The 57671-nt window shown below is 67.1% G+C and carries 44 protein-coding genes (1 of these 44 running past the window's edge); 27 read left to right on the top strand and 17 right to left on the bottom strand.

Features of this window, described 5'->3' with window-relative positions:
• The 10 genes from SOM26_RS07765 to SOM26_RS07720 form a co-directional block, all read left to right on the top strand.
• Positions 1-582 carry the 3' end of a TonB-dependent receptor gene (locus SOM26_RS07765; protein ID WP_320452147.1) on the top strand. The gene continues 2202 nt to the left of window position 1, outside the view, so the window shows 582 of its 2784 coding nt (coding positions 2203-2784); its start codon lies beyond the left edge, outside the window; the stop codon is at positions 580-582.
• A 300-nt stretch (positions 583-882) separates the two neighbouring features.
• Positions 883-1767 (top strand): UDP-2,3-diacylglucosamine diphosphatase, encoded by an 885-nt coding sequence (locus SOM26_RS07760; RefSeq protein ID WP_320452146.1) that lies wholly within the window; start codon positions 883-885, stop codon positions 1765-1767.
• Between the two features lie 20 nt (positions 1768-1787).
• Complete coding sequence (locus SOM26_RS07755) at positions 1788-2816, top strand: glycosyltransferase family 4 protein (protein WP_320452145.1); 1029 nt, start codon at positions 1788-1790, stop codon at positions 2814-2816.
• A gap of 555 nt (positions 2817-3371) precedes the next feature.
• Positions 3372-5003, top strand: coding sequence for a Na+/H+ antiporter (locus SOM26_RS07750; RefSeq protein ID WP_320452144.1), 1632 nt, complete (start codon positions 3372-3374; stop codon positions 5001-5003).
• 84 nt (positions 5004-5087) lie between these two features.
• Positions 5088-6080 carry a DUF3667 domain-containing protein gene (locus SOM26_RS07745; RefSeq protein ID WP_320452143.1) on the top strand — a complete coding sequence of 331 codons (993 nt, stop codon included), beginning with the start codon at positions 5088-5090 and terminating at the stop codon, positions 6078-6080.
• Between the two features lie 291 nt (positions 6081-6371).
• A complete protein-coding gene (locus SOM26_RS07740; protein WP_320452142.1) occupies positions 6372-8957 on the top strand; it encodes a beta-mannosidase in 2586 nt (861 codons plus the stop codon).
• Positions 8954-11470, top strand: a complete 2517-nt coding sequence (locus tag SOM26_RS07735) for a glycoside hydrolase family 3 C-terminal domain-containing protein (RefSeq protein ID WP_320452141.1) — start codon at positions 8954-8956, stop codon at positions 11468-11470. Before SOM26_RS07740 ends, SOM26_RS07735 begins: the two co-directional genes overlap by 4 nt.
• Positions 11467-12891 carry a glycoside hydrolase family 125 protein gene (locus SOM26_RS07730; protein ID WP_320452140.1) on the top strand — a complete coding sequence of 475 codons (1425 nt, stop codon included), beginning with the start codon at positions 11467-11469 and terminating at the stop codon, positions 12889-12891. The genes SOM26_RS07735 and SOM26_RS07730 overlap by 4 nt, the downstream gene beginning before the upstream one ends.
• The gene (locus SOM26_RS07725) at positions 12888-15200 is read left to right on the top strand and encodes a GH92 family glycosyl hydrolase (RefSeq protein ID WP_320452139.1); all 2313 of its coding nucleotides are present in this window, start codon (positions 12888-12890) and stop codon (positions 15198-15200) included. Before SOM26_RS07730 ends, SOM26_RS07725 begins: the two co-directional genes overlap by 4 nt.
• 23 nt (positions 15201-15223) lie before the next feature.
• Positions 15224-17134, top strand: coding sequence for an alpha-L-fucosidase (locus SOM26_RS07720; RefSeq protein WP_320452138.1), 1911 nt, complete (start codon positions 15224-15226; stop codon positions 17132-17134).
• Between the two features lie 12 nt (positions 17135-17146).
• Here the strand turns inward: SOM26_RS07720 and SOM26_RS07715 are convergent, their stop codons facing one another.
• Together SOM26_RS07715 and SOM26_RS07710 are read right to left on the bottom strand one after the other, a co-directional pair.
• On the bottom strand, positions 17147-18004 hold the full coding sequence (locus tag SOM26_RS07715) for a hypothetical protein (RefSeq protein ID WP_320452137.1): 858 nt from the start codon (positions 18002-18004) through the stop codon (positions 17147-17149).
• 11 nt (positions 18005-18015) lie between these two features.
• On the bottom strand, positions 18016-19332 hold the full coding sequence (locus SOM26_RS07710) for a PQQ-dependent sugar dehydrogenase (RefSeq protein ID WP_320452136.1): 1317 nt from the start codon (positions 19330-19332) through the stop codon (positions 18016-18018).
• Between the two features lie 149 nt (positions 19333-19481).
• On the opposite strand from SOM26_RS07710, the gene SOM26_RS07705 reads away from it, so the two are divergent.
• The 8 genes from SOM26_RS07705 to SOM26_RS07670 all read left to right on the top strand — a co-directional run bounded on the left by SOM26_RS07705 (position 19482) and on the right by SOM26_RS07670 (position 28469).
• Positions 19482-20525 carry a patatin-like phospholipase family protein gene (locus SOM26_RS07705; RefSeq protein WP_320452135.1) on the top strand — a complete coding sequence of 348 codons (1044 nt, stop codon included), beginning with the start codon at positions 19482-19484 and terminating at the stop codon, positions 20523-20525.
• A 123-nt stretch (positions 20526-20648) separates the two neighbouring features.
• Positions 20649-21413 (top strand): meso-2,3-butanediol dehydrogenase, encoded by a 765-nt coding sequence (gene budC, locus SOM26_RS07700; RefSeq protein ID WP_320452134.1) that lies wholly within the window; start codon positions 20649-20651, stop codon positions 21411-21413.
• Between the two features lie 167 nt (positions 21414-21580).
• The gene (locus SOM26_RS07695; protein WP_320452366.1) at positions 21581-23548 is read left to right on the top strand and encodes an HAD-IIB family hydrolase; all 1968 of its coding nucleotides are present in this window, start codon (positions 21581-21583) and stop codon (positions 23546-23548) included.
• Positions 23545-24690, top strand: a complete 1146-nt coding sequence (locus SOM26_RS07690) for a glycosyltransferase (protein WP_320452133.1) — start codon at positions 23545-23547, stop codon at positions 24688-24690. The genes SOM26_RS07695 and SOM26_RS07690 overlap by 4 nt, the downstream gene beginning before the upstream one ends.
• Positions 24687-25601, top strand: coding sequence for a galactosyltransferase-related protein (locus SOM26_RS07685; protein WP_320452132.1), 915 nt, complete (start codon positions 24687-24689; stop codon positions 25599-25601). The genes SOM26_RS07690 and SOM26_RS07685 overlap by 4 nt, the downstream gene beginning before the upstream one ends.
• The gene (locus SOM26_RS07680) at positions 25598-26674 is read left to right on the top strand and encodes a glycosyltransferase (RefSeq protein WP_320452131.1); all 1077 of its coding nucleotides are present in this window, start codon (positions 25598-25600) and stop codon (positions 26672-26674) included. The genes SOM26_RS07685 and SOM26_RS07680 overlap by 4 nt, the downstream gene beginning before the upstream one ends.
• Entirely contained in the window at positions 26671-27582 is a 912-nt protein-coding gene (locus SOM26_RS07675; protein ID WP_320452130.1) for a polysaccharide pyruvyl transferase family protein, read from the top strand. The genes SOM26_RS07680 and SOM26_RS07675 overlap by 4 nt, the downstream gene beginning before the upstream one ends.
• Positions 27579-28469 carry a glycosyltransferase family 2 protein gene (locus SOM26_RS07670; RefSeq protein WP_320452129.1) on the top strand — a complete coding sequence of 297 codons (891 nt, stop codon included), beginning with the start codon at positions 27579-27581 and terminating at the stop codon, positions 28467-28469. The genes SOM26_RS07675 and SOM26_RS07670 overlap by 4 nt, the downstream gene beginning before the upstream one ends.
• Here the strand turns inward: SOM26_RS07670 and SOM26_RS07665 are convergent.
• From SOM26_RS07665 to SOM26_RS07645, 5 genes are read right to left on the bottom strand one after another with little or no spacing between them, the layout of a single operon-like run.
• A complete protein-coding gene (locus tag SOM26_RS07665; RefSeq protein ID WP_320452128.1) occupies positions 28453-30804 on the bottom strand; it encodes a TonB-dependent receptor in 2352 nt (783 codons plus the stop codon). The two genes, SOM26_RS07670 and SOM26_RS07665, sit on opposite strands and share 17 nt — an antisense overlap.
• A gap of 10 nt (positions 30805-30814) precedes the next feature.
• Positions 30815-31768 (bottom strand): FecR family protein, encoded by a 954-nt coding sequence (locus SOM26_RS07660; protein WP_320452127.1) that lies wholly within the window; start codon positions 31766-31768, stop codon positions 30815-30817.
• Positions 31765-32316, bottom strand: coding sequence for an RNA polymerase sigma factor (locus tag SOM26_RS07655; protein ID WP_320452126.1), 552 nt, complete (start codon positions 32314-32316; stop codon positions 31765-31767). The genes SOM26_RS07660 and SOM26_RS07655 overlap by 4 nt, the downstream gene beginning before the upstream one ends.
• Positions 32317-32331: 15 nt before the next feature.
• The gene (locus SOM26_RS07650) at positions 32332-33132 is read right to left on the bottom strand and encodes a ChbG/HpnK family deacetylase (protein ID WP_320452125.1); all 801 of its coding nucleotides are present in this window, start codon (positions 33130-33132) and stop codon (positions 32332-32334) included.
• Positions 33107-34006 carry a glycosyltransferase family 2 protein gene (locus SOM26_RS07645; protein ID WP_320452124.1) on the bottom strand — a complete coding sequence of 300 codons (900 nt, stop codon included), beginning with the start codon at positions 34004-34006 and terminating at the stop codon, positions 33107-33109. Before SOM26_RS07645 ends, SOM26_RS07650 begins: the two co-directional genes overlap by 26 nt.
• Before the next feature lie 205 nt (positions 34007-34211).
• Between SOM26_RS07645 and SOM26_RS07640 the strand changes: the two genes are divergently transcribed.
• From SOM26_RS07640 to SOM26_RS07630, 3 genes are all read left to right on the top strand, one after another.
• Entirely contained in the window at positions 34212-35717 is a 1506-nt protein-coding gene (locus SOM26_RS07640) for an ArnT family glycosyltransferase (protein ID WP_320452123.1), read from the top strand.
• A gap of 85 nt (positions 35718-35802) precedes the next feature.
• The gene (gene yghU, locus SOM26_RS07635; RefSeq protein WP_320452122.1) at positions 35803-36666 is read left to right on the top strand and encodes a glutathione-dependent disulfide-bond oxidoreductase; all 864 of its coding nucleotides are present in this window, start codon (positions 35803-35805) and stop codon (positions 36664-36666) included.
• Between the two features lie 110 nt (positions 36667-36776).
• Positions 36777-39170: a hypothetical protein gene (locus SOM26_RS07630; RefSeq protein ID WP_320452121.1), complete on the top strand. Its 2394-nt coding sequence runs from the start codon at positions 36777-36779 to the stop codon at positions 39168-39170.
• 63 nt (positions 39171-39233) lie between these two features.
• Here SOM26_RS07630 and SOM26_RS07625 read toward each other — a convergent pair whose 3' ends face one another.
• Together SOM26_RS07625 and SOM26_RS07620 are read right to left on the bottom strand one after the other, a co-directional pair.
• A complete protein-coding gene (locus SOM26_RS07625; RefSeq protein ID WP_320452120.1) occupies positions 39234-40013 on the bottom strand; it encodes a glutathione S-transferase family protein in 780 nt (259 codons plus the stop codon).
• Positions 40010-40462: a MarR family winged helix-turn-helix transcriptional regulator gene (locus tag SOM26_RS07620; protein WP_320452119.1), complete on the bottom strand. Its 453-nt coding sequence runs from the start codon at positions 40460-40462 to the stop codon at positions 40010-40012. The genes SOM26_RS07625 and SOM26_RS07620 overlap by 4 nt, the downstream gene beginning before the upstream one ends.
• A 109-nt stretch (positions 40463-40571) precedes the next feature.
• Here SOM26_RS07620 and SOM26_RS07615 point away from each other — a divergent pair, with 109 nt between their 5' ends.
• On the top strand, positions 40572-40997 hold the full coding sequence (locus tag SOM26_RS07615; protein WP_320452118.1) for an organic hydroperoxide resistance protein: 426 nt from the start codon (positions 40572-40574) through the stop codon (positions 40995-40997).
• A 72-nt stretch (positions 40998-41069) separates the two neighbouring features.
• On the opposite strand, the gene SOM26_RS07610 is transcribed toward SOM26_RS07615, so the two are convergent.
• Both SOM26_RS07610 and SOM26_RS07605 read right to left on the bottom strand, forming a co-directional pair.
• The gene (locus tag SOM26_RS07610; protein WP_320452117.1) at positions 41070-42092 is read right to left on the bottom strand and encodes a LacI family DNA-binding transcriptional regulator; all 1023 of its coding nucleotides are present in this window, start codon (positions 42090-42092) and stop codon (positions 41070-41072) included.
• A 65-nt stretch (positions 42093-42157) separates the two neighbouring features.
• Positions 42158-44722, bottom strand: coding sequence for a TonB-dependent receptor domain-containing protein (locus SOM26_RS07605; protein ID WP_320452116.1), 2565 nt, complete (start codon positions 44720-44722; stop codon positions 42158-42160).
• A 196-nt stretch (positions 44723-44918) separates the two neighbouring features.
• Here SOM26_RS07605 and SOM26_RS07600 point away from each other — a divergent pair, with 196 nt between their 5' ends.
• Entirely contained in the window at positions 44919-46433 is a 1515-nt protein-coding gene (locus SOM26_RS07600; RefSeq protein ID WP_320452115.1) for a tryptophan halogenase family protein, read from the top strand.
• A gap of 27 nt (positions 46434-46460) precedes the next feature.
• Here the strand turns inward: SOM26_RS07600 and SOM26_RS07595 are convergent, their stop codons facing one another.
• Entirely contained in the window at positions 46461-47834 is a 1374-nt protein-coding gene (locus SOM26_RS07595) for an FAD/NAD(P)-binding protein (protein ID WP_320452114.1), read from the bottom strand.
• Positions 47835-47999: 165 nt separating this feature from the next.
• On the opposite strand from SOM26_RS07595, the gene SOM26_RS07590 reads away from it, so the two are divergent.
• A complete protein-coding gene (locus SOM26_RS07590; protein WP_320452113.1) occupies positions 48000-50276 on the top strand; it encodes a S9 family peptidase in 2277 nt (758 codons plus the stop codon).
• Between the two features lie 15 nt (positions 50277-50291).
• Here SOM26_RS07590 and SOM26_RS07585 read toward each other — a convergent pair whose 3' ends face one another.
• A complete protein-coding gene (locus SOM26_RS07585) occupies positions 50292-51212 on the bottom strand; it encodes an acyl-CoA desaturase (protein WP_320452112.1) in 921 nt (306 codons plus the stop codon).
• An 84-nt stretch (positions 51213-51296) separates the two neighbouring features.
• Between SOM26_RS07585 and SOM26_RS07580 the strand changes: the two genes are divergently transcribed.
• From SOM26_RS07580 to SOM26_RS07570, 3 genes are all read left to right on the top strand, one after another.
• Positions 51297-51614: a metalloregulator ArsR/SmtB family transcription factor gene (locus SOM26_RS07580; protein ID WP_320452111.1), complete on the top strand. Its 318-nt coding sequence runs from the start codon at positions 51297-51299 to the stop codon at positions 51612-51614.
• A 144-nt stretch (positions 51615-51758) separates the two neighbouring features.
• Complete coding sequence (locus SOM26_RS07575) at positions 51759-53126, top strand: MFS transporter (RefSeq protein ID WP_320452110.1); 1368 nt, start codon at positions 51759-51761, stop codon at positions 53124-53126.
• Between the two features lie 30 nt (positions 53127-53156).
• Complete coding sequence (locus tag SOM26_RS07570) at positions 53157-54296, top strand: glycoside hydrolase family 68 protein (RefSeq protein WP_320452109.1); 1140 nt, start codon at positions 53157-53159, stop codon at positions 54294-54296.
• A 143-nt stretch (positions 54297-54439) separates the two neighbouring features.
• On the opposite strand, the gene SOM26_RS07565 is transcribed toward SOM26_RS07570, so the two are convergent.
• The 4 genes from SOM26_RS07565 to SOM26_RS07550 all read right to left on the bottom strand — a co-directional run.
• The gene (locus SOM26_RS07565) at positions 54440-55489 is read right to left on the bottom strand and encodes a LacI family DNA-binding transcriptional regulator (RefSeq protein ID WP_320452108.1); all 1050 of its coding nucleotides are present in this window, start codon (positions 55487-55489) and stop codon (positions 54440-54442) included.
• Between the two features lie 73 nt (positions 55490-55562).
• Entirely contained in the window at positions 55563-56018 is a 456-nt protein-coding gene (locus SOM26_RS07560) for a hypothetical protein (protein WP_320452107.1), read from the bottom strand.
• A gap of 108 nt (positions 56019-56126) precedes the next feature.
• Positions 56127-57056 carry an electron transfer flavoprotein subunit alpha/FixB family protein gene (locus tag SOM26_RS07555; RefSeq protein WP_320452106.1) on the bottom strand — a complete coding sequence of 310 codons (930 nt, stop codon included), beginning with the start codon at positions 57054-57056 and terminating at the stop codon, positions 56127-56129.
• On the bottom strand, positions 57053-57671 hold a 619-nt coding region (locus tag SOM26_RS07550), incomplete at its 5' end, for an electron transfer flavoprotein subunit beta/FixA family protein (RefSeq protein WP_320452105.1). The genes SOM26_RS07555 and SOM26_RS07550, both read right to left, overlap by 4 nt.

The raw sequence follows: 57671 nt of genomic DNA, 5'->3' as shown, positions 1-57671 counted from the left end.
TCGTTGGTGGCGGTCGAGCTGTTCCGTCGCGACATCTCGAACTACATCATCAACACGCGCACCAACGCGGTGTACTTCAATACGCTGGCGGGCGCTCTGACGACCTATAACGTCAACCAGCCGATCAACGGCGGCAAGGCGAAGGTCAACGGCGCGCTGATTTCGGGTCAGACCGAAATCTGGGGCGGCTTCGGCATCCAGGCGAACTATTCGTACCAGGACAGCTCGACCTCGTCGGTCGACACGACCGGTGCGGCGCTGAACCTGCCATATCTGTCGCGTCACACCGTCAACGTGATCCCGTATTTCGAGAGCGGCATCTTCCAGGCGCGTCTGAGCTACAACTACCGTTCGAGCTATTTCCGCACGATCGGCCGCCTGGGCTCGCGCGAAATGGTCGCGCCGTACAGCCAGCTCGACTTCTCGGCGGGTGTGAACCTGACCAAGGAAATCACGCTGTCGGTCAACGCCCAGAACCTGCTGGACGAGACCTATTACCAGTATAACGCGACGCCCGACCGTCCGACCGCCTTCTACAAGAACGGCCGGACCTATGCAGCCTCGGTCGCGGTGCGTTTCTAAGACTGCCTTCTGCATCCCCTCCCGCAAGCGGGAGGGGAACGAGGGGAGGGAATGAAGTCTCACCGAGACCAAAGCCTGCGGCCTTTCCCTCCCCCATCCCCTCCCGCCTGCGGGAGGGGCGTGAGGCACACGACGTTCAGCCCATCGTAAAAAGCCCGCCGGTCCCCAGGATCGGCGGGCTTTTCTTCACCCCTGACTTGCGCCCGTCATCAAAGTGCTTTGCCTCTGTCATCGATCTGCGACGCGGGCGTCACAGATGACGGGCATGACACGCGCAACGCCAAGCGTGGGGTTATGCCGATGCCGATCACCAGCATTCCGATCGATGGTTCGTTGCACGAAAACGCCGCCATCCTCGACTTCATCCCCCGCGCGCCGGTGACGCCAGAGCCTGAGGGGCAGGAGCGCCGCCGTTACCGCACCATCTGGATTTCGGACGTCCATCTCGGCACGCGCGGTTGCAATGCCGAGATGCTGATCGACTTTCTGGATCACGTCGACAGCGACACCATGTACCTGGTCGGCGACATGATCGACGGCTGGCGGTTGAAGAAGAAATTCTACTGGCCCGCCGCGCATAACGACGTGGTCTGGCGGCTGCTGAAGCGCGCCAAGCGCGGCACCCGCGTCATCTATATCCCCGGCAATCACGACGAGATCTTCCGCCAGTTCACCGGCATGGATTTCGGCGGCATCGCCATCTGTCGCAAGGCGATCCACGAGACGGCGGACGGCCGCCGCCTGCTGGTCCTGCACGGCGACGAGTTCGACGCGATCACACTGGCGCATCGCTGGCTCGCCCATGTCGGCGACTTCGCCTACACTGCGCTCATGGAGGTGAACCGCTGGGTGAATATCGTCCGCCGATGGATGAAGCGCCCCTATTGGTCGCTGTCCAAGCACGCCAAGGCCAAGGTGAAGAACGCCGTCGCCTTCATCTCGCATTTCGAGGAAGTCGTCGCCCATGCCGCGGGCGCGCGCGGGGTCGACGGCGTGGTGTGCGGTCATATCCATACCGCCGAGATCCGTGACATCAACGGCGTCACCTATTATAACGACGGCGACTGGGTGGAGGGCTGCACCGCGCTGGTCGAACATTTCGACGGTTCGATGGAAATCCTGCACTGGGGCGAGGAGATGGAGGCCCGGCGCCAGCGTCCGGTCGCCGCGGCCATCGCCGCCTGACATACGAGAGGTTCGGGCACATGCGTATCGCGATCGTCACCGACGCCTGGAGCCCGCAGGTCAACGGCGTGGTCCGCACATTGCAATCGGTCGCGGGTGAGCTTCGTGCGATGGGGCAGGAGTTGACGATTCTCTCGCCCGATCTCTACGCCTCGGTGCCCTGCCCGACCTATCCCGAAATCCGGCTGGCCCTGCCGCGCCCCGGCGCGATCGGCCACACGCTGGAGCGGTTCGCGCCCGATGCCGTGCACATCGCGACCGAAGGGCCACTCGGCCTGCTCGCCCGCCGCTGGTGCCTGTCGAACGGGCTGCCCTTCACCACCGCCTATCACACCCAGTTTCCCGATTATGTCGCGGCGCGGGTAAAGGCGGTCAGCCCCGAATTTGTCTGGCGCTATGTCCGCTGGTTCCATGCCCCCTCGGCGGCGATCCTGGCCTCGACGCCCAGTGTCGCGGCGACGCTGAACGCGCATGGCCTGCCGCAGACGCGGCACTGGGGGCGGGGCGTCGATACCGCCCTGTTCCGCCCCGAAGGTCCGCGCGATGCGGCCGTGGCGGCGCTTCCCGGACCGGTGCAGCTTTATGCCGGTCGCGTCGCGGTCGAGAAGAACATCGCGGCCTTCCTCGATACCACGATGCCGGGCACCAAGGTCGTGGTCGGCGACGGCCCCGCCCGCGCCAGCCTGGCCGCGCAATATCCCGAGGTCCGTTTCCTGGGGGCGAAGTTCGGCGAGGAACTGGCCGCCGTCTATCGTACGGCGGACGTCTTCGTCTTTCCCAGCCGGACCGATACGTTCGGGCTGGTGATGATCGAGGCTCTCGCCTGCGGCACGCCCGTCGCCGCGCTGCCAGTCCAGGGGCCGATCGACGTGCTGAACCCCGAAGTGGGGGTGATGAACGAGGTGCTGGAGCAGGCGATCGCGGGTGCCCTGACGCTCGATCGTCGGACCTGTGCGGCCTATGGTCAGGGTTTCACCTGGCGGGCCAGCGCGGAGCAGTTCCTAGCGGCGCTGGCGCCCATCGACCGGACGATGCGCGCGGCGGCGTAAGTTCTGTCGGGCACGGCGTAGTTTCTATTTCTTACTTGTCCCTTGAGCAAAGGAGAGGGCGGACGGTGTCCACCAGCTCTACTTGTTGGAACAGCTTGGGCGACGGTATGGCGCACGCAAAGCCCATGGTCGATCGACATTCACTTAATTCCTGTCCTGGATAGATTCCTCTGGGAAAGTCGGCGCGACGCTCAAAATATGGACCGCCCCGGCGAAGGCCGGGGCCCAGTTGGGAAGCGATCAGAGCTACTGGCCACCGTCCGCCAACTGGACCCCGGCCTCCGCCGGGGTGGGAAGGAATGAGCTTCGTGAAAGCGGCCCAGATAGGGGGCGACCGAAATGTCGATCGGCACTCAGCCTGCGCAACCCTCTTGCCCCCATGAAGGGCCACCGACCACGTACATCATCCCGTAAAACTCGTTTAACGGGTTGAACCACCCATCCGCCCCATGTCATTCATGGGGCCTCGCGCGATTCGATTATCGTCTCGCAGATCTTCGGTCATGCCGCCCGCCGCCATGGCCAATCCAACCGCCGAACCCGAAAGGTCCCCGATTGGACGTCATTACGCTCAGCCTGTTCCTCCTGTTCGCCGTCGTGCTGAGCGGGGTCGTCTCCCGCCTGTTGCCCGCCGCCCTGCCCCGCCCGCTCGTCCAGATCGCGCTGGGCGCGGTGATCGGAGGCATCGCGCAAATCCGTGTCGAACTGGACCCGGAAATCTTCTTCCTGCTGTTCGTGCCGCCGCTGCTGTTCCTGGATGGCTGGCGCATCCCGAAGGACGAACTGTTCCGCGACGCGGGCGCGGTTCTCGGGTTGGCGCTGGGCCTGGTCTTCCTGACGGTGCTGGGCATGGGGTTGTTCATCCACTGGATGATCCCGGCCATCCCCTATGCCGTCGCCTTCGCGCTGGCCGCCGTGGTTTCGCCGACCGACCCGATCGCGGTGTCCGCCATCGCGCAGAAGGCACCGATCCCGAAGCGGATGATGCACATATTGGAAGGGGAATCGCTGCTCAACGATGCCTCGGGCCTGGTGTGCCTGCGCTTTGCGGTTGCCGCCGCCTTGACCGGCACCTTTTCGCTGGGCCAGGCGGGGGTGACCTTCGTCTGGATGGCGGTGTCGGGCGTGGGCCTGGGCGTCGCCATCGCCTGGGGCACGGTGACCGCCAAGAACCGCTTCGCACGGCGTTTCGGCGACGATAGCGGGTCGAACATCCTGGTCAGCCTGCTGATCCCCTTCGCCGCCTATCTAGTGGCCGAACATATCGAGAGTTCGGGCGTGCTGGCGGCGGCGGCGGCGGGCATCACCATGTCGTTCACCAATGTCTCGTCGGGCGTGAAGGCCGCCATTCGCATCCGGCGCCAGGCGGTGTGGGACATGCTGCAATTCACGTTGAACGGCATCATCTTCGTGCTGCTGGGCGAGCAGTTGCCGCAGGTATTTGCAGGCGCGCGCGACACGGTGATGCTGACCGGCCATGCGTCCTTGTGGTGGCTGGGGCTCTATGTGGTGGCGATCGTCGCCGGGCTGGCCGCGCTTCGCTTCGCCTGGACCTGGGTCGCCTTGCGCCTGACCCTGTTCCGCCAGCGCAACCTGCCCAACCGCACCAGCCCGCCGCGCCGGGTCATCACCGCCATGTCGGTGGCGGGTGCGCGGGGGGCGATCACGCTGGCGGGTGCCCTGACGCTGCCATTGACGCTGACCGACGGCACGCCGTTTCCGGCGCGTGACCTGGTGATCTTCCTGGCGTGCGGGGTGATCCTGTCCTCGCTGGTGATCGCCAGCCTGACGCTGCCGCTGCTGCTGCGCGGTCTGGCCCTGCCGGTCGAGGAAGGCATGAGCGAGGTCGACCACACCCGCGTCGCCGCCGCAAAGGCCGCCATCGCCGAGTTGGAGCGGCTTCAACACGAAATGGCCGAGGGGCGCGACGATGCCGACCAATATGTCGAGATCGCTTCGCGCCTGATGGACGGATATCGCAGCCGCATCGACACGCTGGAAGGCGATGCCGATCCCGATGCGCGCCGGTTCGAGGATATCGAGCGGCGCATGAGACTGGCCGCGATCCGGGCCGAGCGTCGGACGGTGTTCGAACTGCTCAACGCCCGCGCGATCGGCTCGGAGACGGCGCAGCGGCTGGGTCGCGAGCTTGATCTGGTCGACACCCGCCTGTCCGCGCAAAGCTGAGGCCCGTAACCCCAGCGACGTTTGTCCTTGCGCGCCCCCGAAAATTATCGTGTCCTGCCAATGGGGATAGTTGTCGGGGGTGGGATGCACGCACAGGTCGGGGAAAGCTGCCGCAACTGCGGCACCGCATTGGTCGGCGAATATTGCCATGATTGCGGACAGTCGTCGCATATCCATCGCACGCTGGGCGCATGGTGGCATGATTTCAGTCACGGCGTCCTGCATATCGAGGGGCAGGTGTGGCGGACGATGGCGATGCTGGTCACCCGCCCCGGCGAGCTGACCCGCCGCTATATCGCGGGGGAGCGGCGGCGTTTCCTGTCCCCGCTGGCGCTGTACCTGTTCAGCGTCTTCCTGCTCTACATCGCCTATTCCATATTCGGCGGCATCGGGACATTGAAGGCCCCCGATGCGCGTCAGGCCGCAACCGAAATCCACGCCGAGGCCCTCAAGACGCAAGGGCAGATCGCCGCACTCGATCGACAGCGTGCGACCATCGTTGCGACCAGGGGCAATGTCGCGGTGGTCGATGCGGAGCGTGCACGACTGGCCGAACGCTATCGTCAGCTCGAACTGACCAGCAATGCGCTAGGCGGCGGCGCGTCCGAAGCGTCCGGTCATGGCGAAGCTGGAAATCCCGTCATCACCGGCTCCAGATCGCTCGATGCGAAACTGGCCCATGCCGTGCGCGATCCCGAGCTCCTCCTCTTCAAGATGGAGGCCAATGGCTATAAATTTTCCTGGGCGCTGATCCTGTTGTCGATGCCCTTCATGGGCCTGGTCTTCGTCTGGAAGCGCGGGGTCGCGATGTTCGACCATGCGGTCTTCGTCACCTATTCGCTCAGCTTCGTCAGCCTGCTGACGGTGGTCATGATCCTGTGGGTGAAGCTGGCGCACTTGCCGGGCGTGGCGTGGCTGATGCTGGCCTTTCCGGTCCACCTCTTGCGCCAGACGCGGGGAGCCTATGGCCTGGGCTGGGCATCGGGGCTGATCATGACGCTGGTCCTGTGCCTGATGGCGATGACCGTTTTGCTGATCTGGATCACCGGCCTTCTGGCGCTCGGCCTGGCGCACTGAGCAGCCAATCGGTTGCAGGGTGCGCACGGGCCCGCACGGACGCAGAAAATGGGTGGACGCCCCCCGCCTGCCTTGTCATGATACCAAAGCATATCATGAGAATACCGGCATACGACAAGCCGGTGGGTAACGGGGATGAAGGATGGCGCGCAACAGCCTGACGAAATGGGGGATTTTGCCCGTCGTCGCCGCGCGCCCCGCATTTTGCCCCGATCGTGACCACATTCCTTCCACCCGCTTTGCCATGCCCTGCCCGGCGTGGGCGAACATGCAGCTTTCGGGGACATCGTCTTGAAACATCGCCTCGGCCTGATCCTGGCCGCGCTCGCCCTCCCCTTCCCAGCGCTCGCCGCGCCCAAGACGGTGGCGACGCTCGACCGCTGGCAGGTGCGGATCGACCCGAAGGACGCCGCCGCCGCCAGCGCCCATCCGCAGGCGGCAGGCTGGCTGAGCGCGACCGTGCCGGGGAGCGTGCAGCAGGACCTGATCGCCGCGAAGATCGTCCCCGATCCCTATAAGGGCGCGAACGAGGCCCCGATCCAATGGGCGGGCCTGACCGGCTGGCAGTATCGGACATCGCTGGACGTGACGCCCGAGATGCTGCACCGCGATCACCTGGACCTGGTGTTCGACGGGCTCGACACCTTCGCGACCGTCAGTGTGAACGGCCAAACGCTGCTCGCCGCCGACAATGCGCATCGCCGCTGGCGCGCCGATGCCAAGCCGCTGCTGAAGGCGGGCGCGAACGAGATCGTCGTCACCTTCGCCTCGCCGATCAAGACGCTCCAGCCGATGGTGCTGGCCGAGAAGCATCCGCTGCCCGGCGAATATGACTCGCCCTATGGCGACGAGCCCAAGGGCGTCCAGACCTCGCCCTATATCCGCAAGCCGAAATACCAATATGGCTGGGACTGGGCGCCGCGCATCGTCGATATCGGCATCTGGCGCGCGGTCCGGCTGGAGGCATGGGACGCCGCGCGGATCGACAATCTGCGGATCGAGCAGGAGGCACTGACCGATGCGGAAGCGCGCATCCTGGCCCGCGCCTCGGTCGTCGCCGACCGTGCGCAGACGGGGCGCATGGACGTGACCGTCACCGGCCCCGACGGCAAGCGAATCCGGGTGCGCCGCGACGTGGCGCTCCAGCCGGGCGAGAATGACGTGGTCGTGCCCGTCGCGATCACCAGGCCGCAGCGCTGGCAGCCGGTCGGCTTCGGGGCGCATCCGCTCTACACGGTCAACGCGGCGCTGGCGGGCGCGGATGCGGTCGAGAAGCGCACCGGCCTGCGCACCGTGGAACTGATGCGCAAGGACGGCAGCTTCGGGTTGAAGATCAACGGCAACGTGATCTTCGCCAAGGGCAGCAACGTCATCCCCTTCGACGCCTTCCCCGCGCGCGTCGCGGCCGCGACCGAGCGGCAGATGCTGGAAAAGGCCGTCGCCGCGAACATGAATATCGTCCGCATCTGGGGCGGCGGCTATTATCCCGAGCACAGCTTCTACGATGCGGCGGACGAGCTGGGCCTGATGGTCTGGCAGGACTTCATGTTTGGCGGCGCGGTCACGCCCCCCGACGCCAAGTTCCGCGAGAATGTCCGCATCGAGGCGGAGGAGCAGGTCGCGCGCCTGCAATCGCACCCCTCGCTGGTCATCTGGGCGGGCAATAACGAGGTGCTGTCGGGCTGGGAAAACTGGTCGGATCGCAAGGCGTTCAAGAAGGCCGTCGGCCCGGACGAGCAGGAGCGGATCGGCACCGGCATGGCCGTGCTGTTCGACCGGGTGCTGCGCGATGCGGTCATCAAGAACTCGCCCGGCATCCCCTATTGGCCGGGCTCGCCCTCGACCAATTATGAGGGGCCGACCGACACCGACAAGGATGGCGACCGCCATTTCTGGGATGTCTGGTCGGGCTCCAAGCCGGTCGAGCGCTACACCGACAGCTGCCCGCGCTTCATGTCCGAATATGGCTTCCAGGCTTTCCCGGACCTGTCGACCATCGCGACCTTTGCCGATCCGGCGGACTTCCGCATCGACAGCCCGGTGATGAAGGCGCACCAGAAATTCCTGGCGGGCGAAGGCAATGACCGCATCACCTTCTATCTGAAGCAGAATCTGCGCGACCCGCGCGACTTCGCCGATCTGGTCTACCTCTCCCAGGCGATGCAGGCCCGCGCCATCGGCCTCGCCGCACGCCATCACCGCGCCTGCCGCCCGGTGACCTTGGGATCGCTCTATTGGCAGCTCAACGACAGCTGGCCCGCGATCAGCTGGTCGAGCATCGACTGGACCGGGCATGACAAGATGCTCCAGCACGAAGCCCGCCGCTTCTTCGCGGCCCAGACCATCGTCGCCGAGACCAGGCCCGGCGCGACGCGGATCGTCCTGATCTCCGACGCGACCACACCCACGCCGTTGGGCTGGCGCGTGACCGGCTATGCGATGGACGGCGCCAAGCTGGGCTCGCAAAGCGGCAGCGTGACCATGGCCGCCGCCTCGGCCAGCGATGTCGCAACCATCCCCGACGCCACACTGTTCAACGCCGCCGCGCCCCAGAGCAGCTATGCCGTCGCCGAACTGTTCGACGGCGAGAAGGTGATCGCCCGCCAGATCGTCGAGCGGAAGGTGCCGCGCGACATGCTCTACCCCGCGCCGGGCATCACCGCGCGCTGGGCGGGCAAGCAGCTGACCCTCACCGCCCGCAACCTCGCGCGGCAGGTACAGGTGAATTTCGGCACCACTCCGGCCGAACCGTCCGACGATGGCTTCGACCTGTTGCCCGGCGAGAGCATCACGCTCACCATCCAGAGCGACGCGGACGCCGCCACCCTGGCGCGTGAGCTCAAAATCTACACCCTCGGTCCGAAGGACGCCCAGTGATCCCCTTCCTTCTCCTCGCCGCCGCCGGTCAGGCCGCCGCTCCCGCCCTGCCCGCCGAAGCCAAGACGCTGACCGTCGCGCAAAAGGCGGCACAGCTGGTCAACGAGGCCCCCGCCGAGCCCGCGCTGAACCTGCCCGCCTATGACTGGTGGAGCGAAGGGCTGCACGGCATCGCGCGCAACGGGCCATCGACCGTGTTCCCGCAGGCGATGGGCATGGCCGCGACCTGGGACACCGCGCTGATCCAGAAGGTCGGCGATGTCGTCGCCACCGAGGCACGCGCGAAGTTCAACACGCAGCCCATCAACGCCGATCGCGGCCTGTACCAGGGGCTGACCATCTGGTCCCCCAACATCAACATCTTCCGCGATCCGCGCTGGGGCCGGGGCCAGGAAACCTATGGCGAGGACCCCTTCCTCACCAGCCGCATCGGCATCGCCTTCGTGCGCGGGCTGCAGGGTCCCGACCTGAAGCATCCGAAGGTTATCGCGACCGTCAAGCATCTGGCGGTCCATTCCGGCCCCGAGGGCGGGCGCGACAGCTTCGACGTGATGGTGTCCCCCCGCGATCTGGAGGCGACCTACCTCCCCGCCTTCCGCGCCACCGTGACCGAGGGCAAGGCGCTGTCGCTGATGTGCGCGTACAATGCCATCCACGGCACGCCGGTCTGCGCCAACCCGATGCTGCTGACCCAGCGGCTGCGCACCGACTGGGGCTTTAACGGCCTCGTCGTGTCGGACTGCGACGCGGTCGGCAATATCTGGATGTTCCACCATGCCCAGCCGGATGCCCCCGCCGCCGCGGCCGCCGCGCTGCGCGCGGGCACCGACCTGAACTGCGGCAAGGCCTATCTGGCGCTGCCCGAGGCCGTGACGCGCGGCCTGATCACCGAGGGCGAGATCGACACCGCGCTGGCCCGTGCGCTGGCGGTGCGGCGGATGCTGACCGTGGATTCGCCATGGAACCGGATCAAGCCCGACCAGCTCGGCACGCCCGCCAATCGCGCGCTGGCGCTGGAGACGGCGCGCAAGGGTATCATCCTGCTCGACAATCCGAACGACCTCCTGCCGCTCAAGGGCAAGAAACTGGCGGTGTTCGGCGCCAATGCCGACGATCTGGGCGTGCTGGAGGGCAATTACCACGGCACCGCGATCAACCCGGTGACGCCGCTGGAGGGTATCCGCGCGAAGTTCGGTCGCGACATTCGTTATGCGCAAGGCTCGGTGCTGGCCGAGGGCGCGTTCGTGGGCGTCCCCGAAACCGCGCTGTCGGCGAACGGCAAGACCGGCCTCGCGGTCGAGACGATGGGCGCGAACGGCCAGTGGTCGGCGGCCGGGCAGGATCGCCGCATCGACTTCAACTATACCAAGACCGCGCCCTTCCAGCGTCGCTGGACCGGCACGCTGACCCCACCGGGGCCGGGCCAGTATCGCCTGCGCCTCGACGGCCCGGCCTGCTGGCATGCCTGCCCCGCGCATGACGCGGTAAAGCTGTATATCGACGATCAGCTGGTGATCGACGACGTGATCGGCGGCAAGAAGCTGGAGACGACCATCGACGGCAGCGCACCGCGCCGCATCCGCGTCGAGATCGACCACAAGGGCGGCGACGAGGGTTTCCGCCTGCAATGGCTGCCGCCCGCCGAAGCGCTGACCGCAGAGGCGCTGAAGGTCGCAGGGAGCGCCGATGTGCTGGTCGCGGTGGTCGGCCTGTCGCCCGATCTGGAGGGCGAGGCGCTGGGCGTCTCGGTGCCCGGTTTCGCGGGCGGCGACCGCACCGACATCGTGCTGCCCGAGATGCAGCGCAAGCTGCTCGCCGCGCTCCAGGCGACCGGCAAGCCTGTGGTCGCGGTCGTCGTATCGGGCTCTGCGGTGTCGCTGGGCGATATCAAGCCCGCCGCGACGCTGGCCGCCTTCTATCCGGGTGCCGAGGGCGGCACCGCGCTGGCCGAGATCCTGGCCGGTGACGTGAACCCGTCGGGCCGCCTGCCCGTCACCATCTATCACTCGACGGCCGACCTGCCCGCCTTTGCCGATTACGGCATGAAGGAGCGCACCTATCGCTATTTCACCGGCAAGCCCGCCTGGGGCTTCGGCCATGGCCTCAGCTACACCAAATTCGATTATGGCCAGCCCACCGTAACCGCCAGCGTCGCGGCGGGACAGCCCGTCCAGGTCGCGGTGCAGCTTCGCAATATCGGCCAGCGCGCCGGTGAAGAGGTGACGCAGGCCTATCTGGTGCCGCCCGCGACCGACGAGAAGCCGATCCTGACCGATCCCGTGCTACAGCGGCAACTGGTCGGCTTCACCCGTGTCGCGCTCAAGCCCGGCCAGGCGGGCACCGCGCGCTTCACCATCGATCCGCGACTGATGAGCCAGGTGTGGCGTGACGGCACGCGGCGCATCCTGCCGGGCACCTACAAGCTCTATATCGGCGGTGGCCAGCCGGGTGACGGGGCGGGCCAGTGGACTCAGTTCACCGTGACCGGCCAGGCACAGGACCTGCCCAAGTGACGCCCACCCGTCGTGAACTGATCGCCGGGGGTGCGGCGCTCGCCGCCGCCCCGGCCTTCGCCGCCGCACCCGGCTTCGTGAGCAAGCGCCCGGCCGTCGCCGACCGCCGTTTCGTATCGAAAGCGGTCGAGGCGGAGATTACCCGCATCTCGAAGATGATCGCCGATCCCGAACTCCGCTGGATGTTCGGGAACTGCTATCCCAACACGCTCGACACCACGGTGCTGTCGCTCGGCGAGGTGGCCGGCAAGCCCGACGCCTTCGTCATCACCGGCGACATCCCCTGCCTGTGGCTGCGGGATTCGGCGGCGCAGTTGCGGCCCTATCTGCACCTCGTGAAGCGCGATCCGGCGCTGGGGCGGCTGTTCCGGGGGCTGATCGGGCGACAGGCGCGATCGATCCTGATCGACCCCTATGCCAACGCCTTCATGCAGGACCCGACCGCCCGGACGAACCTGAGCTGGGCGCTGAAGGACGATACCGACATGAAGCCCGGCGTCGCCGAGCGGAAGTGGGAGATCGACTCGCTCTGCTACGCGATCCGGCTGGCATATGGCTATTGGCGCGAAACGGGTGACACCACGCCCTTCGATGCCGAGTGGAAAACCTCTGCACGGCTGATCGTAAAGACCTTCCGCGAGCAGCAGCGCAAGGACGGCCCTGGCCCCTATCGCTTCCGCCGCTCCGCGCCCGAGCCGACCGAGACGCTGTATCGCGGCACCGGTCTGCCCACACGGCCGAACGGCATGATCCATTCGGGTTTCCGCCCCTCGGACGATGCCTGTCTCTATGGCCAGTTCATCCCCGCCAACCTGTTCGCGATGACCACGCTGCGCGAGCTGGCCGCCCTGTCGAACGCGGTGGGTGAGGCCGCGCTGGCGCAGGACGCCACCGCCCTCGCCGCCGAGGTCGAGGCCGCGCTCAGGCAGTTCGGTACGATGACGTTGCCCGGCGGCGAGCGGGTCTGGGCCTATGAGGTAGACGGGTTCGGCAACACCGTCTTCATGGACGACGCCAATGTGCCGTCGCTGTCGGGCCTTGCCTATCTGGGCTGCGTCGACGCCGCCGATCCGCTGTGGCAGCGCACCGTCGCGGCCTGCTGGAGCCGGAACAACCCCTGGTATTTCGAGGGGCGCGCGATCAGCGGCATCGGTGGTCCGCATACCGGGCCGGGCCAGGTCTGGCCGATGTCGGTCATCACCCGTGCGCTGACCTCGACCGACCCTGCGCTGCTACGCGCCAGCCTGGCGATGATCCGTGGATCGCATGGCGGTACGGGCTTCATTCACGAAGGGGTCGATATCGACGATCCCACCAAGTTCACGCGCGACTGGTTCGCCTGGGCCAATGGCCTGTTCGGCGAGCTGGTCGTCCATGTCGCGGCCACCAGGCCGGAAGTTCTGCGGGAGACGTTTGCATGATCCTGAGCCGCCGCTCGCTCCTCGCCGGAACCGCGCTCGCCACCCTGCCGCTCGATGGGCTTGCCGCTCGCGTGGTCACCCCGCCGGTTCTGCCGAACCTGTTCATCGGAACGGGTGGCGACGGTCACACCTATCCGGGCGCGGTCATGCCCTTCGGCATGGTGCAGTTGAGCCCCGATACCGATGTCGAACGCTGGGACACCTGCTCGGGTTATCATCATGGCGATGGCTCGATCATGGGGTTCAGCCATACGCACCTGTCGGGCACCGGCATCGGCGACATGCTCGACGTGCTGGTCGTGCCGACGCGCGGGGCGTTGAAGCTGACGCCGGGGCCGCTCGCCAACCCCGATGAAGGCTATCGCCAGCGTTATTCCGAAGAACAGGCGCAGCCCGGCTATTACCGCGTCAAGCTGGAGTCCGGCGTCCTTGCCGAGCTGACCGTGACCGAGCGGACCGGCTGGCACCGCTATACCTATCCCAAGGGTCCGGGGCATGTGCTGGTCGACCTGTCGCACCTCGTCCTCGACAAGAGCGACGCCAAGCCGCTGATCACCGATGCCGAACTGACCATCGAGCCGGACGGCACGATCACCGGCACCCGCCGCGTGTTCCGCTGGGCCAAGGGGCGGCGTATCTTCTTTGCGATGCAACTGTCGAAGAAACCCAGCCGCATCCAGCTTTACGGCGACGGCGATGCGCCCGCGAACGGCACCGCCGTGAAGGGCAACCGCCTGAAGGCCGCCCTGTTCTTCGACGAACTCGGCGATGCGCCGCTAATGGTCCGCTGCGGTATCTCGGCGGTCGATGTCGCGGGGGCGAAGGCCAACCTCGCCGCCGAAGCCAAGCATTGGGACTTCGACCGCACCCGTCGCGCCGCGATGGATCGCTGGGCGGCGGTCAGCGGGGGGATCCGCGTCGAGGGCGGCACCACCGACCAGCGGGTCATCATGGCGTCGGCCAATTATCACACGCTGATCGCGCCGACGCTCTTCTCCGACGTGGACGGCCGCTATGTCGGGCTGGACGGACAGGTGCACACCGCCCCCGCCGGACAGTTCGCCTACAGCACCTATTCCACCTGGGACACGTACCGCGCGCTTCACCCCTGGCTGATCCTGACCCAGCCCGCCCAGGCCAGGAAGCTGATCGAGGACGTGATCCGCCAGACGCAGCAGAGCGTTTACGGCCCGCCGGTCTGGACGCTGCAGGGCAAGGAAACCGGCATCATGATCGGCTGGCACGGCACGCCGATCATGGCCGAGGCGATGGTGAAAGGCATTCCCGCCGATTACGCCGCCGCCTGGCCCGGCATCGCCAAGCGCAGCTTCGACTTCTCCGCGCCCGACCTGGACAACAGCAAGGGCCGCGACCTGTACGACGCCAATGGCTATGTCCCCGCCGACAAATGGTTCGAGAGCGTCAGCCGGACCCAGGAATATGCCTATGACGACTGGGCCGCGTCGCATATCGCGCGTCGTGTCGGCCAGACGGCGGAGGCCGACCGCCTGCTCAAGCGTTCGGGCAACTGGCGCAACGTCATCGACCCCACGATCAATTTCGCCCGCCCGCGCTTCGACGACGGCAGCTGGTGGAAGGATTACGATCCCATCCAGCTCGGCCACATGCCCAAGCCCTGGTGGCGCGACTATACCGAGGCGAATGGCTGGCAGGCGACCTTCCTCAACCAGCATGACGTGTACGGCCTGATCCGCCACATGGGCGGCAACGCGAAGTTCGAGGCCAAGCTCGACGGCCTGTTCAACGCGCCCTCGACCCTGCCCAAGAACGCGCCGCCCGACATTTCCGGTCTGGTCGGCCAGTACGCGCATGGCAACGAGCCCGACCAGCATGTCGCCTATCTCTACGCCTATGTCGGCGCGCCGTGGAAGACGCAGGCCATGGTCCGCCGCCTGCTGACCGAGATGTACAAGAACGCGCCCGACGGCATCATCGGCAATGATGACTGCGGCCAGATGAGCGCCTGGTTCCTGTTCTCGTCGCTCGGCTTCTATCCGGTTGATCCGGTCAGCGGCGCGTACGTCTTCGGCAGCCCGCTGTTCGAGCGTGCGCAGGTGACGGTCGGCGGCAACAGGACGCTGGTCGTGGAGGCGAAGGGCAATCGCCCCGACACGCCCTATGTCCAGTCGGTGACATGGAACGGTCGCCCCTGGACGAAGAGCTGGATCGACCATGCCACCCTGTCCAAGGGCGGCACCCTGTCCTTCACCATGGGCGCGAAGCCCAATCCCGCCTTCGGCCGCGATCCCAAGGATCGACCGCCGTCCTTCGACCACCAACTCGCCTGATCCCTCCCGGAGCCGCATTGCAGATGACCGATTTCTCCCGCCGCGCCGTCCTCGCCTCCGGGCTGGTCGCCTCCGCCACGCCCGCCTTCGCGCAAAAGGGGGCGGGTGCCCCCGCACCTTATGGCGCAGTCCCCTCGGCGCGGCAGTGGCGCTGGCACCAGCGCGAGCAATATGCCTTCATCCACTTCGCGATGAACACCTTCACCGACAAGGAATGGGGTTATGGCGACGAAGACCCCAGGACCTTCAACCCCAGCGACTTCAGCGCCGACCAGATCGTCGGCGCGGCCAAGGCGGGGAACCTGAAGGGCATCATCCTGACGGCGAAGCATCATGACGGCTTCTGCCTGTGGCCGACCAAGCTGACCGAACACTGCATCCGCAACTCGCCGTACAAGGACGGCAAGGGCGATATCGTCCGCGAGATGTCGGACGCCTGCAAGCGCGCCGGGCTCGCCTTCGGCATCTATCTCTCGCCCTGGGACCGCAACCGCGCGGATTATGCCCGTCCGTCCTATGTCGAATATTTCCGCAAGCAGGTGGTCGAGCTTTGCACCGGTTATGGCGAGCTGTTCGAATTCTGGTTCGACGGGGCCAATGGCGGCGACGGCTATTATGGCGGCGCGCGCGAGACGCGGCAGATCGATGCGCCGAAATACTACAACTGGCCCTCGATCATCGCGCTGGTGCACCAGCATCAGCCCATGGCCTGCACCTTCGATCCGCTGGGCGCGGACATTCGCTGGGTCGGCAATGAGGACGGTGTGGCGGGCGATCCCTGCTGGCCGACCATGCCCAACCACCCCTATGTCCAGTCGGAGGGCAATTCGGGCGTGCGCGGCGGCGCTTTGTGGTGGCCCGCCGAGACCAACACCTCGATCCGGCCCGGCTGGTTCTATCACGCGGACGAGGACTCCAAGGTCCGCTCGCCGGAGAATCTGGTCGGCTATTTCGACACCTCGGTCGCGCGCGGCACCAATATGAACCTGAACCTGCCGCCCGACCGGCGCGGGCGGATTCCCGATCAGGACGTGAAGATCCTGAAGAGCTTCGGCGACGCGATCCGCGCCAGCTTCGCAACCGACCTGGCCAAGGGCGCGGTGGCCCATGCCAGCCATGTGCGCGGCAAAGGCTATGAGGCCGCCAAGGTGCTGGACGGCAATCGCGACACCTATTGGTCCGCGCCGGACGGCGTGACCACGCCCAGCCTGACGCTCGACCTGCCGCCGGGGCGCAGTTTCGACCTGATCCGCATCCGCGAATACCTCCCGCTCGGCGTCCGCGTCACGCGCTTCGCGGTCGATGCCGAAGTGAACGGCGCCTGGCAGCAACTTGCCGAGCATGAGTGCATCAGCGCGCAGCGGATCATCCGGCTGCCCAGGCCCGTCACCGCGCGTCGCGTCCGCCTGCGCATCGTCGACGCACCGGTTTGCCCGGCGATCAGCGAGGTGTCGCTGTTCAAGAGCGTCGCGCCGGTCCCCGTCCCCGCCATCGTGTCGAGTGACCCGACCGTCTTGGCGACGACCGACTGGACCATCGTCTCGGCGACCGCACCGGGGGCCGAAAAGCTGCTCGACAACGACGCCAAGACCATCTGGACCCAGGCGGCGCCGACTCCCGGCAAGCCTGCCAGCGTCACGGTCGACATGGGCCAGGTCCGCGACGTCGCGGGCTTCAGCCTGACGCCCTCGCGCCAGGTGATGGTCGATGCCGCCCCGCCGCGCGGCTATGTCGCGGAGACCAGCGTTGACGGCAAGAGCTGGACCCCGGCGGGCACGGGCGAATTCTCGAACATCGCCTATGCGCTGTCGACCCAGCGCCTGCCCTTCACCAGCGTCCGACCGGTCCGCTATCTGCGGCTGACCTTCGCCGAAATGTCGAAGCCCGCCGCCAAGCTGGCGATCGCCGGGATCGGCGGCTTCACCAGGCGGTAACGGCGCGGCCGCTCACCATCCCATCCGCAAGGATAGGGTGGCGAGCGGCACTACCCGGTCGGTCGTCGCGGCCGGGGCCTCGGCGGCGGCCAGGGCACCGTCGCGGATCAAGGCCAGCATCTCGGCACGCAGCGTCGCCTTCGCGCCGCCCAGCCGGAGCGGCTGCGACAGCGCCATGCCGACGCTGCCATAGGCGCGGTCGCCCGATCCTGGTCCGTAAAAGCCGTCCCATCCCATGCCCAGCGCCAGCGGCAGCGACAGCTTCGCCGCCCCTTCGCCCTTCCCCAGCGCCTGTGACGGCGACAGGCTGGCCAAGGTAAAGACGCCGCCATCGCCCTGCGTCCGCCGGGTGATCGCGACATTGGGGCCCAGCTCGCCCAGCACGTCCTTGCCGGCCCAGGCGACCGAAACGCTGGCTTCCTGCGTCGTCGGATCGATGCCGTTGGGACTGGTCTTGACCGTATAGGCCAGCGCCGCCGTCAGCCCCTCCACCGGCCGCCAGGCAAGCGCCGCGATATTGTTGCTCTCGTAAAAGGCGCGCGGCACGGCGCGTTCCTCGACCGAGGGGCCGTGGAAGCCGTTGGAGCTTTGCGCCGTCAGGAACCACCGCCCGCGCCCGCCCGCATCGCGGTCGAGCACCACCGCCAGCCCGATCGCGACATGGACCGGCACACGGTTCAGTCCCGGACCGTCCGCGTCATAGACCGCCCGCGCATAATCGCCGTTGCGCACGTCGAGCGTCAATATGGGGTGCACCGTGCCCTTGCCGACCGATACCGAGGACAGCGTCGCATCCTCGGTATCGACCAGTGGCACGCTCTGGCTCCAGGCGGGCGTGGCCGCGCATAATGCGGCGGCAGCCGCCGCCATTCGGATGGTCATCAGGCGCGGCGAACGAGCCAGACGGTATCACCCGCGTCATCGACCACGAACATCGCGCCGTCGGTGCGGGTCTGGATGCTGACCGGCCGACCGAACACCTCGCGCTTCTTGGCATCGGCGACGAAGCCGGTCAGGAAAGGCTGCGGCGCGGCGGTGGGGCGGCCCTGCGCAAAGGGCACGACCAGCACGTCATAGCCGTTCAGGCTCGACCGGTTCCACGACCCGTGCCGCGCGACATAGGCATATTGGCTGTCGGCGGGCGTCCCCTTGGCAAAGGCCAGCCCCAGTGCGGCGGTATGGGCACCGACCGCGACATCAGGCAGCAGTGTCGTCGCCAGCAGGTCGCGCCGGTTGTTGGCGTGGCGCGGATCCTGCCTGCCATAATAGCTATAGGGCCAGCCATAAAAGCCGCCTTCACGCACCCCGACCAGATAGTCGGGCGAGATGTCGTCGCCCAAATGGTCGCGCTCGTTGACCGCCGTCCACAGCGTGCCCGACCCCGGCGCCCAGTCCATGCCCACCGGGTTGCGCAGGCCCGAGGCGTAAAGCCGCTCGCGTCCGCTCGCCAGATCGACCGCCAGGATCGCCGCGCGCCGCTTTTCCTCGTCCATCCCGTTTTCGGCGACGTTGGATGCCGAGCCGACCGAGACATACAACGTCCGGCCATCGGGCGAGAGTAGCAGGTTGCGGGTCCAGTGGTTATTGTAACCGCCAGCGGGCAAGGACACGACCGTGCGTGGCGTCCCCGCGATCTGCGTTTCGCCGGGGCGATAGGGGAAGCTCAGGACCGCATCGGTGTTGGCGACGTACAGCCGCCCATTGGCATATTGCATCCCGAACGGTTGGTTCAGCCCCTCGCGCAGGATATGGCGCTGTTCGGCGATCCCGTCGCCGTCCGCGTCGCGCAACAGGGTCAGGCGATTGGCGGAAAAGCCATAGCCGCGCGCCATATGCCGGGCGCGGGCCTGTTCGGGCTCGACATCGGGCTTCAACTGCGTCCGTGCCTCGGCCACGATCACATCGCCATTGGGCAGGACCAGCGCCTGACGCGGATGGTCGAGGCCACCGGCGAACTTCGTCACCTGCCACCCGCGCGGCGCGACCGGGGTACGCCCCTCGGGCCAGCCGATCGTCTTGGGGTAGACCATCGCCGACTCGGTCGCGAAGGGGGCATCCGTCTCGGTCAGGCCCAGGATCGGCCGGTCTGCGCCAGGCGCTTTTTCCAGCGGTCGTCCGTTCTGCGCCTGCGCCGCCACCGCGACCGTCGCCAATGCCACCGCGCACGCTATTCGGCGCACCTTCTGCCGATCCGTCATGACATCTCCATCATCCGTCGATGCCAGCCAAAAGCACGACGCGGCTCAAGGGCTCCGTCATGATGAAAATAAATTCATGTTTGTCGCCTATGCGAATTATGCTGCATTGCGTCATTTCCGCATGACCTTCATTTCGGGGAGTCGTTGCCATGATCGATGCCGTCGCGCATTCCCGTCCGCGTGTCGCCCTCGCGCTCCAGGGCGGCGGCGCGCATGGTGCCTATGGCTGGGGCGTGATCGAGCGCCTACTGGACGAGGATATCGCGCTGGTCGGCGTCAGCGGCGCAAGCGCCGGGGCGATGAACGGTGCGGCGCTCGTCTCGGGCTATGCCGCAAACGGCGTGGCGGGCGCGCGGGCGACCCTGGAGCGACTTTGGGATCGTGTCGCGGATGCCTCTCCACTGGCGCCGCTCGATGTCGGGGCGCTGGGTGGTCCCTTTTACGAATCGCTGCTGCGTCGCTCGCTGGAACTCGCCAAGCTGTCCAGCCGCTATGTCGCGCCGTTCCTGCCGGGCGTCCGCGACATGAGCGCGCTGCGCCGCGCGGTGGAGGACAGCATCGACCTCGACCTTCTGGCGCGCCAGACGACCTTGCCGCTGTTCGTGGCGGCGACGCATATCGCCTCCGGCTCAGCGCGACTGTTCACCGGCGGCGATGTGACGCTGGATGCGTTGATGGCCTCCGCCTGCCTGCCCGAACTGTTCGCGGCGGTGGAGATCGGGGGCGAGCAATATTGGGACGGCGGCTTTACCGCTAACCCCGCGCTCGAGCCGCTCTTGTCCGACGCGATCGGCGCGACCGACATGCTGATCGTGCAGATCACCCCCTTTACCGTCGAGGAGATCGGCGGGTCGGTCGGCGATGTGATGCGGCGGGTGAGCGACATCAGCTTCAACGCCTGCCTGCGTCGCGACCTGCGCGCGCTGAGCGAGGTGCAGGACGTGGCGCGCGCCGAAAGCTCGGGCGATCCCCGGATGCGGGCGGTCGCGCGGGTGAACCTCCACCTCCTGTCGCCACCGCCCGAACTGGCCGGTCGGTCGGGGACAAGCAAGGTCGACACCCGCTGGTCGGTGCTTCAGGACCTGCGCGCGATGGGCCGTGCCCAGGCCGAACAATGGCTGGCGACGAACCGCGACGCGCTGGGCCAAAGGTCCAGCTTTGCCGGTCTGCCCGAGGAGGAGTGGCGCGAGTGACGTAGCCTTCCGGGCATTTCGACGTTTTGGCCGGACGGGGCGGAACGCTGTCGCAGGTCGCCTGTTGAACGCGCGAGCCGGGGCGGGCGAACCACGAATTCTTGGACAGGAGCACGACCCCGCATGGCCGCATTCGATGGCAAGATCGTAATCGTTACCGGCGCCGCCTCCGGCATCGGTGAGGGTGTTGCCCGCCGCTTCGCCGCCGATGGCGCGACTTTGGTGCTGGGTGACACCGACCACGACGCATTGCAGAAACTGGCCGACGATCTGGCCCCCGCCACCGTCGCCGTGCAGGAAAGCGACGTGTCGCGAATGGCCGACTGCGAGGCGCTGGTCGCACTGGCGATCGAGCGGTTTGGCCGGATCGACGTGCTGGTCAGCAATGCCGGGGTCGACCATCTCGGCAAGCTGGACGAAGGTGACTTCTCGGCCTTTGCCAAGGTCATCGAAACCGATCTGTACGGCGTCGTCCAGATGGCACGCGCCGCCATCGGGCATCTGCGCACGTCGAAGGGCTGCATCATCAACATGTCGTCGGTGTCCGGCCTGGGTGGCGACTGGAACCACAGCTTCTATTGCGCGGCCAAGGGCGCGGTGACCAATTTCACCCGCGCGCTGGCGATAGACGAGGCGGCGAACGGCGTACGCGTCAACGCGGTCAACCCCTCGCTGACCTATACCGCGCTGACCGCTGGCATGAAGGAACAGCCCGAGCTGATCGCCAAGTTCGAGGAACGCATTCCCATGGGGCGCGGTGCCCAGCCCGAGGATGTCGCGGGCGTGGTCGCCTTTCTCGCCGGCGAGGATGCGCGTTTCGTCACCGGCGTGAACCTGCCCGTGGATGGCGGCCTCAGCGCATCGAACGGCCAGCCTCCGCTTAGCTGATCAGAATTGATGAAGATCAAGATTGGAGCCGGATATGGGCTGGCTCCAATCTTTCCACCGCACCCTTGGACCCAATCAATATTAATAACGTTGTCGTTCCCATAACGAAAGGGGCGACTTTGTTCATTCTGCATCTGGCACTTGGCGGCTGCCTGAAATCCCCACCCGTGCACTACGGGATTACCGCCGACACGGGCGGACATATCGCCTATATTCTTGATGCAGCACAAGCGCAGGCCGCTAATATTGACGTGGATCAAGTGTCCATCGTCACGCGACTGTTCGAGGGAGCGGGGCTTTCGCTGGATCACGCCCGCCCCAGCGAGCGGCTGTCCGACACGCTGACTATCGACCGTATCGCCACCGACGATCGCCGCTATCTGGAAAAGGAAGCGCTGGCGGACGACCTGTCCGCTTTTACCGAGGCGTTCTGCGCGCATCTGGCCCGTCTGAGCCGCCTGCCCGACGTCATCCACGCCCATTTCTCCGATGCCGCAGCGGTCGCCGTCGAGGCACGTCGACGCTTTGCCATTCCCTTCGTCTATACGCCGCACGCGCTGGGCATCGACAAGCGCCAGCATCATGGTGCCTCGCCCGCGCTGGAAGGGCGGATCGCCGCCGAGCGCGAGGCGATCGAAAAAGCCGATGCCCTGATCGTATCGACGCAGGACGAGGCCGAGCGTCAGGTCCATGGCTATGAAGTGTCGGTGGCGGGCCGCATCCACCGGATCGCACCCGGCGTACCCAGCCGCGATGCAAGCCCCGCGCGACGCGCCACGCTCGCCGATCGGCTTGGCGAATGCGTGACCGACGATACCAAGCCGCTGCTGCTCGCCATCGCCCGGCCGGTGCCGAAGAAGAATCTAGGGGCGCTGGCGCGTGCCTATGCCGCCTCGCCTGCGCTTCAGGACGCGGCCAATCTGGTCATCCTGGCTGGCCAGCATGACGGGCCCGGATCGCCCGAGGAACATGAGGTGCTGGCCGAACTCCAGGCACTGGCGCAAAGCCCGGGCTTGCGTGGCCGCTTCGTCCTGCCGCCCGATCATGACGGCCATGACGTCGCCGCGCTGTATGACCGGGCGGCAAAGGGCGGCGTGTTCGTCAACGCCGCGCTTCACGAGCCTTTCGGCCTGACGCTGATCGAGGCCGCCGCCGCCGGGGTGCCGGTGGTCGCGACCCGCCACGGTGGGCCGAGCGAGATCGTCGGCGCGCTCGACCATGGCCTGCTGGTCGAGCCACGGGACGAAGATGCCATCGCGAAGGCGTGTCTGGCCATCCTGTCCGACCCGGCGCGCCATGCGCGCATGAGCATGGCCGGGCGCGAAGGATCGGCACGGTACGACTGGCATCGCTATGCAGCGGAATCGGTGGCGCTCTATGCCCGGCTGCCGCGCGCGCCGGGGCTGCTGGCCAGCGATATCGACCACACGCTGACCGGCTGTCGCGCCGGTGCCTATGCCTTCGCGCAGTGGCGCCAGTCCAGCGACCTGCCCTTCGTCGTCGCGACCGGGCGCTGTTTCTCGATGGCCCGCGCCATCCTGTCGCAATGGGGGCTGCCCGAACCCGATGCCTTCATCACCGATGTCGGCACCCGCATCATGTTGAAAAGCCAGCGCGGGTGGCAGGAATGCCCGGATTTCTCTGCCCGGTTGAACCAGGACTGGAACCGCAAGGCCGTGGTCGCCGCGCTCAAGCCGCTCCGCCTGCGCCCGCAGCCGCGCGATACGGCGGGCCCGCACAAGGTCAGCTATTTCGGCACCGCCGAGGATGCCGCGCGCGTCCGTGAGACGCTGGCCGAACTGGGATTGTCCGCCAAGACCGTCTTCTCGCACGGACGGCTGATCGACGTGCTCGCGCCGCTGGGTGGCAAGGCGGCGGCGGTGGCCGCCTATGCGCGGCGGTTGAACCTGCCGATGGGGGCCTGCATCGCCGCCGGGGACAGCGGCAACGATGTCGATATGCTGGAAGGCTGCGGCCATGCCATCGTGGTGGGCAACGCCAGCGACGAACTCGACGGCCTGCCGGTCCGCGACGGCCTGATGCGGGTGGCGGGCAATCACGCCAATGGCGTATTGGAAGGTCTCGACCGGCTGGGCCTGACCCATCCCGCACCCGTTCATGCGAGCGCGGCATGAGCCGTCCCTTCGGCTATTTCGTCCATCATCAGGGGCGTGGCCATGCCGAGCGCTGCGCCGCGATTCTAAACGCCCTGCCGTCCGAGCGCCCGGTCACCATCTTCTGCGCGCGCGACGACATTTTTCCCACCCTGCCGCCCCATGTCGAACTGATCGTCATCCCCTCCCTGTTCGAGCCGACGGGGCTGGAGGCGGGTGCCATGGACGCGGTGCCGACACCCGACACGCTGCACTGCGCGCCGCTTGGCTGGCCCGGCATCCGCCATGCGATGGCGACGATCGCGGGCTGGTTCGACAGCGCGAACCCCGCGCTGATGATCTGCGACGTATCGGCCGAGATCGCGCAACTGGCACGTATTTGCTCGGTGCCGCACGTGAAGATCCTGCAGCATGGCGACCGCACCGATCCCGGCCACCGCGCCGCCTTTGACGGTGCCGCCGGGCTGCTCGCCGCGTTCGACGAAGGCCTGGCCCAGCCCGAATGGGACGCCACCATGCGCGCGAAAACCTGTTTCGCGGGTGGCCTGGGCGTCGACACCCGCGTGCCCGAGCGCGAACTGGCGCGGCAGCGGATTGGCGTCGGCGCGGACGAGGAGATGATCCTGGTCCTGTCGGGCGGCGGCGGCGGCGGCTTTGCCCAAGCGCCGCTCGGCGTCGGCGCGCGCAGTCGCCCCGCCGCCCGCTGGATCACGATCGGCCCGGTCGTGCGCGACTGGCATGCGACCGAGCCCGGCAATATCGAGCATCGCGGTTGGGTCGATAACGCCGCCGACCATGTCGCGGCTGCCGACCTGGTCATCGCATCGACTGGCAACACCACCTGCCAGCAGGTCCTGGCCGCCGCCCGGCCCTGGCTCGCCATCCCCGAATGGCGCTATTTCGACGAGCAGCACCGCAAGGCCGAGGCGCTGGCCGCCGCCGGGGTTGCCTGTATCCGCCCGCATCTGCCGTCCTCAGCCCAGGCCTGGACCGCCGCGCTGGCCGAGACCCGCAGCCAGCATCGTCCCGCCGTCCAGCGTGCGATGATCGCCGACGCACCCGCGCAACACGCCGCCGACTGGCTGGAGGCGCTGGCGACACGCCTCTGGCCGGTCGAGAAACCCCTTCCCTCCCTGTCCCATTCCACCGGAGCCTCTTCATGATCTCGGTCGTCACGCTCGCCGGGGGCCGCCCCGATCATCTGCGCAACATCGTCCTCGGCCTGTCGCGCCAGACCATGATGCCTGCCGAGCTGATCGTCGCGGTCATCCAGGACACCCCCTATGACTTGCCGGAGGCGCCCTTCCCCATCCGTCAGATGATGGTGTCGGGCCCGCGCCTGCCCCTGGCCACCGCGCGCAATGCCGCGGCCAAGGCGGCGGTGGGCGACAAGCTGGTCTTTCTCGACATGGACTGCATCCCGACGCCCGAGCTGCTGGCCGACTATGACCGCTGCCTCGCGCAAGAGGACGGGCTGTTGATGGGGGAGGTGCTGTACCTGCCCGGCGGCGCGACGAAGGGTGACTGGACGTACGAGGACTTCGCGGCCGTCGCGGTCCGCCATTCGGACCGGCGCGGGCCGCCGCCTGAGGGCATCGAGCGGTGCGAGGATTATCGCTGCTTCTGGTCGCTGAACTTCGCGATGCGCCGCGACACCTTCCTGGCGACCGGCGGTTTCGACGAACGCTATGCGGGTTATGGCGGCGAGGACACCGATTTCGGCAAGCTGATCGACCAGGCGGGCGTGCCCATCGCCTGGATCAAGGGCGGCCTCGCCTATCACCAATATCACCCCCACCACATGCCGCCGGTCCATCATATCGACAGCGTGGTGCGCAATGCCGAACTGTTCGAGGCGAAATGGGGATACCGGACCATGGGCCACTGGCTGCACGCGTTCCGCCTGATGGGCTTGATCGACGATACGCCCGGCCGCCCGATCCGTATCCTGCGCCGCCCGGACGACGACGATCTGGCCCTGACCGGGCAGCAGAGCCACCAGCCCTATGCCAACACCGCCAGCGTCATCCGCGTTCTGGAGGAACGCGCGGCGAGCGCCCAGGTCGCGGCATGAGGATTGCCCTGCTGGCGCATGTCCGCCAGCCGATCCGCCAGCCCTTTCTGGGCGGGATGGAAGCGCATGGCTGGTATCTGGCCGAGGGGCTGGCGGCGCGTGGGCATGACGTCGTGCTGTTCGCCAGCGGCGACAGCGACCCGCGCTTCACGCTCGATCCGGTCCTGCCCATCCATTACGAGGCGGTGTTCCCCTGGGCCGAGCATCGCGGCAAGCCCGAGCTGATCGCGCATGTCGATGCGGGCTATGCCGCGGCGTGCGACCGGATCGCGCGCGGCGGGTTCGACGTGCTGCACAATAACAGCCTGCACCGCTTTCCCCTGGAACAGGCGCGCACCGCACGCACGCCCACCGTCACCTCGTTGCACGTGCCCCCCTATGACGCGCTCCATCATTTCGTGACGATCAGTCCCAGTCGGACGCACCGACTGACCGTCACCTCGGCCCGTCAGTTGTCGGCGTGGTGGCCCAGCGGCGCGCCGCCCGAGGCATCGGTACTGCACAATGCCATCGATCCCGCCGCCTGGCCTTATGTCGCCACCGGCAATGGCGAGGCAGTGTGGTGCGGGCGGATCACACCCAATAAAGGGCCGCATCTGGCGATCCAGGCGGCACGACTGGCCGGTGTTCCGCTGACCCTGTTCGGCGCGATCGAGGACCCGGACTTTCACGCCGCAGAGGTCGCCCCGCTGCTGGGCGGTGATATCCGCTATGGCGGACATCTGGACGGCACGGACCTGGCGCGTGAGCTGGGCAAGGCGTCGGTCTTCGTCTTCACCCCCTGTTGGGACGAACCCTTCGGACTGGTCGCGATCGAGGCCATGGCATGTGGCCTGCCCGTCGCGGCCTTCGACCAGGGAGCAGCGAGCGAGGTCGTCAGCGAGGCGGGATGCATTGCCCCCGCCATGGACGTGCCCGCGCTGGCGCAGGCGATCACCCAGGCGATGACGATCCCGCGCCAGGTGCCCCGGCAGCGGGTGGAGACGCATTTCGCGCGCGACCTGTGGCTCGACCGGTGCGAGGCGCTTTATGCCGAAGCCCGTGCGGGTCTGACGAGCACGCTGGCCGCGTGAGCATCGATACGATCGCCCGGCAGCGCGCCGCGCTGACCGACCTCTATCGCCGCCATGTTCGTCCCGGCGAGCCCTATGCGCTGCTCGACTTTCCGGACCATGCCAATGTCGGCGACAGCGCCATCTGGCTGGGTGAGATCGCGCTGCTCCGGGATGTCGGTGCTGGCAATCCCGCCTATGTTTCGCGCTGGGACGATTTCGACGAAGCCGCCTTTCGCGCCGCCTGCCCCACCGGTCCGATCCTGATCCATGGCGGCGGCAATCTGGGTGATATCTGGCTGCATCACCAGCGGTTTCGCGAGGATCTGCTGATCCGCTTCCACGATCGCATGATCGTCCAGCTGCCCCAGTCGATCCATTTTCGCGATCCCGCCAACCTGTCACGCTTTGCCCGCATTGCAGGCGCGCATCCCGATTTTCACCTCTACGTCCGGGACCGGTCCAGCCTGCTGCTGGCGGGACACCATCTCGGATGCCCCGTCACGTTGGCACCGGACTCGGCGTTCGGGCTGGGCGCGCTGGCCCGACCGACCGGGCCGGATCACCCGCTGCTCCTGCTGCTCCGTACCGATACCGAGCGGACAGACCGCGATGATACGCCCCTGGTCGAAATACCGAAGGCGATCGCGCACGACTGGCTGGAGGAGCCGCCCGTGACGCAGCGCAATCCCACGGCACGCGCACAGACCCGGGTCGAACGCGGTCTGCGCCTGTTGTCGCGCGGCGAGCGGGTCGTGACCGACCGGCTGCACGGCCATATCCTGAGCCTGTTGCTGGGCATCCCGCATGTCGTCCTGGACAACGACTATGGAAAGGTGGGCGCCTATCTCACCGCCTGGACGCGAGACGATCCGTGCGTGGCCCAGGCTGCGTCATCGACGGAGGCAGCGGCGATGGTGGCGGGATGATCGACATCAGCCTGCTGATCTGTACCCGTAATCGCAGCCGCAGCCTAGGCGCGACGCTGGAATCAGTCGCCGCGGCCGCCCATAGGGCAAGTCCAGGCGGGATCGAGCTGGTCCTGGTCGACAACGGCTCGACCGATGGCACGGCGGCGATCGTCCGCCACTGGGCGACCGAGCGGTCGTTCACCGTCCGGCTGTTGACCGAGCCGCAGCCCGGCCTTGCGCGTGCGCGCAACCGGGCGCTTCATGCGGCACGGGGGCGCATCATCGCGATGACCGATGACGACTGCGTCGTGCATCCCGACTATTTCGGGCGGCTGGCAGAGGCCTTCTCCGCCCGTTCCGGCCCGGTCATCATCGGCGGCCGAATCCTGCTGGGCGATACGGCCGACCTGCCGGTGACGGTCAAGCTGGAGGATCACCCGATGATCGCCGCCCCCGATCAGTTTCCCGGTGGCTTCGTCATGGGCGCGAACCTGGCGATGACCGCCGATGTGCGCGCCATGGTGGGCCCGTTCGACGAGCGTTTCGGGGCGGGTGCGCCGTTCCATGCGGCGGAGGATACCGACTTCCTGCTGCGTGCCCAGGCGCTGGGCATCGCACTCCATTACGATCCCGGCTTCGTCGTCGACCATCACCATGGCCGCCGCCAGACGCAGGAGGCGATCGCGCTGCTTGCGGGCTATGGCTTTGGCGACGGGGCGCTCTACGCCAAATATCTCCGCTCCGATCCGCGCGCGGTGCGGTGGCTGCGGCAGGACCTGAACCATCTCGGCACGCGGATCACCGGGCCGGTGGCGGGCATCGGGCATTTCCACGCCTTTCGCCTGCGCCATGTCCTGCGCGGACTGGCCGCTTACGGCGTCCACGCGCTCAGAAATCGGCGCTGAACCGCAATCCCACCGTTCGCGGCCGGACCGGCGTCGAGACGTTGCGTCGTGCCAGCAGGAACGGATTGCCATAGGCAAACCGGTTGCCCCGCTCGTCGAGCAGATTGTCCAGCGTCGCGGCCAGCGCATAGCGCCCCGACCGGGCGGTCAGGCCCAGATTGGCGACGCCGTAACCACCCTGCCGCGCATCGAAGAAATCGCCGACCCCCAGCACCGAGGGACCGACAAAGGCCGCCTCCGCCTTGCCCGACAATATCCAGCGCGGTCCGACATGAACGTCGCGCACGACGCCCAGTCGCGCCGACACGCTGGGCGTTTCGGGCAAGCGGCGGTTGCGCGCCCGGCTGAGCGCGGCGGTCGATCCCATCACCTCGTTGTCGGTCAGGAACACCGCCCCCGTCAGGTGCCAGTCGCGCCGGGGAACCCAGTCCGCCCAGCCTTCCAATGCGGTGATGCGGGCATCGCCGATATTGCTCGTCACCGGCTGGCCGGCACGGTTGAGCAGGTCGGCCTGGATCGCCGTCCAGCGTGCCCGCGACAGGCTGACCGAGGCGGACAGCCCGGTTTCCGTCCGGCGCAAATGGCGGATGCCGGCCTCGACCATGTGGATCGAGTCGGACTCGAAATTGGCCACCCGCCCGACCCCGGCGGCGACCGCCAGGCCGCCCGTGCGAAAGCCCGACTGATAGCGGCCGAACAGCGTCCAGTCGCCGCCCAGCTGCCACGACAGGCCGACCGTCGGGTCGACCCGGACGGTCGAGCGGCCGCGCACGAAGCTGGAAGCGCGCGGTCGGATCGATGGCTCGCCATCGACCCGCGCCGCCGTCACGCGCCCGCCCAGCGTGACCCACAGGCGATCGGTCAGCGGATGCGTCGCCTCGGCAAAGACCGCGCCGCTGCGCGTGAGGTTGGTCACGCCGATGACCGGGCGAACGCCTTGCCGCCGGGTCAGCGAACGCGCCATCACCGACTGGTCGGATATCAGGTTGAGCCCGACGACCCAGGACCCGCCGCCGGACAGCCGACGCGACAGGCGGCTTTCGTGCGAGAACAGCGTCTTTTCGCCGTCCAGTTGATAGCTTTGCTGCGCGCCCAGCACGCTGGCGTCGAACTCCTCGAACGCGGAGCTGCGAACATAGCCGGTGGCCGAGACGAATTGCAGCCCGCTCGCCCAGTTCTTCGACAGCACCAGGCGACCGAAGCGCATGTCGCTCCAGGAGGGTTGGGCCATCGCGGCACGGCTGACCAACACATCCTCGTTCAGCACATATTGCGCGTCGCGTGCGACGATCGACTGGGCACCCCCGCCCAGCTCCATGTGCCAGCCATCGCCGACGTCCCAGCGCAGCGTACCGCGCAGGCCGCTGGTCAGCACGCGGTTGATGTCGTTCGTGGCCGTCCGGACATTGTCGATATAGCCGCCATCGACCACGTGATAGCCGACCAGCCGCACCCCCAGCGTGCCGGGCACCAGCACCTTGTTCGCGACCACCGCGAGGTCGTTGCTGGGCGATCCCTGCCCGGTCAGCGCGCCGCCCCATTCGACGTGACCGCCATCGCGGTCCAGCGATACGGGGTTGGAGGTCAGGCGGATGATCCCGCCGATTGCCCCCGAGCCGTGCAGCGCGCCCTGCGGTCCCTCCGCGATCTCGACCTCGCCAATATCGTACAGCTTCAGGCCGGGATCGGGTCCGGCAAAGGCGATCTGGACCTCGTCAAGATAGAGGCTGGCAGTGGACTCGGTCGCACCGTTGAAACTGCTGTCAGCGATGCCGCGAATGAACAGCTTGTTGCGTCCCGGCCCCAGCGCCGTCGTCTGGAGGATCGGCGTCTGCCCGGCCACGTCGCTCAGGTCGATCGAGCCATTGGGCAGCGCGACGCCGCGCCCGACGACCGAGACGCTGCCCGGATAGCGCGCCAGCTCGGTGCCCTGTTTGCTGGCGGTGACGATGATGTCCTGCGCATTGCCGCTCGGGGCGGGCGCCGCCGCGCGGGCGGGAATGCGGCGCGGCGGGGGGGGCGCCTTGCGGGGGGCGGGCACGACGCGAAAGCTGGTGTCGTCGATCGCGACCGCGCGATAACCTGTGCCCCGCAACAGCTGCGCCAGCGCGCGGGCCGGCTTCGCCCGGGTCGACAACGCCGGGGTTCGCACCCCGCGGAGGCGGGCGTCGGTGGTAACGACGGTGATGCCCCCCTGCCGCGCCAGTTCGCGCAGCGCCACATCCAGCGTGGCGGGGGCCAGGACGATGCGACGGGGCCCTCCAACCATGCTGGCCTGCGCATGAGCCGTGTCTGGCGCGAGGAGAGCAGGCACGAACAGAACGGCCGCGACCATCAGGCCGCGTTCAACGATCCTCGTTCGACGCCCGCAAAATCCATCTTCCACCGCTCTGGTGCCACTCCGCCCCGATCAACTTCGCGAGACGCGGAACGTCCTTATCCGCATCGCCCGTCACGCGGACCAGACCGGTGATGCTGCGATCGACCAGTGGCCCCTCCACCGCGAGGCGCATGCCATAAGCGGATTGCAGTCGCGCGGCAATCGTTCCCACCGTCTCGCCGTCCAGATCGAGATAGCCCTCGCGCCAGCCGCCCACCATCGCGGGATCGACCGAGACACGGGTCAGTTGGTGTCGCCCTTCGTCCAGGTGGATAGCCTGTCCGGCGGTCAGCGCGATCCGCTGTCCCAGCGGCGCCAGCGACACCGCGCCTTCGGCCACCGCGACGTCCAGCCGCTGACCCTGGCGGCGCACATCGAAGACCGTGCCCATGTCGCGAATGGAGACAGCCCCCGACTGCAACTCGAACGGCGCGGCGGGATCGTGGCGGACACGGAACAGCGCCTGCCCCTGCTCCAGCGTCGCGGTGCGCGTGTCGTTGCGGTCGTAACGCAGCCGCGACCCGCCCGACAGTTCGATCCGGGTGCCGTCGTTCAGCGCGATCTGGCGCGTCTCGCCCGGCCGGGTCTGTTCGATGCGGATGTCGGGGCGATAGCGCAGCGCGACAGGGCCAGCGACCAGCGCGACCGCTGCGGCCACGCCGCCCATCAGCCACCAGCGACCCCAACCGGCATTGTCGTTCGCGGCGGCAATTTCGACCTCGGCGATAGGCGCGGGCGTCGGGCCCTCCATCTCGACATGCTCCGGGGCGACCAGCAGCGCATCGGCCATCGCGACGGCGTCATAGGCACGGGCATGCGCCGGGCTGTCCTCCAGCCACGTCGCAAAGGCATCCCATTCGGCCGCGCTCATGTCGCGTTGCCGGATGTGCCAATCGATCGCCTGTTCCTCCAGCGTCACGCGCCCACGCTCCCTTCGTCTTCATGACGACGCCGTCGCTCCCGATCCGCACCCTCGGCTTCACGATTTTCCTGCAAAAATTGATAAGCGCGGCGCAGCAGCTTTTCGACCGCACTGACCGTGACCCCCATATGCTCGGCAATGGCGCGCTGCGGCTGTTCCTCGAAACGGAACAGGGTGAAGGCCTCGCGCATCCGATCGGGCATCTGCGCGATCAGGGCCTGCGCACGGGCCAGTTCGCTGCGGCCTAGCGCCACGCGTTCGGGATCGGCATATTCGCCCGAGATCGGCTGCACCTCTTCCCATGCGCCGTCACGCGCGCCGCGCCGGGCGGCGGCGACGCGCCGGTCGGTTGCCAGGTTGGTCGCCATGCGGCAGAGAAAGGGAATGGGCTGGTCGATCCGGCTCGCGTCCAGGTCGGCGACGCGCATCCACAGGTCCTGCAGCGCATCCTCGGCATCCTCCGCCGAGCCGAGCCGGGCGACCAGCAGGCGACGCAGCAACGGCCGCGCCTCCATGAACCGGCCTTCCAGACCCTCGCTACCCAATCGGCCGCCCTCGCGTCAGGCGGCGAAGGCCAGCCCGCTTTGCGCCGCCATGTCAGACACCGAAACCCCGCGCAAGACATCCGCCTCGTCGCGCCGCGCCGCCGCGATCGCATCGCCCGGCCGCCTGCCCGCACCCGGATGGCACATAACCAGATGGCGCGGCCCTGCCCGGTCGAAAAAGCGGGGCAACGCCTCGGCAAAGCGGCCGTCGAACCCGTAATGCCCGGCAAATCCGCGATTGCAGCGCAGGGATACCGCCTCCGCCGCACGGGTCAGCCCGCGCGAGTGATACGCACTGCCGATCGCCTTGCCGCGCCAGGGTCGGCCGAGTAGCGCGCTCACCCGGTCCTCACATGTGCGCAGCCAGGCGTCGGGGGCGCGACGGCGGGTGATCTCCAGCACGATGGGGCGGATACCGGGCAGCGCATGGGAATGCTGGTGACCGTCGACAAAGGCAGGCGGGCGGCCCATCGCATCCTCGAACCGTTCGAACTGCGCCTCGACCTCGCGCCGGATCTCTCCGGCATCCAGCTGTCCGCGCGCCGCCATGCGGGTCAGCGGATCGATGCCCGGCATCACCCCACCTTGCGTAAAACCGTTGGGCCGGATCGGCGCTTCTTCGGTCAGCGTCAGGTGCAGGCCGATCTGCACCGTGGCGTTCAGGTCGCGCAACATCGCACTGTCCTCGCGCCAGTTGGGGCGCAGCGTCATGCAACTCGTCGCGTTCAATTTGCCCGAGCGCAGCAGCTCGGCGATGACCAGACTGTCCTCGGTGGAAAAGGCGAAATCGTCAGCGCAAAGAATAAGCTGGTTCACCCACGACTCCCGCCAGATGCTGATAGGCCGTCTCGCGCATCCGCTCGGTGGTCAGACGCCGCGCCTTCAGCCGCCGCGCCAGGAAATCGTAGAAGAACCAGTCCCCCGCGAACGGCGCCGCCACGCTGTAGACCAGCCGCTCGGTCAGCGTCCAGCGGATCGACGGCCGATCCCGCTCGCGGTCGGAGGGCACGCACCAGAAACCATCGGCATAGGCCATCGTACCATGACGCATCACCCGGTGGATGACCTCATGATCCTCCAGCACGTAATTCCAGCGGCGCGGATCGAAACCGCCCGCCGCCTTCAGCGCCTCGGTGCGAAAGGCCTGCCCCGCGCCACCCGCATGGCATTGCCGCGGCAGGACGCGCCCCGCCAGCCGGATCGCGGCAGACTCGCGCCGACGCTCCGCCTCGCCGTCCTGCGGGCCGATGAAATAGGCCCCCGCCACGACGCAGCCGGGCTTTTCCAGAAGCGCCTGCGCCTGCGCCAAGTAATCGGCGGGATAATGGGTGTCTGCGTCGCAGGTCGCGACGAAGCGGGTGTGGACATGCGCCAGCCCCAGGTGCAGCGCGTTGATCTTCCCCGGCTTTCCCTGGTGCAGGAGGATGTGGTCCAGCCCCAGCCGCTCGCACGTCTCGGTCGCGATGCGCGCGCTGGCGTCCAGCGAACCATTGTCGACCAGGACAAGCCGGAACCGCACCGTCTGTGCCGCCAGCCCCTCCAGCGTTGCGGCCAGATGCGTCTCTTCGTTGAAGAACGGCACGACGACGGTCCAGCACGGCGCAAGATAGCCGCCCCCCTGATCCGTCTTTCCCGCCCCGGTACAGGCATTGGCGTTCCGCCAGGCCGCGCCCTCCGCATCAAGCAGCATATCGATTCCCGCCCACTGGACTTCACAACCCCCGTTGTCGAAGCCCCCGGAAATGGCGGTGCCAAAGCGCCGATCGCCGGGGGTTCATGGGTAGGACGTTGCCGATCGCGGATAACCGCACATGCCCGCGAACTTTTTTTCGACCTCGCTGGAACCATGTCGATTTTCTTTGCCCGCCCCTGAGCGCGGTGACATGGGGCGATCCGTGACGACCGCCCGCCCCGCTCCGCCCCCCGGCCCTCGTACATGGCCGATCCTGGACCGGCCGATGGGGGCCGCCCTGCTTCTGCTGGCCTTTGCGGTGCTGACCCGGATGCGGGATTTCGGCAATCCGGTCGCGCATGTCGACGAGCAATATTATCTGCTGGTCGGCGACCGGCTGCTGCACGGCGCGCGCCTGTACATCGATCTGTGGGATCGCAAGCCGCCGGGGCTGTTCCTGCTGTTCGCCGGGTTCCGCCTGCTGCCCGGCGACGGGTTCCTGGCCTATCAGCTGGTCGGCACCGCATGCACGGCGGCGACGGGCTGGCTGATCTGGTTCGCGGCACGACGCATGGGACTGGGTTTTCCGGCCGGCTTGGCGGCGGGCGGTGCGTATATCCTGTGGTTGCCGCTGCTGAGCGGAGGCAGCGGCCAGTCGCCGGTCTTCTACAATCTGGCGATGACCGCAGCGGCGGTCCTGACCCTGGAGTTGCCGCGCCGCGCCGCCGAACGGGCGGTGGGGGCCATCGTGCTCAGTGGACTGGCGGCGTGCCTGCTGGCGGGCATCGCGATCCAGATCAAATACACCCCGCTGGTCGAGGGGGCGTTCTTCGGGCTGGCGCATCTCTGGTATCTGTGGCGGGCGCGGGCGAGGATCGGCGTCGTCCTGATCGCCGTGCTCGGCTGGATGGCGATGGGACTCTTGCCGACGGTCGCGGTCGTCGCCTGGTTTTGGGCCAGCGCACCGGCGACGTTCGATGCCTTCTGGTTCGCCAATTTCACCTCGATCACGCTGCGGCGCGGCTATCCCGCCGCCAAGATCGTCGGGCGGCTGGCGGGGATCGGCGGACAGTTGCTGCCGCTGATCGCCTGCGCGGTCTATGCCGGGATCAAGGGGCCGAGGCATGAGGGCCTGGTACTGACCCGCATCTGGCTGGGCTTCGCACTCGTCGCCTTCGCGATGATCGGCGCGTTTTTCGACCATTATGCGCTGCCGCTGGTCGCCCCGCTGGCGCTGGCCGCCGCACCCGCCTTTGCGATGCGCTGGCGAGCGGTGGTCGCGGTCTTTGTGATCGGGGCAGGACTGTTCGTCTTCCATGCCGCGACCAACGCCCCGAGCGAAGGCCAAGGCATCCGCCGGATGGCGCGGGTCATGGCGGCGGTCGATGGCGACGAATGTCCGTATGTCTTTGCGGGGGACTCCAGCCTTTATCACCTGTCGGGCGACTGCATACCCACGCCCTATGCCTTCCCCTCCTCGCTCGCCTATGAGGCCGAGCGCGGGGCGATCGGCATCGACGAAGCGGCCGAGGTGGCCCGCATTCTGGCCCGCCGCCCGCCCGCGATCGTCACGCTGGACGATCCCTTCTCGCCCTGGAACGCTGCGACGCAAGCGCAGATGGTGACGGCGCTGGCACGCGATTATCGCCTGGTCCTGGCGGTCCCGCGCGAGGGACGGCGCGAGCTGTTGTACGTGCGCCGCGACCGGCCCGTTCCGCCCTTGCGATAAAAGCACGACCGGGTCTGGTTTGCCCGGTTGTTTTGGGCTGGCCCCCGCCCCATTTGCGGCCCGAACCGCGATGGAGCGACATGCCATGAGTGACGACGCCTATACCCCGCCCGCCATCTGGACCTGGGAAAAGGAAAATGGCGGCCAGTTCGCCTCGATCAACCGCCCCATCGCCGGGCCGACCCACGACAAGGAGCTGCCGGTCGGCCAGCATCCGCTCCAGCTCTATTCGATGGGGACGCCCAACGGGGTGAAGGTCACCATCCTGCTCGAGGAACTACTGGCCGCCGGGCACAAGGACGCCGAATATGACGCCTGGCTGATCCGCATTTCGGAAGGCGACCAGTTCGGCAGCGGCTTCGTCGCGATCAATCCCAACTCGAAGATCCCCGCGCTGGTCGACCGGCGCGGGGCCGAGCCGCTGGCGATCTTCGAGTCCGGCGCGATCATGACCCATCTGGCCGAAAGCTTCGGCGCCTTCCTGCCGACCGAGCCCGCCGCACGGGCGCGCGTGATGTCCTGGCTGTTCTGGCAGATGGGCAGCGCCCCCTTTCTCGGCGGCGGCTTCGGCCATTTCTATGCCTATGCGCCGGTGAAGATCGAATATGCCATCAACCGCTATGCGATGGAGGCCAAGCGTCAGCTCGACGTGCTGAACCGCCAGCTTGCGGACAATGCCTATGTCGCGGGCGACGAATACAGCATCGCCGACATGGCGATCTGGTCCTGGTATGGGCAGCTGGTGCTGGGCGATCTCTACAAGGCCGCCGAGTTCCTGCAGGTCGGCGAATATACCCACGTCCTGCGCTGGGCCCGTGAAATCGCCGAGCGCCCGGCGGTGAAGCGCGGGCGGATGGTCAACCGGACGATCGGCGATCCGTCCGAACAGTTGCCCGAACGCCACGACGCCAGCGACTTCGACCTGCGGACCGCCGACAAGCTGGGATAACCCTGCCCATTCCTCCCCATCGAACATGGGGAGGAATGAAAGGTGACGACTGCATGTCATTTGTCTCGAGCGGGTTGATCCCACCGCCCGACTTCGCCTTAAGTCGAACCATGCTCCCCCGCTTCCTCCTATCTCGCCCGTTGCTGGCGCTCGCGCTCGCCGCCGCCACCTTGGTCGAAAGCCCGCTCTGCGCCGCCGATCCCGCCCCCTTCGACCTGCCCGGTCCCGGCCTGCGGATCAGCGTCACGCGCGGCGACCGGACGCTGCCGATCGCCGAGGTGCCGAACCTGGCCACGGGCGATACCCTGACCATCGAGGCGGACCTGCCCAGCGACCAGCGGGCGCGCTACATCCTGTTCTCGGCCTTCCTCAGCGGTGCGACCAATCCGCCGCCCAAGAACTGGGTCCAGTCGGCCGACACCTGGAAACCCAAGGACAAGGATCGCCGCCTGACCCTGACGGTGCCCAAGGGCGCACGCCAGATGGCGCTGTTCCTGGTGCCCGACACGCGCGGTGCATCGGACACCATCGTCGATGCGGTGCGCGACCGGCCGGGCGAGTTCGTCCGCGCCGTACAGGACCTGAACCAGGCCTCGCTCGATCGGTCGCGCCTCAACGCCTTCGTCGCGGCGATCCGCGCGCAGGAGAACAGCCACCCCGAATTCCTGCGCACCCTGGCCCCCGCCTTGTCGAACAGCCTGGCGATCAAGCTGAACGCCGACTGCCTGGCGCGCGTCATCGAGTTGCAGGCCGCGTGCCTGCTGGAAAATCGCGACTCGCTGGTGCTGGCGGACATTCACAGCAGTTCGATGACCGACACGCTGATCGGTGCGCCGACCGACCTGGCGCTTCAGCTCAGCTATACGCGCGAGGCGGGGCTGGGCTATTACAGCCCCTATATCGGCGTCATCCGCGATATCGCCCGGGTGTTCGGTGCGTTCGGCAATCCGCAATTCGGCTATCTGCCGACCCTCGCCACGCGCGAAGGAGAACGGATGTCGCTGCTGCTCAACGCCGCGCCTTCCTTTGCCAAGCCCAAGTCGGTGCTGGTCGCCGCCATGCCCGCCATCGACGCGCCCAGCCCGCCGCGGTTGCGCGTGACCGGCGATGCACCCCTGTGCGGCGCGCGTCCCGGCCTGGTCCTGCCGGTGGAGGGCGCGCCGCTGATCTATTCGACGGGTTTCGCGCGCAACATGATGGTGTCGATCACCGGCGTCGACGGCAAGACGATCGACCTGCCGGTCCGCGCCCGCGCCGATCGCGGCGGCTATGTCCTGACTGAACCGCTGCCGACCGGCGCATTGTCCGGCAAGGTCTCGGCCAAGCTGCACGGCCAATGGGGCTTCGACACGTTCGAGGGGCCCAGCTTCACGCTCCAATTCCCCGGCCGTGGCGACTGGCGGCTGGTCGATGCGGGGCAGAGCCTGGTCGTCGGTCGCGACAACGGCCTGGCCCTTAGCGGCCCTGCGGCCGCGTGCGTGACCGGCGTCACGATGCGGATGGGCAATGGCGCGGCCCAGGCCGTGCCCTTCACGCTGGGCGGCGCGGACCGGATCATCGCCACGCTGCCGCTGAAGGGCCTGCGCGCGGGCGACGTCACGCTGGAGGTGCAGCAGATCGGCGACGCGACCCCCAACACGCTGACGGTCCGTGCCTATTCGCCCGCGAGCAGGATCGACACGGTGACGCTGGCCAAGGGCGACCGCTTCGTCACGCTGACCGGCCAGCGGCTGGACGAGATCGCCGGGATCGAGATCGGCGATGTCCACCTCACCCCCGCCGACCTGACGCGTGACGGCGATACCGACCGGCTGGTCGCCGCCGCCGGGCAAAATCGCCTGCCCGATGGGACGATCGCCCGGATCAAGCTGAGCGACGGGCGCACCCTGTCGGTGCCGATCACCGCCGCCCCGCCGCGCCCCGCCGCCATGCTGATCGCGCGCAGCCTGTCGCCCAAGGACGCCGCCGCAGCGGTCGCGCTCGCGACGCGGGACGAAACCGTGTTGCCCGACAATGCCCGGCTGACCTTCTCCCTGCGCGCGCCCGATGGAGCCCGCCTGACCCCGGCCGATGCGATCGAGGTCGCCACGGCCGACGGCGGCGCGTCTGTCACGCTGGAGGGCGGGCGCGACGTACGCCTGTCTTCGCCCGAGGTCGCGGTGGCGACGCTCGACCCGGCGCGGCTGGGTCCGGCGGCGGCGGGCGCGTTGCGCTATCGGATCGTGCGGGGGAACATCAAGGGCGACTGGGCTCCGCTCGCCACGTTGGTCCGGCTGCCGCGTATCGATGGCGGGGGGTGCGAGGCGGCCGGGTGCTGGATCGCGGGGCGCGACCTGTTCCTGATCGACCGTGTCGCCGCAACGGCGGACATGGCGGGCGCGATCACGGTTCCGGCGGGTTTCACGGGCGCGCGGTTGACGGTTCCGGCGGCCAAGGACGGGTCGCTATATCTGGCGCTGCGCGACGCGCCCGGCGTGGTGTTCACGATGGCGGACAAGCGGTAGTCGGTGTCCGCCGGCCTTCGACTTCGTTCAGTTTGGACGGAGCGCGGAAGGCTGGTGCCCCCCTCACCCCGGCCAGCTGAACCGGATCGTGTCCTCGCGAAGACCGTCTTGCACGATGGGCATCCCGCCCGAACGGATCATCCATTCCAGCCGGTGATCGCGATACTCACGACGCCGACCGCCGCTACGATAATGGTCCGCCGCGCTCGCCATATGGGCGGTCGCCGCATCGAACTCGGCAAAGGTTTCCGCCACGGCGGGACGTGCCGCGACACGGGCGTGCCACAGCGCCAGCGGCGATCCCTCCGCCGGGCCCAGACCGTAATGGACCGAGCGATTGACCATCGGCGCAACCGCCGCATCGGCGCGTCCGAACGTCTCGCCGCCGAACCACTGTGCGTCGCCCAGATGCCGGGCCAGCCAGTCCTGCAGCACCCGCGTATCGGTCGCCGCGACATGGCGCAGGTCGTCGGCCAAGGCCCCCTCGGCCCGGCGGAACCACAGGATTTCGCCGAAGCCCCAGTTGACCGCCTCATACTGGCTATCCGCAATCTCCTCGATCTCGCGCTGGCGGGCGCGTGCCATCGGATCGCGCGGCATCAGCGGCGTCTCCGGCCAGCGCTCGTCGAGATAGTCGAGGATGATGGTGGAATCGAAGATCGGCCGCCCCTCGACGATCAGCACCGGCACCTCGGTCCGGGGATTGGCGGCGGCGAAGTCGGTATCCTGCCGCCCGGTCCCGAAATCCTCCGGCAGCACGCAGGCAAAGGCGATACCCTTTTCACGCAATGCGATCTTCACCTTCTGCCCATAGGAGGACAGTGGATGATCGTAGAGGATCACGCCGCGCCGCCTTGATCGGGGCCCTGGTCCAATACCCGGCGCAGCCCGCGTATGTCGTCGCGGATACCGCACAGCCGCTCGACGGTCATGCCCGAACGCGCAGTGACCTCTTCGGCCAGGCATCCGCACTGGTTGCGCAATTCATCGCCGGTGGGGGTCAGCCGCACACGCACCTGCCGCTCGTCCTGAGGATCGCGTTCGCGCACGACCATGCCGCTCGCTTCCAGTCGCTTGACCAGCGGGGTCACCGTGCTCGACTCGAGGCCCAGACGCTGGGCAATCGCGCCGATCGTGCGTCCATCCTCTTCCCACAAGGCCAGCAGCGCCAGATATTGCGGATAGGTCAGGCCCAGTCGATCGAGCATGGGCTTGTACGTGCGTTGCATCGCCATGTTCGCCGAATACAAGGCAAAGCACAGCTGTTCGTCGAGCGGCCAAGGGGCCGACATCCGCCATCTCCCGTAATGCACAAATGCATATCGCGATAAAAGAACCGCTGGACAAGCCCGATCGACATATCCATATATGTATCGCGATAAATGTTATCGGAGAAACAGTGTGACGATCGACGTAAAGTATGAAACCCAGGCGCGGGCCACCGGCGGTCGCGACGGTCATGCCAGCACGGCGGACGGGACCCTCGACGTCAAGCTGTCCACCCCCCGCGAACTCGGCGGTGCGGGCGGCGACGGCACCAATCCCGAGCAGCTGTTCGCGGCCGGATATTCGGCGTGCTTCATCGGCGCGCTGAAGGTTGCGGGCCAGCAGCTGAAGGTAAAGATTCCCGACGATGTGGCCGTCTCGGCCAAGGTCGGCATCGGTCCGCGTGCGGCGGGTGGTTTCGGCATCACCGCCGACCTCACCGTTGATCTTCCGGGTATCGAGCGGGGTGAGGCCGAAAAGCTGGTCGAAGCCGCGCATCAGATCTGCCCGTATTCGAACGCCACGCGTGGCAATGTGGATGTCGGCCTGACGCTGGCCTGACATCTGCCAAGAACTCCCTGAAACCTTCACGGCGCGGTCGATCTTCCCTAAGACCGCGCCGACTTTTTATGGTCAGGCGGAATCGCGCACGATCAGGCGCGGCGGCATTTCCAGCCCCGGCGCCGGCCGCCCCTCCAGCCGGTCGAACAAGGCCGCGACCATTGCCCTGGCCCCCGCCTCCAGATCTTGTCGGATCGTGGTCAGGCGCGGAATGGCCCGCTCGGCCAGCGGCAGATCGTCGAAACCCGTGACCGCGACATCCCCCGGCACCGACACCCCGCCCGCGACCAGTTCGGCCATGGTGGCAAGCGCGATCATGTCCGAGGCCGCGGCGATGCCGTCTATCCCCTCCCCCGCCGCGCGCAGCCGCGCCAGATTGCCCGCGATCTGGTCGGGCATCAGTTCGGGGGCCAGCGCCACGTCGAGTTGATGCGGTGCGGGCAAGCCGGCATCGGCCAGCGCATCGCACAGTCCCGCATGGCGCTGCGCCAGTTCCAGCGTGCGGATCTCGCCCATGAAGGCGATGCGACGGCGGCCCGTCGCGATCAGATGCTCACCCGCCAGCCGCCCGCCCAGCCGGTTGTCGACGCCGACCGCGCAGTGGCGCTGGCCGGGCATGGTGCTGCCCCAGACGACGAGCGGCATATAGGTCTCGGCGACCGCCTCGATCACCGGAAGCTGGTTCGACTGGCCGATCAGCAGCACGCCGTCGACCATCCCCGACCGTGTGATCCGCGACAGCCAGTCGTCGTCGTCCGGGATGATCCGCGACAGCATCACGTCATGGTCGCGTGCCGCCAGTTCGTCGGCGAGATGACCGAGCAGGGTCATGAAGAAGGGGTCGGACAGGCGCTGCCGCCGTTCATGGCCCAGCGGGATGGCGACGCCGATCACACCGGTGCGCTGGGCGCGCAGGCGGCGGGCCATCTGGTTGATCTGGAAATTATGCTCGGCGGCCAGGGCCTCGATCCGCTGGCGCGTCTCGGCATTGACGACGCTCTTGCCCGCCAGCGCGCGGCTGACGGTGCCGGGCGATACGCCGGCCAGCCGGGCAATGTCCTTCAGGGTGCGGGCGGGTGGGGCCGGATCGATCATGGCCAGCCTCCTGAACGAAAAATGGGGCGGATGCCAAGTCGGCACCCGCCCCAGGGAGAGATCGATCAGAAGCGGTAGCGGACCGAAGCCGTCACCGTGCGCCCATAGAGCGCGGTATTGTTGAACACGCCTTGCGTCGACGACAGGATCGGGAAGATGCCGCCGCCGCCACGGAAGCCCAGCTTGTCGAAGATGTTGTTGGCGTTCAGGCCCAGCTCCAGCTTGTCCATCGGCCGCACGGTGATGAAGCCGTTGAAGAAGGTCGAGCCCTTGATCGTGTAGAGGTTGAAGTCGTCCGACTTGGTGCTGGTCTGGCCGTTCATGCTGACGCCGAAGGCCACCGGACCGGCATCATAGGACGGCGATACCACGAACAGGAAGTCGGGCAGGCCGCCGGGCTTCTTGCCGACCAGCTGCGGCGTCGCGCTGCTGGTGATCTTCGAATTCGCATAGGTCGCGTCGACCGACAGGTGGAAGTCACCATAGGTCACGCGGCTGCTGAACTCGATACCGTAGGAGCGATAGCCGTTCGAGATGTTCGGATTGTTGTTCGGCGCCGGGTTGTTGATCCGGGTGAAGTCGTAGTTGTTCTCGGTCAGGGTCGAGTGGAAGCCCGTGACTTCGACCGAGTAGGACGCACCCCCCAGGCCGCCGCGCTGCTTCAGGCCGATTTCCTGCTGGTTGAGGAAGTTGACCGAGGTCGCCTGCCCCTGTGCGTTCAGCGAGCCGTCCGCGTTGAAATTGCCCGACAGGACACGGCGGTCGGCGTTAAAGCGGCCGCCACGGCTGGCGCGGGCGAAGACGCTGGTGCTGCTGTCAAAGGCGTAGAGCGCGCCGACCGACCAGCTGAAATAGCCATCGGTATAGTTGATCTTCTCCACGCTCGGGCTGAGCACCAGTGAGGGGATCAGCGCCGAACCCAGCGCATCCGTCACGCGGGTCGTGGGACCTGCGACGCCGCCCTGCGCGGTACCCTCGCCATGGACGCTGTCGTAACGGACCGAGGCGTCGAGGTTCAGGCCGCCGACTTCATAGCCCGCCTGCAGGAAGGGTGCGACGTCGGTATAGGTCAGGTCGACACGACGCGCGCAGCAGCTGCCCCAATTGTCGTTGAACCCGGCCTGGCCAGCGGCGGTCAGCTGCGTCCCCGTGGTCGAGAACAGGTCGAGCGGCGCGGCATTCTCGCCGTTCAGCTCGCTATACTGGCGGTTGACGTGCCAGTCCTGAACGATGTTCTGCCGCATCACGAACAGACCGGCGGTCACCCGCGCCTTGCCCGGCCCGACGTCGAACTTGCCGTTCAGCGACAGGTTGTTGGCGAAGTTGTCCATGTTCTTCATGAACACGTTGATGTTCGGATTGTTGTTGATGTACGCGCCGGTGAACAACTGGCCCGTGTTCGGACCCGCCGCATAGCGGATCGAACCGACAGTCTGGCCGTTGACGCAAGATCCGATCAGACCATTTGCCCCCGGCGAGTTGGTAGCGCACGAAACACCAGCTACCGTATTCTGCCTGGTCTGGACGTTGATGAACTGGGTCGTAAAGTTGCCGCTGATCCACTGGTAACGCATCGTGTCGTCCAGCGAGATATTGTCGGTGATGTCGTAATGGACCTGGCCGCTGATGCCGGTGACGCGCGGGTGGATGCCCTGCACCTCGGCCGACTTCACGCCGCCATTGTCATAGTCCAGATACTGGAAGTTGCGGTTGTAGATCGTATAGGCCGAACCCGAACGCCCGTCGAAATTGGGCAGCGGGGTGAAGCCGGTCACGCGGTCGCCGTCCAGCGTGGCGAGCGTCGGCGTGGTGGTGTTGGTCGGTGCCTGCTCGTCCAGCCGCTTGAAGTACAGGCGGATGAAGCCGCGATTGTCGGCCAGGTCGCGGGTGATGTTCGCCTTGATCTGATAACCGCGCAGGATGTTGAAATTCTCGTTGGTATAGCCGCCGCCGTTGCGCGCATATCCGCCGACATGGAAGCGGGTGCTCTCGTCGATCGGGCCGCCATAGTCGAAGTCGACACGATGCTCGCGGAAGCCCAGGCCGTTGGAATAGGCGATCTGGCCGCCCTGCACGTCGCCGGTCTTGCTGATGAAATTGATGACCGCGCCCGGCGCCTGGCTGGCGAAGGTCGAGGCCGAACCGCCGCGCACCGCCTCGACCGTCTTGATGTTCTGGTCGAAGCGCAGCCAATAGTCGTTGTTGCCGAAGTTGATGTCGCCGAACAGGACGTCGGGCAGGCCGTCTTCCTGCAGCGAGACATATTCCGAACCACCGGTCGACACCGGAATGCCGCGCACGCCGATATTGGCGTTACCGCCGGGGCCCGCGGTGTCGCTGGGCTGAAGGCCGGGGATGTTGCGCAGGATTTCCGCGGTCGAACGGGGCGTGAAGTTCTGGATCGCCTCCTGGCTGACCTGCGAGACCGAGATCGAGCTGCGGAAGCGCGACCGCTCGCCGCTGGTCGCGGTGACGACGATGTCTTCGCTGGACACGCCGGCATCGGGGGTCGCACCCTCCTGAGTCGCCGGGGTGGGAGCCTGCGCCGTCTGTGCAAAGGCCGGTGCGCTGATCAGCGCCACTGCCAAGGCAGCCATCGATCCGCAGGAACGCAGAACGTTCGTCGTCATAACCCTCTCCTGATTCGTCCCGCTGTCCGGGATGCCGTGTATTTTGGGTATCACACTCGCAATCGTTTGCAAAGCACCATTGCAAACCATTGCAAAGAATTTTACCTTTCTGTGATCGAGAAAGCACAGCGGCGCGGGCCCTATCGACCGGCTAAGAATGTGCGGGGCCGCGCGTGCCCAGAGGAGAGAGATGGCGATGACGACCCCTTCCCCCGATGCGATTCGCTCGGTCGTGATCGTCGGTGGCGGCACGGCGGGATGGATGACGGCCGCGGCACTTGCCCATGCCAGTCCGCGAGGGCTTTCGATCACGCTGGTCGAATCGGATGCCATCGGCACGGTCGGCGTCGGCGAGGCGACGATCCCGCCCATCCGCCTGTTCAACCAGACGCTGGGCATCGACGAGGCCGAGTTCCTGCGCGAGACGAAGGGCAGCTTCAAGCTAGGTATCGAATTCGTCGGCTGGGGACGCGAGGGGCATCGTTATTTCCACCCCTTCGGCACGCACGGCAAATCCTTCGATCTGGTGGCGGTGCATCAGCATTGGCTGGCGGCGGGCGGGCCGGACAGCGGCGTCGCGTTCGATGACCTGTCCATGGCCTGGGGCGCGGGCCAGCGCGGGCGGTTCGCCGCGCCGATGGCCGATCCGCGCAGCGTCGCCTCGACCTTCGACTATGCCTATCATTTCGATGCCGGGCTCTATGCCCAGTTCCTGCGGCGCTATGCCGAGGCGCGCGGCGTGGCGCGGGTCGAAGGCAGAATTGCGGGCCACGCTTTGGAGGACGTTCGCGGTCATGTCGCCTCGGTCATGCTGGACGATGGCCGGGTGCTGGCGGGCGACCTGTTCGTCGACTGTTCGGGCTTTCGCGGGTTGTTGATCGAGGAGGCGCTGGGCACCGGTTATGAGGACTGGACGCACTGGCTGCCCTGCGACCGCGCGGTCGCGGTGCCGTGCGAGACCGGCGGCGACGGCCTGACGCCCTATACCCGCTCGACCGCCCGCGAAGCGGGGTGGCAGTGGCGCATCCCGCTCCAGCACCGGACGGGCAATGGCTATGTCTATTGCAGCCGCCACCTGTCGGACGATCAGGCTGCGGCGACGCTGATGGCGAATCTGGACGGGCGGGCGCTGGGCGATCCGCGTTTCCTGCGCTTCACCACCGGGCGGCGCAGACTGATGTGGAACCGCAACGTCGTGGCGATCGGCCTGTCGAGCGGGTTCATGGAGCCGCTGGAGTCGACCAGCATCCACCTGATCCAGACGGGCATCGCCAAGCTGCTCGCCTATTTCCCCACCCAAGCCTTCTCACCCACGGCGATCGAGGAATATAACCGCGTCGCGATCACCGAATATGAGCGGATCCGCGACTTCCTGATCCTGCACTATAAGCTGACCGAGCGGAGCGATGCGCCATTGTGGCGCGAATGTGCGGCGATGCCGATCCCCGACACGCTGGCGATGAAGATCGCGCATTTCCGCGAGAGCGGTCGGCTGGTCGCGCGCGACATGGACCTGTTCGGCCCGGCCAGCTGGGCGGCGGTGCATCTGGGGCAGTTCAACATGCCCCAGGGACTGGACCCGCTGCTGGCTTACGGCGACCCCGTGCAGAGCCGGGGCTTCGTGGGCAAGCTGGCGGACGCGATCGGACAGATGGCGGAATCCATGCCGAGCCATGCGGATTGGTTGAAGAAGATCGGGGCGATGGCCTGACTCCTCCCCCGCAAGGGGGAGGAACGGTCAGAGCCCCTCGCCGCCGACCCATTGCGCGTGCGCCAGCCGCCGCGCCAATTCCCAATTCTGTTGCCGCAAGTCCGGCACCGCGACCACCTCCCAAAGCCCGCCGCGCGTCATCGGGCCGATGCAGTAGAGGCGGTCGTCCACCCCGCCATCCGCCGCGACGACATGGCTCTGCGCATCGACCTCCAACCCGATGCGCAAGGCATCGGGGCGGATCATCCCGGCGTCCAGCAGATGGCGGATCAACGGTTCGCGTGAACGGAGCAGGTCGCCCTGCGGCCCGGTGCAGTTGACGATCCGCGCGACCTTCAGCGTCTCGACCGCCTCGGCCCCGCGCGGGCGCCAGTGGACGACCGCGCCCTGGCCCTGCGGTTCGACCCGCACCAACTTGCCGCCCGTGATCGCCAGCCGCCCCGCCGCCATCAGCGCCTCGACCCGATCGGCGACCGAGGGGGCCAGACGATGACGATGCACGTCCCAATAGGGTCGTACATGGCGCAGGAAGCGTGCCCGCGTCGCGCCGTCCGCCGCGCCCCACATCATCTGCGTCACCGGGCGCAACGCATCGACCGCGCCGCGCCACCCCTGCTCCTGCGCGGCGCATCGCACGTGCCGGACCAAGGTGGACAGGCTGGCGGCGGGCCGTTCGCGCAAGGGCGTGACCGGCGGCGCATCGGCATGGCGGCGCGGCAGCAGCCCCCGCCTGGACATCGCGATGGTCCGCCCGCCAAAGCCGCTCGCATCCAGCAGCAGCGCCGCATCGATCGCGGTCAGCCCGCTGCCGACCAGCAGCACCTGGTCATCATCGCCCAGTCCCTCGGCGATATCGCCAGCCCAGGGGTCCTCGCGGTAACAGCCCTCGGCCAGGGTGGCCGGGTCGATACCGGGCGGCGTGTGCGGCGGCAGATTGCCCAGCGCCAGCACCACCGCATCGGCGGTCAGCGCGGCCCCATCGCTTCCCTCCTCCGCCATGCGCAGACGATAGCCCGGCCCGTCGCGATCCAGCCCGATGACCTCGCCCTTCGCCAGGCTCAGCCGCGCCGGGTTCGCCGCGATCGTCTCCATCAACAGGTCGCGCAGATAGTCGCCGTAAACCCGGCGCGGCACGAAGGTCTTGGCATCCCCCGCCCCGCGCGAGACCAGCCAGCGGACGAAATGATCGGGATCGTCGCGCAGCGCGCTCATATTGCCCGCACGGACGTTCAGCAGATGGTCGGCATGGGCCGCGCTATAGGCGACACCGCGTGCCAGCTGGTTGGCGCGCCGTTCGATCAGCGTGGCGCGGGGCCCGTCATGGCGAACCAGATTGATCGCCAGCAGCGTGCCCGCAAAGCCGCCCCCGATGATCGCGACATGCTCGATACCCGCCGTCATCCGCCAGTCGTCCTTTCCCGATCGCCTGAGCGCCTTCCTTAGTCGCATCGGAAACGATCGCCACGAAGATTTCAGTATACGATTTTTGGAGACATGGTTAGGCTGGCTGTTTCCAATCAGGGAGTGAATGGGTCGATGCGGTCGTGCTGGCGGATTTCCGGGCTTTTGGTTTCCCTGTCCTCGATCGCGCTGGCGACGCCGCTGACGGCGCAGACGCCCGTGCCGCTGCCTCCCGCCGAAACCGCCGCCGGCACCCCGTCCGCCGCGCCCACCGGCGCCCTGTCGGTCGAAGGCATTTTCGGCCGGGGCGCGGTGCGTACCGAGTCCGTCCGCTCCAGCCGCTGGAGCAAGGACGGCGAGAGCTATCTCGCGCTGGAGACCGCAGCCAAGGGCGGGCAGGATATCGTCCGCTATCGCATCGCCGATGGCCAGCGCCAGGTCGTGGCCGCCGCCGCCGACCTGATCCCGGCAGGGGCCAGCGCGCCGATCAACATCGACAGCTATGAATGGTCGCCCGACGACAAGTGGCTGCTGATCCAGACCAACGGCCAGCGTTTCCGCCGCACCAACGCACTATCCGACTATTGGCTGTACGACGTGGCCAATCGCCGCCTGCACAAGGTCGGGCCGGACGCCGCGCCCTCGACCCTGCTCTATGCCACCGTCTCCCCAGACAGCAGCCGCATCGCCTATGTCCGCGCCAACAACATCTATGTCGAGCCGATCGCGGGCGGTGCGCCCGTCGCCCTGACCAAGGACGGCGACGATTATGTCGTCAACGGCCTGGCCGACTGGGTGTATGAGGAAGAATTCGGCGTTCACCGCGCCTTCGAGTGGAGCCCGGACTCCCGGCGCATCGCCTTCCTGCGCTTCGACACGAAGGGCGTCGGCACGTTCGACATGATCAAGAACACCGGCGGCCAGTACTCGCAGGTGATCCCGCTGCAATATCCCAAGGCGGGGACGACCAACTCGGCGGTGACGACCGGCGTGATCGACGTCGCCGATGGCGCGACCCGCTGGTTCAAGCTGGCGGGCGATCCGCGCCAGAACTATGTGCCGCAGATCAGCTGGGCGGGCGGATCGGATGCGCTGTTCATCCAGCAGTCCAACCGGCTCCAGAACAGCTACAACGTCCTGCTCGGCGATCCGGCGACCGGCGCGGTCAAGCCGATCATGGTCGAGCGGGACGCCGCCTGGGTCGAGGCCAATGTCGCGCCCGAATGGCTGAACGGCGGGCGCAGCTTTACCTGGCTGTCCGAGCGCGACGGCTGGCGGCACCTCTACACCGTCGACCGAGCGACCGGTCGCGCGACCCTGCGCACGCCGGGCAAGTTCGACGTGGTCGAGCTGCTCAACGTCGATGAAAAGGCGGGCTATGCCTGGTTCATCGCCTCGCCCGACAATCCGACCCAGCGCTATCTCTATCGCACCACCCTGTCGGGCACGCCCAAGGTCGAGCGGCTGACGCCTGCGAACCAGCCGGGCACCCACAGCTACGACATCGCGCCGGGCGAGCATTGGGCGCTGCACACCGTCTCGCGCTTCGATGCGCCGCCGGTCACGGACATGCTCGACATGACCCGTCAGCAGCCGCTGCGCACGCTGGCCGCCAATGCGCCGCTGGCCAAGGTGATCAAGGACACCGGCCTGCCTGCGACCGAGTTCTTCCGTGTCGATATCGGCGGCGGCACGCAGCTGGACGGCTGGCTGATCAAGCCGCCGGGCTTCGATCCCGCCAAGCGCTATCCGATCCTCTATTTCGTCTATGGCGAACCCTGGGGCCAGACGGTCGCGGACCGCTGGGCCGGGTCGCAGGGGCTGTGGCACCGGATGCTGGCGCAAAAGGGCTATCTGGTCGCCAGCCTCGATCCCCGCGGCACCGCCACCCCGCGCGGCCATGACTGGCGCAAGAGCATCTATCGCCAGGTCGGCATCCTGGCCTCCGCCGACTATGCGGCGGGCGTGCGCAAGATGCTGGCCACCCGCCCCTATATCGACCCCGCCCGGATCGGCATCTGGGGCTGGAGCGGCGGCGGCGCGATGACCCAGAACGCGCTGTTCCGCTATCCCGACCTCTACAAGACCGGCATCGCGGTGGCGGGGCCGACCGACATGAAGCTTTACGACACCATCTATCAGGAACGGTATATGGGTCTGCCGCAGGACAATGTGGAAGGGTATAAGAACGGCTCGCCCATCACCTTCGCCGACCGGCTGAAGGGCAATCTGCTGCTGATCCACGGGACGCTGGACGACAATGTCCATTACCAGAACCAAGATCAGCTGGTCGACCGCCTGATCCACTTCAACAAGCCGTTCACGATGATGGCCTATCCCGACCGAAGCCACGGCATCTACGAAGGCGAGAATACCAGCATCCACCTCTATTCGCTGATGACCCGCTATCTGGAGACGAACCTGCCGCCCGGCGGGCGGTGAGCGAGGTTCACGATCCTATCCCAACGCATCGCCCTGTTTCACCACCCGGTGCAGGCCTTCGCGTGGAGCCAACATCGCCGGTTCCTTGAGATCGTGGACGAGCCCCATGCGACGCAGGGCGATCAGCACCCACCATCCCGGATCATGCTGGCCCGGCTCGATACCCAAGCGGGCAGAGTCGGGCCAGGCATGGTGGTTGCCGTGCCACGCCTCGCCAAAGGTGATCAGCGCGGCGGCGGGCAGGTCATGCCCCTGCACCGGGACATCGTCTACGGTCCAACCCTGAGGACCCCGGCGATGGGTGACATGGCCGACCAGCCAGTGCCCCGTCACGCCGATCGCCACCCGCACGGGCACGCCCCAGACCAGCCACGGCATGCCGCCGATCCAGAAGAACAACAACGCCCAGGGAAGCTGCTGCGCCATCCAGTTCCGCTCCAGCCACATCAGGAACCGGTCGTCGCACAGGCGAGCCTCCGGCTCGAAACGTGGCGGATGCGTCAGGTCGAGGCGGCAATGCATCTGCCACCAGGCGTCACGGAGGAGTGGTGCACGGTGCGCATGCAGGTCGTGGCACGCGACCTGCCGCTGCGCCCAGTCGCGGGTATCGTGGAGCCGTACCATGCCCAGTGGCCCTGCCATGCCGACCAGCGTGCCCAGATAGACCAGCACCCGCTCCAACCAGAGCGGTGCGGTGAAACTACGATGGATGAGCAACCGGTGAAGCCCGATCGAATGCCCCAGACACAGCGTGACCGCCGACGTCATCAGCCACAGCGCCACCGCTCCCGGCGTCATGTATAACGGCGCCAGGACCAGCGCCGATCCGGTCATGCCGATCGTCCATAGGGAGCGGATCGGTGCCCATCGTACCTGCCCCCGCCGTGCGTCGCTGTCCGGCAAGGCGATCATGCGTGCAGTCGAACGGACAGTCATACGACACTCCTTATACAATTAGGTATATTCCTAAATACCGAATGGCGTTTGTCAACGGTTAGCGAATTGCCTAAATGTCCCCGCATGCAACGCGTATTCGAGGCCCTCGCCAATCCGGCCCGCCGCCGTATCCTGGCCTATCTGGCCCATGCCGAGTTGAGTGCGGGCGACATCGCCTCGCGCTTCGACATGGCCAAGCCCTCCATTTCGCAGCATCTGTCGATCCTGGAAGCAGCGGGCCTCGTCACCAGCGAGAAGCGCGGCCAGTTCGTCTTCTATCGGCTGGTGCCGGAAAGCCTGACCAACGCGCTGAACGGCTTCGTCCAGGAAGTCTGTCCGGTGGCGCGCCCATTGAAGCGGGAAAGTGCTGCCTTGGCCCGCAAGGATGACGACAAGCCCTAAACGTTTCTAAAATTGCCGTTCCACGGCTCGTCGTTTATCGTTGCAATCGTTTGTTGCAATCTATGATCCGGCGCGGCATGATGGCCCCGACGCGGCAAGCCAGCGATAGACTACAGGCCCACCCCCGCGTGCGAGAGGACCCGCATGACCCCGTCCAACCCCGCCGCCGGAACCGGAACGCCGTTCAAGCCGCGTCTGTCGCTGACCCGCATCCTGGAAATGAATCTGGGCTTTCTGGGCCTGCAGTTCAGCTTCGGGCTGCAACAGGGCAACATGGCGCCGATCTACAGCTATCTAGGCGCGTCCGAGGCGCAGATCCCGCTGTTGCAGATGGCCGGGCCGATGACGGGCCTTTTGATCCAGCCGCTGATCGGCGCGATGAGCGACCGGACGGACAGCCGCTGGGGGCGGCGCACGCCCTATTTCCTGATCGGCGCGGTACTGTGCGCGCTGGGCCTGTTCTTCATGCCGCTCAGTTCGTCGCTGCTGATGGCGGTGTCGCTGCTCTGGATCCTGGATGCGGGCAACAACATCACCATGGAGCCGTACCGCGCCTATGTCTCCGACCGGCTGGACGGGTCGCAGCACAATGTCGGCTTCCTGACGCAGAGCGCATTTACCGGTCTGGCGCAGATGCTCGCCTTCCTCACGCCCTCCATCCTGGTCTGGGCGGGGATGAACCCGGATTGGGTGGACGGGCACAATATTCCCTATACTGCGCGCGTCGTCTTCATGATCGGTGCGGTCCTGTCCTTCGTCACCATCGTCTGGTCGATCCGGCGGGTCCCCGAACTGCCCCTGATGCCCGAGGAGCGCGCGCGTATCGCCGCTGCGCCGAAGGGCATCGGCGCCACCTTGAAGGAGATTGGCGACGCGATCCGCGACATGCCGTTGCCCATGCGCAAGCTGGCGCTGATGAGCCTGTTCCAATGGTATGCGATGATGGCCTATTGGAACTACGTCATCTACGCGATCGGCCGCTCGGTGTACGGCACGGCGGATGCGACCTCGTCGGGTTTCCACGCGGCGGTGCTGACCAATGGCGAGGTGGCGGCCTTCTATAACGGCGTCGCCTTCGTCGCGGCCTTTGCGATGGTGCCGCTCGCCAAGCGGATCGGCGCGGCGCCGCTCCACGCCGCCTGCCTGGTCATCACCGGGATCGGCATGATGGTGATGCCGCACATGACCAGCAAGGCGATGCTGTTCCTGCCCGCGATCGGTATCGGCCTGGGCTGGGCGAGCATGATGGGCAACCCCTATGTCATCCTGGCGGGCTCGATCCCGCCGGAGCGGACCGGCGTCTATATGGGCATCTTCAACATGATGATCGTCATCCCGATGCTGATCTTCGGCGTGACGCTGCCGCTATTCTACCAGAGCTGGCTGGGCGGCGATCCGCGCAACGTGCTGACGCTCTGCGGCGTGCTGATGCTGCTGGCCGCCGTCTCGGTCTATACGGTTCGCGCCCGCAATGCGCAGGGGCTGCCGCTCGGTGCCGCCCCGCAAGCCTGATCCCCTTTACCCGATTGTCCCTGAGGTATCATGACCGACGTTCCTGCCCCTTGGCCCAACCCTGCCCATTGGTCCGCCGAAGCGCTGGCCGGGATCGCCGCGCAGACCGATGCGCGCCTGCCGGTCTTTACCGCCGCCGACGTCGTGCCGATCCTGCCCGATCATGATCTCTGGGACATGTGGCAGATCGCCTATGCCGATGGCCGCACCGCCTTTCTCGGCGGGCGGAGCTGGTGGTTCTTCCTGGCGACGCCGCGCCTCTCCGATCCCGAGATGCGACATGACGAAGCGCGCATCCGCCTGACCAGCTATGGCGCGGATGGCTGGCGCGATCATGGCGTGACCTTTTCCGACGGCTTCACGCCGGGTAGCCGCGAATGGTCGGGCTCGGCCGTGCTGGGCGAGGACGACACGACGCTGACCATGTTTTTCACCGCCTCCGGGCGGCGCGGACAGCCCCGCACCTTCGAGCAGCGCCTGTTCGAGACGCAAGGACGCTTCATCGTCGAGGGCGAGGACGCACGTACCGAAGGCTGGAGCGAACCGGTCGAAAGCGTCGCGGCGGACGGCCATCATTATATCGTCGCCAATCAGGCCGAGCCGGAAAATGGCGGCATCAAGGGCTTTCGCGATCCCGGCTATTTCCGTGATCCTATGGACGGCGCGGAGTATCTGCTGTTCGTCGGCTCGGCGGGCTGGGTGAAACAGGATATCGACGGCGTCGTCGGTGTCGCGAAGCGCGAAGGCGACCGCTGGACTATCCAGCCGCCGCTGATCGAGTCCCTTGGCGTCAACAGCGAACTGGAGCGCCCGCACATCATCGTTCGCGACGGCCGTTATTATTGTTTCTGGTCGACTCAGGGGAAGCGCTTCGCTCCGGGCCTGGGCGCGCCGACCGGACTATATGCGATGGTCTCAGATCGCTTCGCGGGGCCGTGGCGGCCGGTCAATGGCACCGGGCTGGTCGCGGGCAACCCGGTGGACGAGCCGACCCAGGCCTATTGCTGGTGGGTGACGGGCGAAGGCGATGTCACCAGCTTCGTCGATTACTGGGGCATGGCGGGCCGCGACGCGAGCGATGACGTATCCCTGCGCCGCGAGCGTTTCGGCGGGACCGCCGCGCCGTGGTTCAGACTGGCGTTCGACGGCGACCGGGTGACGATCGCCTGAACTATTCCTCCCCTACAAGGGGAGGTGGCAGGCCAAAGGCCTGACGGAGGGGTGCCACCCGTTGCGAAGCTTCCCACGCTCGCAACCGGCGTTCCCCTCCTCCATGCTTTACTGGTCCCACGTCTTGCCGGGGAGGAATGGGCTCAGGCCGTTTCGCGCACCATCAGTTCGGGGTCGAGCACCACCGACCCCGCCTCGCCCCCGCCGATCCGGGCGAAGAGCGCATCGACCATCGCCTGCGCGCCGGCCGCGATATCCTGGCGGATGGTGGTGATGCGCGGCACCGCCTGCGCGGCGAGCGGCAGGTCGTCATAGCCGATGACCGGCAGCGTGTCGGGCACTGCGATGGCCCGGTCGGCGAGCACGCGCACCGCGGTCATCGCGATCATGTCCGACGCGGCGACGATCCCGTCGATCGGCAAGACGCCCCCGCCCTGCGCGACCAGTGCATCGATATGGGCGGCGATCTCCTGCTCCATCTCGTCGGAGGCGAGATGGGTGGGAAGCTGTACCGGCCCGCCGTCCATCCCCGCCTCCGCCATGGCGCGCGCGACGCCGTCATGCCGCTGACGGATTTCGGGCGCGCCGATATCACCCAGAAAGGCGATGTGGCGGCATCCGCGCCCGATCAGGTGGCGCCCGGCCAGGTAACCGCCCTTCGCATTGTCGGTGCCGACTGCGGCATGGACCTGATCGGGCAGCGTCACGCCCCAGGCGACGAGCGGGCGATAGCGGCTGGCGACGCGTTCGATCGCCTCATACTGGTTGGACTGGCCGATCAGCAGCACGCCGTCGACCATGCCGCTGTCGACCACCCGGTCCAGCCAGTCGGCGGCGTCCGGGATCACGCGCGACAGCATCACGTCATAGCCGTTCTCGGTCAGCGCATCGGCCAGATGCCCCAGCATCGTCATGAAGAATGGGTCCGACAAGTGCTGGCGGCGATCATGGCCCAGCGGCACGACGATGCCGATCACGCCGGTGCGCCGGGTGCGCAGGCGGCTGGCCATCTGATTGGGGCGAAAGCCGTGCAGGTCGGCCAGCGCCTGGATACGCGTGCGCGTCTCGGTATTGACCAGCGCCTTGCCCGCCAGGGCCCGCGACACGGTGCCGGGCGATACCCCCGCCATCTCCGCCAGATCCGCGATCGTCCGTATGCGGCGACCGCCCCCTCCCGTGATATTGTCTGTCATGAGCGAATGCTAACCAAAGCATCGCGGCGCTAACAAGCAGCCATCGAATTTTGCAGGGTTTTTCTCACATAGATCAGCGATATTCGGCGCTGACGTCCATTTTCAGGCCATGTAGCGCTATCACCCGCGCGCCCTGACATAGCGGGGCACCGACGATCCGCATCCAGCTCGACCCGCCCGGCGTCCGGATATGCGCATCGACGGTAAAGCCGCGACGGTGCCGGATCGCATAGGCGCGAAGCCGCTCGACCGCCGACAGGGACTCGGATCGATACAGGCGCAGCACGCCGTCCCGATCCAGCGGCCGGTCGCGCCGCCAGTCGAACAGGTCGTAAACGCCCGTCGACCAGCTCAGCCGGTTACAGGTCAGATCGCAGGACCAGCGCCCGATACCCTGCGCGGCCAGCGCCGCGTCCTGGGTCCCGGCCAGGATCAGGTCGGGTGCGTCGAGACACCCCAGGTCGAAACGCAGGCCGCGTTCGAACAGGGGCCAACTATGGTTCAACGCCAGAGGCTCTGCAGGCTTCATTCCGCACTCCACGACAATATGGGAATGCTACACCACAGAGCCTAAGTCGGGTTTAACGTCGCAGGCGGAGCGGTCTCCCTTCCCCACCGGAGAGGGAAGACCCTGTCTTTACACCTTGCTGGTCAGCTCCGGCACGACGGTGAACAGGTCGCCGACCAGGCCGATATCGGCGACCTGGAAGATGGGCGCATCCTCATCCTTGTTGATCGCGACGATGACCTTGGAGTCCTTCATCCCCGCCAGATGCTGAATCGCGCCCGAGATACCGACCGCGACATAGACTTCCGGAGCCACGATCTTGCCGGTCTGCCCGACTTGATAGTCGTTGGGGGCATAACCCGCATCGACCGCCGCGCGGGACGCACCAACGGCGGCGCCCAGCTTGTCGGCGAGCGGGTCGATCAGCGCGTGGAACTGCTCCTCCGAGCCCAGCGCGCGACCACCCGAGACGATGATCTTGGCGCTGGTCAGCTCGGGCCGGGCGTTCTCGGCCTTTTCCGCACCGACGAAGCGCGATTTGGCCGCGTCGCCGGTGGTCGCCACCGCCTCGACCGTACCCGCGCCACCCTCGGCCGCTGCCTTTTCGAAGGCGGTGGTGCGGACCGTCAGGACCAGCTTCTTGTCGCTGGTCTTCACCGTGGCAATCGCGTTGCCCGCATAGATCGGCCGGGTGAAGCTGTCCGGTCCCTCGACCGACAATATGTCGCTGATCTGCATCACGTCGATGAGGGCTGCGACACGCGGCGCAATGTTCTTGCCCGTGGTGGTCGACGGCGCGAGGAAAGCGTCGTGATGGCCCATCAGCTCGGCGACCAGTGGCGCGACATTCTCGGCCAGTGCGTTCGCATAGGCCGCGTCGTCGGCGACATGGACCTTGCCGACCCCTGCGATCTTCGCGGCGGCCTGCGCGACGCCGTCGACACCCTGACCCGCGACGATCAGGTGCACCTCGCCCAGCTTCGACGCCGCCGTGACGGTCGCCAGCGTGGCATCCTTGACGGCCCCGCCGTCATGCTCGACCCATACCAGCGTCTTCACTTGGCCACTCCCAGTGCTTTCAGTTTCTCGACCAGCTCGTCCACCGAGCCGACCTTGACGCCTGCCTGTCGCTTGCCGGGCTCGGCGACATGGGTGATCGTCAGGCGCGGTGCGACGTCGACGCCGTAATCGGCGGCGGCCTTGGTCGCCATCGGCTTGGACTTGGCCTTCATGATGTTGGGCAGCGACGCATAGCGCGGCTCGTTCAGGCGCAGGTCGGTCGTCACGATCGCGGGCAGCGTGAGCGCCACCGTCTCCAGACCGCCATCGACCTCACGGGTGACGTTGGCGCTCTGTCCGTCGATCTCGACCTTCGACGCGAAGGTCCCCTGCGCCCAGCCGAGCAGACCGGCGAGCATTTGGCCGGTCTGGTTGTTGTCGCCGTCGATCGCCTGCTTGCCGAGGATCACCAGGCCGGGCTGTTCCTCCTCGACCACCTTGGCGAGCAGCTTGGCGACGCCGAGCGGTTCGACCGGCTGGTCGGCGGTGATCAGCACCGCCCGGTCCGCGCCCATCGCGAGTGCGGTGCGCAGCGTGTCCGCCGCCTTGGGCTCGCCGATCGAGACGACGACCACTTCCGTGGCCGCGCCCTTTTCCTTCAGCCGGATCGCCTCT

Origin of the sequence: Sphingomonas sp. CFBP8993, from assembly GCF_034044895.1 — a bacterium.
Taxonomy (GTDB): domain Bacteria; phylum Pseudomonadota; class Alphaproteobacteria; order Sphingomonadales; family Sphingomonadaceae; genus Sphingomonas.
Note: the sequence above shows the minus strand (reverse complement) of the source record. Positions and strands in the feature narration are given on the sequence as shown.

What these genes read in the sequence shown, in the direction of transcription:
- SOM26_RS07595 (WP_320452114.1), bottom strand. Translation starts at nt 47,834, where the DNA reads ATGACGGCGGGTATCGAGCATGTCGCGATCATCGGGGGCGGCTTTGCG.
- SOM26_RS07755 (WP_320452145.1), top strand. Translation starts at nt 1,788, where the DNA reads ATGCGTATCGCGATCGTCACCGACGCCTGGAGCCCGCAGGTCAACGGC.
- SOM26_RS07720 (WP_320452138.1), top strand. Translation starts at nt 15,224, where the DNA reads ATGACCGATTTCTCCCGCCGCGCCGTCCTCGCCTCCGGGCTGGTCGCC.
- SOM26_RS07570 (WP_320452109.1), top strand. Translation starts at nt 53,157, where the DNA reads ATGACCGACGTTCCTGCCCCTTGGCCCAACCCTGCCCATTGGTCCGCC.
- SOM26_RS07600 (WP_320452115.1), top strand. Translation starts at nt 44,919, where the DNA reads ATGACGACCCCTTCCCCCGATGCGATTCGCTCGGTCGTGATCGTCGGT.
- SOM26_RS07575 (WP_320452110.1), top strand. Translation starts at nt 51,759, where the DNA reads ATGACCCCGTCCAACCCCGCCGCCGGAACCGGAACGCCGTTCAAGCCG.
- SOM26_RS07665 (WP_320452128.1), bottom strand. Translation starts at nt 30,804, where the DNA reads ATGGTCGCGGCCGTTCTGTTCGTGCCTGCTCTCCTCGCGCCAGACACG.
- SOM26_RS07565 (WP_320452108.1), bottom strand. Translation starts at nt 55,489, where the DNA reads ATGACAGACAATATCACGGGAGGGGGCGGTCGCCGCATACGGACGATC.
- SOM26_RS07705 (WP_320452135.1), top strand. Translation starts at nt 19,482, where the DNA reads ATGATCGATGCCGTCGCGCATTCCCGTCCGCGTGTCGCCCTCGCGCTC.
- SOM26_RS07580 (WP_320452111.1), top strand. Translation starts at nt 51,297, where the DNA reads ATGCAACGCGTATTCGAGGCCCTCGCCAATCCGGCCCGCCGCCGTATC.
- SOM26_RS07685 (WP_320452132.1), top strand. Translation starts at nt 24,687, where the DNA reads ATGATCTCGGTCGTCACGCTCGCCGGGGGCCGCCCCGATCATCTGCGC.
- SOM26_RS07645 (WP_320452124.1), bottom strand. Translation starts at nt 34,006, where the DNA reads ATGCTGCTTGATGCGGAGGGCGCGGCCTGGCGGAACGCCAATGCCTGT.
- SOM26_RS07745 (WP_320452143.1), top strand. Translation starts at nt 5,088, where the DNA reads ATGCACGCACAGGTCGGGGAAAGCTGCCGCAACTGCGGCACCGCATTG.
- SOM26_RS07715 (WP_320452137.1), bottom strand. Translation starts at nt 18,004, where the DNA reads ATGGCGGCGGCTGCCGCCGCATTATGCGCGGCCACGCCCGCCTGGAGC.
- yghU (WP_320452122.1), top strand. Translation starts at nt 35,803, where the DNA reads ATGAGTGACGACGCCTATACCCCGCCCGCCATCTGGACCTGGGAAAAG.
- SOM26_RS07690 (WP_320452133.1), top strand. Translation starts at nt 23,545, where the DNA reads ATGAGCCGTCCCTTCGGCTATTTCGTCCATCATCAGGGGCGTGGCCAT.
- SOM26_RS07560 (WP_320452107.1), bottom strand. Translation starts at nt 56,018, where the DNA reads ATGAAGCCTGCAGAGCCTCTGGCGTTGAACCATAGTTGGCCCCTGTTC.
- SOM26_RS07585 (WP_320452112.1), bottom strand. Translation starts at nt 51,212, where the DNA reads ATGACTGTCCGTTCGACTGCACGCATGATCGCCTTGCCGGACAGCGAC.
- SOM26_RS07610 (WP_320452117.1), bottom strand. Translation starts at nt 42,092, where the DNA reads ATGATCGATCCGGCCCCACCCGCCCGCACCCTGAAGGACATTGCCCGG.
- budC (WP_320452134.1), top strand. Translation starts at nt 20,649, where the DNA reads ATGGCCGCATTCGATGGCAAGATCGTAATCGTTACCGGCGCCGCCTCC.
- SOM26_RS07710 (WP_320452136.1), bottom strand. Translation starts at nt 19,332, where the DNA reads ATGACGGATCGGCAGAAGGTGCGCCGAATAGCGTGCGCGGTGGCATTG.
- SOM26_RS07670 (WP_320452129.1), top strand. Translation starts at nt 27,579, where the DNA reads ATGATCGACATCAGCCTGCTGATCTGTACCCGTAATCGCAGCCGCAGC.
- SOM26_RS07630 (WP_320452121.1), top strand. Translation starts at nt 36,777, where the DNA reads ATGCTCCCCCGCTTCCTCCTATCTCGCCCGTTGCTGGCGCTCGCGCTC.
- SOM26_RS07680 (WP_320452131.1), top strand. Translation starts at nt 25,598, where the DNA reads ATGAGGATTGCCCTGCTGGCGCATGTCCGCCAGCCGATCCGCCAGCCC.
- SOM26_RS07760 (WP_320452146.1), top strand. Translation starts at nt 883, where the DNA reads ATGCCGATCACCAGCATTCCGATCGATGGTTCGTTGCACGAAAACGCC.
- SOM26_RS07725 (WP_320452139.1), top strand. Translation starts at nt 12,888, where the DNA reads ATGATCCTGAGCCGCCGCTCGCTCCTCGCCGGAACCGCGCTCGCCACC.
- SOM26_RS07620 (WP_320452119.1), bottom strand. Translation starts at nt 40,462, where the DNA reads ATGTCGGCCCCTTGGCCGCTCGACGAACAGCTGTGCTTTGCCTTGTAT.
- SOM26_RS07605 (WP_320452116.1), bottom strand. Translation starts at nt 44,722, where the DNA reads ATGACGACGAACGTTCTGCGTTCCTGCGGATCGATGGCTGCCTTGGCA.